Origin of the sequence: Serinibacter salmoneus (genome assembly GCF_002563925.1) — a bacterium.
Classification (GTDB): domain Bacteria; phylum Actinomycetota; class Actinomycetes; order Actinomycetales; family Beutenbergiaceae; genus Serinibacter; species Serinibacter salmoneus.
This window is the reverse complement of record NZ_PDJD01000001.1, coordinates 1,949,064-2,006,734: the sequence shown is the minus strand read 5'-3', so window position 1 is coordinate 2,006,734 and position 57,671 is coordinate 1,949,064. Positions and strand designations below refer to the sequence as shown.

Below are 57,671 nucleotides of genomic sequence, written 5' to 3'. Positions count from 1 at the left end.
GATCACCCCTCACCCCCCTGGGAGAACGATGTCCGGCACCACCAAGCCCACCGGAGGCGAACGCGCCCTGGATCTCCTCAAGCGGTTCTGGTTCCCGCTGGCGCTGGCGATCCTCGCGACGATCTTCATCGTGCAGAACACCCAGGAGATCCAGATCTTCTTCTTCGCGGGACGGTTCACGGCCCCGGCGTGGCTGGCCTACACCGCCCTGGTGCTGGTGGGTCTCGTGGTGGGCCTGTACATCGCGCGGCGCCGCGCGCGCGGCGCCGGCGTGGGGCAGGGCAAGCACCCCGGCAAGTAGCCCCGGCACGTGGCCGACCCCCCGCCGGGCGCAGCGCGAGCCGCGCCCGGAGGGCTGGACCGCCTAGAGTGGAGGCATGCCCACGTTCTCCACGCAGGAGGTCGCGCGCCTGGCCGCCCTGGCCCGCATCGACCTCACCCCAGCCGAGCTCGACCGGTTCGCCGGTGAGCTCGAGGTCATCGCCCACGCCGTCGAGAAGGTCAGCGAGGTGGCCACGGCCGACGTCCCCGCGACCTCCCACCCGATCCCGTTGGTGAACGTGTGGCGCGAGGACGTGGTCGAACCCACCCTGGACCGCGAGGAGGTGCTCGCCCAGGCGCCGGCCGCGCAGGACGGGCGCTTCGCCGTCCCGCAGATCCTCGGGGAGGAATGAGATGACCGAGCTGTTCCGCCGCACCGCGGCCGAGCTCGCCGACCTGCTGAGCGCCGGTGAGGTGAGCGCCGTAGAGGTCTCCCGGGCCCACCTGGACCGGATCGCCGCCGTCGACGGCGAGATCCACGCGTTCCTGCACACCGACGCCGAGGACACCCTCGCCCAGGCGAAGGCGGTCGACGACGCGCGCGCCGCCGGCCAGGACCTGCACCCGATGGCCGGGGTGCCGATCGCGGTCAAGGACGTGGTCGTCACCCGCGGCACCCCCACCACCGCCGGATCGCGCATCCTGGAGGGCTGGCTCCCGCCGTACGACGCCACGCTGGTCACCAAGCTGCGCGCGGCCGGGATGCCGATGCTGGGCAAGACGAACATGGACGAGTTCGCCATGGGCTCCTCCACCGAGCACTCCGGCTACGGGCCCACCCGCAACCCGTGGGACGCCGAGCGCATCCCCGGCGGCTCCGGCGGCGGCAGCGCCGCGGCGGTGGCCGCGTTCGAGGCGCCGCTGGCGATCGGCACCGACACCGGCGGCTCCATCCGCCAGCCCGCCGCCGTCACCGGCACCGTGGGCGTGAAGCCCACCTACGGCAGCGTCAGCCGCTACGGCCTCATCGCCCTGGCCTCCAGCCTGGACCAGGCCGGCCCGTGCTCGCGCACCGTGCTGGACTCCGCGCTGCTGCACGAGGTCATCGGCGGGCACGACCCGCGCGATGCCACCAGCCTCACCGACCCGGCCACCGGGTACGCCGCAGCGGCGCGCCTGGGCGCCTCCGGTGACCTGACCGGTGTGCGCGTGGGTGTGGTGAAGGAGCTCGGCGGTGAGGGGTACCAGGAGGAGGTGCGTGCCGCGTTCGCCGCGAGCGTGGCCCAGTTGCAGGCCGCGGGCGCCGAGGTCGTGGAGGTCTCCTGCCCCTCCTTCGACGCCGCTCTGGCCGCCTACTACCTCATCCTGCCCGCCGAGGCCTCCAGCAACCTCGCCAAGTTCGACGGCATGCGCTTCGGCCTGCGCGTGGAGCCGAGCGAGGGGCCGGTCACCGCCGAGCGCGTCATGGCCGCCACCCGCGGTCAGGGCTTCGGTGACGAGGTCAAGCGCCGCATCATCCTGGGCACCTACGCCCTCTCGGCCGGCTACTACGACGCCTACTACGGCAGCGCCCAGAAGGTGCGCACCCTCATCCAGCGCGACTTCGCCGCCGCGTTCGAGCAGGTGGACGTGCTCGTCTCGCCCACCGCCCCGACCACGGCGTTCAAGCTGGGGGAGAAGCTGGACGACCCGCTGGCGATGTACCTCAACGACGTCGCCACCATCCCGGCGAACCTCGCCGGGGTGCCGGGCATGTCCGTGCCCAACGGCCTGGACTCCGCCGGTCTGCCCATCGGCCTGCAGATCCTCGCCCCCGCCCGCGCCGACGCCCGCCTGTACCGGGTGGGAGCCGCGCTGGAACACGCCTACGACGCCGAACACGGCGCCCTCATCAACGCTCTCGGGGAGGTCGCGCGATGAGCACGGACCTGATGCCATTCGACGACGCCGTGGCCCGCTTCGACCCCGTGCTGGGGATCGAGGTGCACGTGGAACTCGGGACCGCGACGAAGATGTTCGACGCCGCCCCCGCCGGTTTCGGCGAGGAGCCGAACACCTCGGTCACCCCGGTCTCCCTCGGCCTGCCGGGCGCGCTGCCCAGCGTGAACCGCACCGCCGTGGAGTACGCGATCCGGATCGGGCTCGCGCTGAACTGCTCGATCGCCGAGAGCTGCCGGTTCGCGCGGAAGAACTACTTCTACCCGGACGTGCCCAAGAACTTCCAGACCTCCCAGTACGACGAGCCGATCGCCTTCGACGGGTACCTCGACGTGGAACTGGAGGACGGCGAGGTGGTGCGCGTGGAGATCGAGCGTGCCCACATGGAGGAGGACGCGGGTAAGAACACCCACGTCGGCGGGCACGACGGCCGGCTGCAGGGCGCCTCCCACTCCCTGGTGGACTACAACCGCGCCGGCATCCCGCTGGTGGAGATCGTCACCCGCCCGATCCCGAACGTGGGGGCCCGCGCACCCGAGGTCGCGGCCGCCTACGTGCGCACGCTGCGCGACATCTTCCGGGCGCTGGAGGTCTCCGAAGCCCGGATGGAGCGCGGGAACGTGCGCGCCGACGTGAACCTGTCCCTGCGCCCCTCACCCGAGGCGCCGCTGGGCACCCGCACCGAGACCAAGAACGTCAACTCCTTCCGCAGCGTGGAGCGCGCGGTGCGCTACGAGGTCTCGCGGCAGGCCGCCATCCTCGCCGCGGGCGGCTCGATCACCCAGGAGACCCGCCACTTCCACGAGTCGGACGGCAGCACCTCGCCCGGGCGCGAGAAGTCCGACGCCGAGGACTACCGCTACTTCCCCGAGCCGGACCTCGTGCCCATCGAGCCCGCCCGGGAGTGGGTGGAGGAGATCCGCGCCGCACTGCCCGAGCTCCCCGCCGCGCGCCGGCGCCGTCTGGATGCCGAGTGGGGGTTCAGCGCACCGGAGATGCGCGACGTCGTCAACGCCGGCGCCCTGGACCTCATCGAGGCGACCGTCGCGGCCGGCGCGAGCCCGGCGGCGGCCCGCAAGTGGTGGATGGGTGAGCTGGCGCGCACCGCGAACGCCTCCGACGTCGAGCTCGAGGCCCTGGCGATCACCCCCGCCCAGGTGGCGCAACTGCAGGCCCTGGTGGACTCCGGGCGGATCAACGACAAGCTCGCTCGCCAGGCACTGGAGGGCGTGCTCGCCGGGGAGGGCGACCCGGAGGCCGTGGTCACCGCCCGCGGACTCGAGGTGGTCTCCGACGACGGACCGCTGCTGGAGGTCATCGATCAGACCCTGGCCGCGCAGCCCGACATCGCCGAGAAGATCCGTAGCGGCAACCTGGGCCCGATCGGCGCGGTGATCGGGGCCGTGATGAAGGCGACCCGAGGCCAGGCCGACGCGGGGCGCGTGCGCGAGCTCGTCGTCGAGCGCGTCCAGGGCTGAGCGATGGTGGAAGACCGGCTCTCCGCCGCGGCCCAGGACTACCTCAAGGTGGTCTGGAACGCGGGGGAGTGGTCGGACCGCCCGCTCACCGTCAAGGCCCTCGCGGAGCGACTCTCGCTCACGGCCGGCACCGTCTCGGAGGGGGTGCGGCGGCTGGCGGACGCGGGACTGCTGGACCACCAGCCCTACGGGGCGATCACCCTGACGGAGGCGGGCCGCCGGGAGGCGCTCGCGGTGGTCCGGCGTCATCGCCTCGTGGAGACGCTGCTGGTGCGCACCTTCGGCTACTCCTGGGACCAGGTCCACGAGGAGGCGGAGGTGCTGGAGCACGCCATCTCCGATGAGCTGGTGCGCCGCATCGACGCGCACCTGCAGCACCCCACCCACGACCCGCACGGTGACCCGATCCCGACGGCCGACGGGGAGATCACCATCCCGCAGGCTCACCGCCTCAGCGACCTGGCGACGGGGGACTGCGGGGTGGTGACGCGGGTGTCGGACTCCGACTCCGAGCTCCTGCAGCGTCTGGAGGCGGTCGGCATGCTGCCGGGGTGTCATGTCCGCGTGACGGAGCGGGTCGACTCCAGTGAGTTGATGACGGTGACCCGGGTGGATCACGACGGCGCTGACGGCGGCGCCGCGGTTCCCTTCGGACTGGCGGCCCTGCGGGCGGTGTGGCTGGTGCCCGGCTGAGTGCCGAACCCCACAATTCCGGCGCCCACGAGGTCGATGTCTTCTCGAATGCTGGAACCGGACCCTTCGCCGTGCACGAACGAAACTCCCGTTCTATGGTGGGCGTGTTCTTTCACCCCCCGGAACAGGAGGAGCACTATGGTTCAGGTCCACTGGTTCGACAAGGTCGCGTACTACGTGCGCTACCTCGCCATTTACGTTCTTTTCATCGGCCTATTCCTGCCCGCAGGAATCGGCAAGTTGTTCGGTGGCGAGAGCGTGCCTTCGAGTCTGTTCGAGAAGAGTTGGCTCGATGGCACCGTGGTGCTCTCGACGGGTTGGACCCTGGACGGGATCGGCGAGCTGGTGGTCGCGTTGCTGATGATCGCCTCTCTCGTGACCGGCGAGTGGTTCCAGGGCCGCACCAAGCAGCTGCTGCGCATCGGCCTGGCGGTGGCCACGCTGCTGTTCGGCGTGATGTGCACGGGCATGACGATCGCGGACCAGACGGCCAGCGCCGCTTCCCTGTTCTTCTACTTCGGCGCCACCAGCGTGGTGTACCTGGTGGTGCGTCACGACGAGCGTGAGGCGGAGGGCAAGGAGGCCGCCACCGGCGTGTGATCGGACCGGCGTGTGAGCGGCGCGCGCCCTACCCTCGCGCGGCGCCCCGTCACCCCCGCGGGTGGCGGGGCGCACTCGCGTCCACCGGTGGGGGCGTCCGGGGACCCACACGCCCCGTGCGCACCGGCCGCCTCCGCGTGAACCGAGTGCTGGACACCCATGCGTGCTCCCGGGGGCGGAGTCCTAGACTCCTGCCATGACTGAAACGGGCGAAGTGGACATCAAGCCGCGCTCGCGCCAGGTCACCGACGGCATCGCAGCCACCGCCTCGCGCGGCATGCTGCGCGCGGTGGGCATGGGCGACGACGACTGGGCGAAGCCGCAGATCGGTGTGGCCAGCTCCTGGAACGAGATCACCCCGTGCAACCTCTCTCTCGATCGCCTCGCCAAGGGCGTGAAGGAGGGCGTGCACGCCGGTGGTGGATATCCCCTGGAGTTCGGCACGATCTCGGTGTCCGACGGTATCTCCATGGGGCACGAGGGCATGCACTTCTCCCTGGTCTCGCGCGACATCATCGCCGACTCCGTGGAGACCGTCATGATGGCCGAGCGCCTCGACGGTTCGGTGCTGCTCGCCGGCTGCGACAAGTCGCTGCCCGGCATGCTCATGGCCGCCGCCCGCCTGGACCTGTCCTCCGTGTTCCTCTACGCCGGTTCGATCATGCCGGGCTGGGTGAAGCTCGAGGACGGGACGGAGAAGGACGTCACGCTCATCGATGCGTTCGAGGCCGTGGGCGCCTGCCAGCGTGGACTCATGAGCAAGGGCGACCTCGATCGCATCGAGCGGGCCATCTGCCCGGGCGAGGGTGCCTGCGGTGGCATGTACACCGCCAACACCATGGCCTCGGTGGCCGAGGCCATGGGCATGTCGCTGCCGGGGAGCGCGGCGCCGCCCTCGGCCGATCGCCGCCGCGACAGCTTCGCCCACGCCTCCGGGCAGGCCGTGGTGGAGATGCTGCGTCAGGGGATCACCGCGCGCGACATCATGACGAAGGAGGCCTTCGAGAACGCCATCGCGGTGGTGATGGCGTTCGGAGGCTCCACCAACGCCGTGCTGCACCTGCTGGCGATCGCGCACGAGGCGGAGGTCGATCTGACCCTCGCAGACTTCGACCGCGTGGCCAGCCGCGTGCCGCACCTGGGGGACCTGAAGCCCTTCGGTCGCTACGTGATGAACGATGTGGACCGCATCGGCGGCGTACCGGTGATCATGAAGGCCCTGCTGGACTCGGGCCTGCTGCACGGCGATGCGCTCACCGTGACGGGCAAGACGGTGGCGGAGAACCTCGCCGACATCGAACCCCCGGACCCGGACGGGAAGATCCTGCGCGCGATGGACAACCCGATCCATGCGACCGGTGGCATCACGGTCCTGCACGGCTCGCTGGCGCCCGAGGGCGCCGTGGTGAAGTCGGCCGGATTCGACGACTCGGTCTTTGAGGGGACCGCGCGTGTGTTCGAGCGCGAGCGCGCAGCCCTGGACGCGTTGGAGGACGGCACCATCACCGACGGGGATGTGGTGGTCATCCGCTACGAGGGCCCCAAGGGCGGCCCGGGCATGCGGGAGATGCTCGCCATCACCGGCGCCATCAAGGGCGCCGGCCTCGGCAAGACCGTGCTGCTGCTGACCGACGGGCGGTTCTCCGGAGGGACGACGGGACTGTGCGTGGGCCACGTGGCCCCCGAGGCCGTGGACGGGGGGCCGATCGCGTTCGTGCGGGACGGCGACCCGATCCGGCTCGATGTCGCCAACAAGACCCTCGAGCTCCTGGTCTCGGATGACGAGCTCGAGGCGCGGCGCGCGGGATGGGAGCCGTTGGCGCCCCGCTACACCCGGGGCGTGCTGTCGAAGTACGCCAAGCTCGTGCAGTCCGCCTCGCGCGGGGCGATCCTCGAGTAGCCCTCCCGCGTCGCACCCACGAGTGGCGCGGCGATCGCGGGAGCTCGGGGGGACGCAGCACGGGATGTGAGGCAGAGCACACGACGGCCGTCCGACCCCAGGGTCGGGCGGCCGTCGCGTTCTCGAGCCGCCGACACCGCCCGGAATCGTTGCGATCTCAACGATCCCGGGCGCGGGAGCGCGCCGGCAGTGCGAGTCTCGTCCGCGGAATCACGCCGATTTGCACTGCGCGCAACCTCGGCGTAATCTTCTTGTCATCCGGTTGAGAGCAACGGACTGCGAAGCAGGCCGGTCTCACGGAGCCCAAGGCGAAGTCACTCCGCAAGGAGTGCCACTGACGCGGGTCACCCCCGAATCGAGAAGCCCGGCAGCGCGAGTTGCACGGCGGTTCACGGTGAGGTAGGGTGGAGAAGTTGCCCCGGGATCGGGTCTGCTGGCTGAGTGTTGGTGGGTTTGGTGTGTGTGGGTGTGTTGTTTGAGAACTCAACAGTGTGTTTTGTGATGTAGATGCCATGTGATGGCTGCTCATCGTGTGCCTGCTCCGTTGTGGGGTGGGTGTTGGTGGGTGGTTGTTGCTTGTTTGTTTATGTTTTGATTTGCCTGCCACTGTGGTGGTGGGTGGGTCAGGGTTTCTTTGTATGGATCTTCACTCCTTGTGGGGTGTTGGTTTTGACGGAGAGTTTGATCCTGGCTCAGGACGAACGCTGGCGGCGTGCTTTACACATGCAAGTCGAACGATGAAGGGGTGCTTGCACTCTGGATTAGTGGCGAACGGGTGAGTAACACGTGAGTAACCTGCCCCAGACTCTGGGATAACTCCGGGAAACCGGGGCTAATACTGGATATGACGCCTGCCTGCATGGGTGGGTGTGTAAAGGGTTTCTGGTTTGGGATGGGCTCGCGGCCTATCAGCTTGTTGGTGGGGTGATGGCCTACCAAGGCTTTGACGGGTAGCCGGCCTGAGAGGGTGACCGGCCACACTGGGACTGAGACACGGCCCAGACTCCTACGGGAGGCAGCAGTGGGGAATATTGCACAATGGGCGCAAGCCTGATGCAGCGACGCCGCGTGAGGGATGACGGCCTTCGGGTTGTAAACCTCTTTCAGTAGGGAAGAAGCCTTTCGGGGTGACGGTACCTGCAGAAGAAGCGCCGGCTAACTACGTGCCAGCAGCCGCGGTAATACGTAGGGCGCAAGCGTTGTCCGGAATTATTGGGCGTAAAGAGCTCGTAGGCGGCTTGTCGCGTCTGCTGTGAAATCCTCAGGCTCAACCTGGGGCGTGCAGTGGGTACGGGCAGGCTAGAGTGCGGTAGGGGAGACTGGAATTCCTGGTGTAGCGGTGGAATGCGCAGATATCAGGAGGAACACCGATGGCGAAGGCAGGTCTCTGGGCCGTTACTGACGCTGAGGAGCGAAAGCATGGGGAGCGAACAGGATTAGATACCCTGGTAGTCCATGCCGTAAACGTTGGGCACTAGGTGTGGGGTCCATTCCACGGGTTCCGCGCCGTAGCTAACGCATTAAGTGCCCCGCCTGGGGAGTACGGCCGCAAGGCTAAAACTCAAAGGAATTGACGGGGGCCCGCACAAGCGGCGGAGCATGCGGATTAATTCGATGCAACGCGAAGAACCTTACCAAGGCTTGACATACACGGGAAGCCGCCAGAGATGGTGGTCTCTTTGGACACTCGTGTACAGGTGGTGCATGGTTGTCGTCAGCTCGTGTCGTGAGATGTTGGGTTAAGTCCCGCAACGAGCGCAACCCTCGTCCTATGTTGCCAGCACGTTATGGTGGGGACTCATAGGAGACTGCCGGGGTCAACTCGGAGGAAGGTGGGGATGACGTCAAATCATCATGCCCCTTATGTCTTGGGCTTCACGCATGCTACAATGGCCGGTACAAAGGGTTGCGATACTGTGAGGTGGAGCGAATCCCAGAAAGCCGGTCTCAGTTCGGATTGGGGTCTGCAACTCGACCCCATGAAGTCGGAGTCGCTAGTAATCGCAGATCAGCAATGCTGCGGTGAATACGTTCTCGGGCCTTGTACACACCGCCCGTCAAGTCATGAAAGTCGGTAACACCCGAAGCCGGTGGCCCAACCCCTTGTGGGAGGGAGCTGTCGAAGGTGGGATCGGCGATTAGGACTAAGTCGTAACAAGGTAGCCGTACCGGAAGGTGCGGCTGGATCACCTCCTTTCTAAGGAGCACTACTGATGCTGCTGCACGCGTCGCCGGCGCGCTGACCCTGCTTGGGTTGGTGTGGTGGTGGTGGTGTGGTGGTGTGGCCGAACACTTACCAGTTTGTGGTGGGTGGGGGTGCCTGGTGTTTCGTGGGTGGAACGTCTACATCACTCCTGCTGTTGGTTGCTCGTTGTATGCGGGTGATTGGTGGTGGGGGCACACTGTTGGGTTTTGAGGCAACACGCCTCCCGCATGCTTGGTGTGTGGGTGGGGTTGTTACTTCGAAGCTGGGCCCTCACGGGTTCTCGTCTCTCTTGTTGGAGGGGTGGGGGTTTGTGTGTGGGGTTGGTTGTTTGAGAACTGCACAGTGGACGCGAGCATCTTTAGTCTTTGTGGTTGAAGTGTTTAAGAGCAGTCGGTGGATGCCTTGGCATCAGGAGCCGAAGAAGGACGTGGTAGCCTGCGATAAGCCTCGGGGAGTTGGCAAACGAGCATTGATCCGAGGGTGTCCGAATGGGGAAACCCCGCACGAGTCATGTCGTGTGACCCGCATCTGAATATATAGGGTGTGTGGAGGGAACGTCGGGAAGTGAAACATCTCAGTACCGACAGGAAGAGATATTCCGTGAGTAGTGGCGAGCGAAAGCGGATGAGGCTAAACCGTGTGCGTGTGATACCCGGCAGGGGTTGCGTATGCGGGGTTGTGGGACCTTCCTTGCCACGCTGCCGTAGTGGTGAAGGAGTGAGAAAGTCGTGTCATAGTCGAACACTCTTGAACGGGTGGGGATACAGGGTGCGACCCCCGTAGACGAAATGGCATGGCCTCCTGGAAGTGTTCCCGAGTAGCACGGGGCCCGTGAAATCCCGTGTGAATCTGGCAAGACCACTTGCTAAGCCTAAATACTACCTGATGACCGATAGCGGAACAGTACCGTGAGGGAAAGGTGAAAAGTACCCCGGGAGGGGAGTGAAATAGTACCTGAAACCGGCTGCTTACAATCCGTCGGAGCCTCCTTGGTTGGGGTGACGGCGTGCCTTTTGAAGAATGAGCCTGCGAGTTAGTGGTACGTGGCGAGGTTAACCCGTGTGGGGAAGTCGTAGCGAAAGCGAGTCTTAACCGGCGTTAGTCGCGTGCTCTAGACCCGAAGCGAAGTGATCTACCCATGGGCAGGTTGAAGCGCGGGTAAGACCGTGTGGAGGACCGAACCCACCAGGGTTGAAAACCTGGGGGATGACCTGTGGGTAGGGGTGAAAGGCCAATCAAACTTCGTGATAGCTGGTTCTCCCCGAAATGCATATAGGTGCAGCGTTACGTGTTTCTTGCCGGAGGTAGAGCTACTGGATGGCCGATGGGCCTCACCAGGTTACTGACGTCAGCCAAACTCCGAATGCCGGTAAGTGAGAGCGTAGCAGTGAGACTGTGGGGGATAAGCTTCATAGTCGAGAGGGAAACAGCCCAGACCACCAGCTAAGGCCCCTAAGCGTGTGCTAAGTGGGAAAGGATGTGGAGTTGCACAGACAACCAGGAGGTTGGCTTAGAAGCAGCCACCCTTGAAAGAGTGCGTAATAGCTCACTGGTCAAGTGATTCCGCGCCGACAATGTAGCGGGGCTCAAGCACACCGCCGAAGCTGTGGCATTCACACAATAACTAAGCCTTTGTGGTTCAGGTGTGTGGATGGGTAGGGGAGCGTCGTGTGGGCAGTGAAGCTGCGGAGTGATCCAGTGGTGGAGCCTACACGAGTGAGAATGCAGGCATGAGTAGCGAATGACGGGTGAGAAACCCGTCCGCCGAATGACCAAGGGTTCCAGGGCCAGGTTAATCCGCCCTGGGTAAGTCGGGACCTAAGGCGAGGCCGACAGGCGTAGTCGATGGACAACGGGTTGATATTCCCGTACCGGCGAAGTACCGCCCATACCGAACCTTGTGATACTAACCATCCGAACCACACCACCGGTAGCCTTCGGGCTTCCACCGGTGTGGGGAGCGTGGGACCTTAACGGGTAGTAGGTAAGCGTATTAACAGGGGTGACGCATGAAGGTAGCCAGTTGGAGCGATGGTTGTCTCCTTCCAAGGTTGTAGGACGTGTGGTAGGCAAATCCGCCACACATAGGTCTGAGAACTGATGGTGACCGCTTTAGCGGGAATATGGTGATCCTACGGTGCCTAGAAAAGCCTCGACGCGATGGTATGAGCCGCCCGTACCCCAAACCGACTCAGGTGGTCAGGTAGAGAATACTAAGGCGATCGAGAGAATCGTGGTTAAGGAACTCGGCAAAATGCCCCCGTAACTTCGGGAGAAGGGGGGCCCGGACCGTGACCCACCCATGCGGTGGTGAGCGGGTAAGGGCCGCAGAGACCAGGGAGAAGCGACTGTTTACTAAAAACACAGGTCCGTGCGAAGTCGCAAGACGATGTATACGGACTGACGCCTGCCCGGTGCTGGAAGGTTAAGAGGACGGGTTAGTCACCTAGTGGCGAAGCTCAGAATTTAAGCCCCAGTAAACGGCGGTGGTAACTATAACCATCCTAAGGTAGCGAAATTCCTTGTCGGGTAAGTTCCGACCTGCACGAATGGCGTAACGACTTCTCCGCTGTCTCAACCGCGAACTCGGCGAAATTGCATTACGAGTAAAGATGCTCGTTACGCGCAGCAGGACGGAAAGACCCCGGGACCTTTACTATAGCTTGGTATTGGTGTTCGGAGCGGCTTGTGTAGGATAGGTGGGAGACTGTGAAACATCAACGCCAGTTGGTGTGGAGTCGTCCTTGAAATACCACTCTGGTCGCTTTGGACATCTAACTTCGGTCCGTGATCCGGACCAGGGACAGTGCCTGGTGGGTAGTTTAACTGGGGCGGTTGCCTCCCAAAATGTAACGGAGGCGCCCAAAGGTTCCCTCAGCCTGGTTGGCAATCAGGTGTTGAGTGTAAGTGCACAAGGGAGCTTGACTGTGAGACCGACAGGTCGAACAGGGACGAAAGTCGGGACTAGTGATCCGGCGGTGGCTTGTGGAAGCGCCGTCGCTCATCGGATAAAAGGTACCCCGGGGATAACAGGCTGATCTTGCCCAAGAGTCCATATCGACGGCATGGTTTGGCACCTCGATGTCGGCTCGTCGCATCCTGGGGCTGGAGTCGGTCCCAAGGGTTGGGCTGTTCGCCCATTAAAGCGGCACGCGAGCTGGGTTTAGAACGTCGTGAGACAGTTCGGTCCCTATCCGCTGCGCGCGCAGGAAACTTGAGAAGGGCTGTCCTTAGTACGAGAGGACCGGGACGGACTAACCTCTGGTGTGCCAGTTGTTCCGCCAGGAGCACGGCTGGTTAGCTACGTTGGGAAGGGATAACCGCTGAAGGCATCTAAGCGGGAAGCCTGCTTCAAGATGAGGTTTCCATCACCATTTGGTGGAGAGGCTCCCAGTAGACCACTGGGTGATAGGCCGGAAGTGGAAGCAGGAACTAACGACCTGTGGAGCTGACCGGTACTAATAAGCCGATCACTTCAACACCAACACACTCACTAAAAACAATGTGCTACGCGTCCACTGTGCGGTTCCCGAACCACCACACCCACCACCCGGAGCCTCCGGGTAGGGTCTGGTACAAGTTCACACGAGTTACGGCGGCCATAGCGAGGCGGGAAACGCCCGGCATCCATTCCGAACCCGGAAGCTAAGCCCCTCAGCGCCGATGGTACTGCCCTGGAGACGGGGTGGGAGAGTAGGACACCGCCGAACACCCATTAAGCCGAGAGCCCCCAACCCACCCGGGTCTGGGGGCTCTCGCACACCCACACACACCCACGGCGAGACACCCGCCAACACCGCCGGGCTGAGCCCACCACCACGCACCGCCGAGGTGGAGCAGCGGCCGCACGTGGCGGACAGCACCCGTCGTCGGCCCACTTGTCGGGTTGTTGATCCCTCTGGCCGGCGTCACGCCCTCAGGGTGGAGTCCCCTCGTCTACGGCGTCGGCTACGCCGTACGTGAGCAGCCGCACCTGGAAGGTCTCGCGCACCTCGCCTCTGAACTCATGCACGCGGAGCTGTCCATCTGGTGCACTGTTGTACGTCGAGTCAGTAGGAGCGCCACGAGGGCCGCTCCGCGACGAAGGGACGGCACCATGCAGTACTTGTTTCTCCTGACCAATGAGCCGAGCGCGGGTCCCGCGCAGGACAGCCCGGAGTTCGCCGCCGAGATGGGCGAGTGGTTCGCGTTCGACGAGATGGTGAAGTCCGCGGGCGTCTTCGTCGCGGGGGAGGCGCTTCACCCCCAGGAGACCGCCACCACGGTGCGGGTCCGCGAGGGCAAGACGCTGACCACCGACGGCCCGTTCGCGGAGACGAAGGAACACCTCGGCGGCTTCTACGTCCTGGAGGTGGCCGACCTGGACGAGGCCATCAGCTACGCCGAGAAGATCCCGAACGTCGGGTACGGGTCGGTGGAGATCCGCCCCGTGCTCGACGTCTCGCAGATGCAGTAGATGCCGGACGTCGAGGTCGCCGAGGTATTCGGCGCGGAGTGGCCGCGGCTCGTCGCGACCCTGCGCGCTGACCTCGGCGACCTCGACCTGGCCGAGGATGCCGCCGCCCACGCCTTCGCCGTCGCCGCGGACCGTTGGGCGCGGGACGGCAATCCCGACACGCCGGGTGCCTGGCTGTTGACGGTGGCGCGACGGTGGGCGATCGACCAGGCTCGCCGACACGTGCGATTCCAGGCGCGCGAGGACACGCTGCGCCGGCAACTCCAGATGCCGCAGCGGCAGCGTGGCGCCGTGGCCGACGACCTGCTCGCCATGGTCTTCGGGTGCTGCCACCGAGCGCTGGATCCGGAGGCGCAGGTGGCGCTCACGCTGCGCTACGTCGTCGGCCTGAGCACCGCTGACATCGCGCGGAGCTTCCTCGTCTCGGAGCCGACGATGGCGAAGCGCCTCGTCCGCGCGAAGAAGAAGATCGTGGCCTCCGGCATCCCGTTCCGCTCACCCGATCCCGGCTCGGCGCGCGAGAGCCTGGATGAGGTCCTGCGCGTGGTGTACCTGATCTACACGCAGGGCCACGCCTCGCCGACTGGTGAGCTGATCCGTGGTGATCTCTGTGACGAGGCGCGCTGGTTGGCCGGCTACCTCACGACCCTCTTGCCGGGGGAACCGGAGGTCTGGGGACTTGCCGCACTGCTCGCGTTCACCGACGCGCGCCGGCCTGGCAGGCTCGATGCGCACGGAACCGTGCGCCCACTCCGGGACCAGGATCGCAGCCAGTGGAACGACGACGCCGCCCGGGAGGGCAGGCGGATGCTGGCGACGGCGTTACGAGCCCGCCGATTGGGTAGCTACCAGATCCAGGCGGCGATCTCGGCAGCACACACCACCGCCCCCACGTTCGAGCAGACCGACTGGCCGACGATCCGCCGGCTCTACGGACTGCTGGTACGACTGGAACCCACGCCGATCGTGCGACTGAACGAGGCCGTCGCCGTGGCCCAGGCGGAGGGCGCCGAGCAGGGGCTGATGCGCCTCGAGCAACTCTCCGGCGCCCTGGGGGAGTATCACTACTACCACCTCGCGCGAGCCGACATGCTGATCGACGCCGGTGAGAGGACGCTCGCCGAGGCCGCCTTCACCCGCGCGGAGGACCTGTGCCCGAGCGCCACCGAGCGGCAGGTCATCCGCCGCGTGGCCCGCCGGAGGCTAGGGGACGGGTAGCAACACCACCCGATCAGTGGTGGTCGTCACATCGTGTTGCGTCGGGGTCGGCGGGTGTTGGGTGCGGTGTCGGTGAGTGGTTGATGGTGTGTTTGTGCTGGTCAGGGGCTTGGGCGCCTGTCGTGTGGTGGGGGTGGGGGCCTCGATTTGCGTGTGGGGTGGTGTGGGGGTAAGTTCTTCTCCTGTTGCGCCGAACGGCCTGTGAGGGCTGATGGTGTGTGACGCGGGACTGGTACGGACAGCCTGTGTGGTTGGTCGGAGGTTCCTCATCCTTCCTCTTTCTGGGTCTGGATCGCGATTTGCGGTTTGGGTGTGGGGGGTGTAGGGTGGAGAAGTTGCCCCGGATCGGGTCTGCTGGCTGAGTGTTGGTGGGTTTGGTGTGTGTGGGTGTGTTGTTTGAGAACTCAACAGTGTGTTTTGTGATGTAGATGCCATGTGATGGCTGCTCATCGTGTGCCTGCTCCGTTGTGGGGTGGGTGTTGGTGGGTGGTTGTTGCTTGTTTGTTTATGTTTTGATTTGCCTGCCACTGTGGTGGTGGGTGGGTCAGGGTTTCTTTGTATGGATCTTCACTCCTTGTGGGGTGTTGGTTTTGACGGAGAGTTTGATCCTGGCTCAGGACGAACGCTGGCGGCGTGCTTTACACATGCAAGTCGAACGATGAAGGGGTGCTTGCACTCTGGATTAGTGGCGAACGGGTGAGTAACACGTGAGTAACCTGCCCCAGACTCTGGGATAACTCCGGGAAACCGGGGCTAATACTGGATATGACGCCTGCCTGCATGGGTGGGTGTGTAAAGGGTTTCTGGTTTGGGATGGGCTCGCGGCCTATCAGCTTGTTGGTGGGGTGATGGCCTACCAAGGCTTTGACGGGTAGCCGGCCTGAGAGGGTGACCGGCCACACTGGGACTGAGACACGGCCCAGACTCCTACGGGAGGCAGCAGTGGGGAATATTGCACAATGGGCGCAAGCCTGATGCAGCGACGCCGCGTGAGGGATGACGGCCTTCGGGTTGTAAACCTCTTTCAGTAGGGAAGAAGCCTTTCGGGGTGACGGTACCTGCAGAAGAAGCGCCGGCTAACTACGTGCCAGCAGCCGCGGTAATACGTAGGGCGCAAGCGTTGTCCGGAATTATTGGGCGTAAAGAGCTCGTAGGCGGCTTGTCGCGTCTGCTGTGAAATCCTCAGGCTCAACCTGGGGCGTGCAGTGGGTACGGGCAGGCTAGAGTGCGGTAGGGGAGACTGGAATTCCTGGTGTAGCGGTGGAATGCGCAGATATCAGGAGGAACACCGATGGCGAAGGCAGGTCTCTGGGCCGTTACTGACGCTGAGGAGCGAAAGCATGGGGAGCGAACAGGATTAGATACCCTGGTAGTCCATGCCGTAAACGTTGGGCACTAGGTGTGGGGTCCATTCCACGGGTTCCGCGCCGTAGCTAACGCATTAAGTGCCCCGCCTGGGGAGTACGGCCGCAAGGCTAAAACTCAAAGGAATTGACGGGGGCCCGCACAAGCGGCGGAGCATGCGGATTAATTCGATGCAACGCGAAGAACCTTACCAAGGCTTGACATACACGGGAAGCCGCCAGAGATGGTGGTCTCTTTGGACACTCGTGTACAGGTGGTGCATGGTTGTCGTCAGCTCGTGTCGTGAGATGTTGGGTTAAGTCCCGCAACGAGCGCAACCCTCGTCCTATGTTGCCAGCACGTTATGGTGGGGACTCATAGGAGACTGCCGGGGTCAACTCGGAGGAAGGTGGGGATGACGTCAAATCATCATGCCCCTTATGTCTTGGGCTTCACGCATGCTACAATGGCCGGTACAAAGGGTTGCGATACTGTGAGGTGGAGCGAATCCCAGAAAGCCGGTCTCAGTTCGGATTGGGGTCTGCAACTCGACCCCATGAAGTCGGAGTCGCTAGTAATCGCAGATCAGCAATGCTGCGGTGAATACGTTCTCGGGCCTTGTACACACCGCCCGTCAAGTCATGAAAGTCGGTAACACCCGAAGCCGGTGGCCCAACCCCTTGTGGGAGGGAGCTGTCGAAGGTGGGATCGGCGATTAGGACTAAGTCGTAACAAGGTAGCCGTACCGGAAGGTGCGGCTGGATCACCTCCTTTCTAAGGAGCACTACTGATGCTGCTGCACGCGTCGCCGGCGCGCTGACCCTGCTTGGGTTGGTGTGGTGGTGGTGGTGTGGTGGTGTGGCCGAACACTTACCAGTTTGTGGTGGGTGGGGGTGCCTGGTGTTTCGTGGGTGGAACGTCTACATCACTCCTGCTGTTGGTTGCTCGTTGTATGCGGGTGATTGGTGGTGGGGGCACACTGTTGGGTTTTGAGGCAACACGCCTCCCGCATGCTTGGTGTGTGGGTGGGGTTGTTACTTCGAAGCTGGGCCCTCACGGGTTCTCGTCTCTCTTGTTGGAGGGGTGGGGGTTTGTGTGTGGGGTTGGTTGTTTGAGAACTGCACAGTGGACGCGAGCATCTTTAGTCTTTGTGGTTGAAGTGTTTAAGAGCAGTCGGTGGATGCCTTGGCATCAGGAGCCGAAGAAGGACGTGGTAGCCTGCGATAAGCCTCGGGGAGTTGGCAAACGAGCATTGATCCGAGGGTGTCCGAATGGGGAAACCCCGCACGAGTCATGTCGTGTGACCCGCATCTGAATATATAGGGTGTGTGGAGGGAACGTCGGGAAGTGAAACATCTCAGTACCGACAGGAAGAGATATTCCGTGAGTAGTGGCGAGCGAAAGCGGATGAGGCTAAACCGTGTGCGTGTGATACCCGGCAGGGGTTGCGTATGCGGGGTTGTGGGACCTTCCTTGCCACGCTGCCGTAGTGGTGAAGGAGTGAGAAAGTCGTGTCATAGTCGAACACTCTTGAACGGGTGGGGATACAGGGTGCGACCCCCGTAGACGAAATGGCATGGCCTCCTGGAAGTGTTCCCGAGTAGCACGGGGCCCGTGAAATCCCGTGTGAATCTGGCAAGACCACTTGCTAAGCCTAAATACTACCTGATGACCGATAGCGGAACAGTACCGTGAGGGAAAGGTGAAAAGTACCCCGGGAGGGGAGTGAAATAGTACCTGAAACCGGCTGCTTACAATCCGTCGGAGCCTCCTTGGTTGGGGTGACGGCGTGCCTTTTGAAGAATGAGCCTGCGAGTTAGTGGTACGTGGCGAGGTTAACCCGTGTGGGGAAGTCGTAGCGAAAGCGAGTCTTAACCGGCGTTAGTCGCGTGCTCTAGACCCGAAGCGAAGTGATCTACCCATGGGCAGGTTGAAGCGCGGGTAAGACCGTGTGGAGGACCGAACCCACCAGGGTTGAAAACCTGGGGGATGACCTGTGGGTAGGGGTGAAAGGCCAATCAAACTTCGTGATAGCTGGTTCTCCCCGAAATGCATATAGGTGCAGCGTTACGTGTTTCTTGCCGGAGGTAGAGCTACTGGATGGCCGATGGGCCTCACCAGGTTACTGACGTCAGCCAAACTCCGAATGCCGGTAAGTGAGAGCGTAGCAGTGAGACTGTGGGGGATAAGCTTCATAGTCGAGAGGGAAACAGCCCAGACCACCAGCTAAGGCCCCTAAGCGTGTGCTAAGTGGGAAAGGATGTGGAGTTGCACAGACAACCAGGAGGTTGGCTTAGAAGCAGCCACCCTTGAAAGAGTGCGTAATAGCTCACTGGTCAAGTGATTCCGCGCCGACAATGTAGCGGGGCTCAAGCACACCGCCGAAGCTGTGGCATTCACACAATAACTAAGCCTTTGTGGTTCAGGTGTGTGGATGGGTAGGGGAGCGTCGTGTGGGCAGTGAAGCTGCGGAGTGATCCAGTGGTGGAGCCTACACGAGTGAGAATGCAGGCATGAGTAGCGAATGACGGGTGAGAAACCCGTCCGCCGAATGACCAAGGGTTCCAGGGCCAGGTTAATCCGCCCTGGGTAAGTCGGGACCTAAGGCGAGGCCGACAGGCGTAGTCGATGGACAACGGGTTGATATTCCCGTACCGGCGAAGTACCGCCCATACCGAACCTTGTGATACTAACCATCCGAACCACACCACCGGTAGCCTTCGGGCTTCCACCGGTGTGGGGAGCGTGGGACCTTAACGGGTAGTAGGTAAGCGTATTAACAGGGGTGACGCATGAAGGTAGCCAGTTGGAGCGATGGTTGTCTCCTTCCAAGGTTGTAGGACGTGTGGTAGGCAAATCCGCCACACATAGGTCTGAGAACTGATGGTGACCGCTTTAGCGGGAATATGGTGATCCTACGGTGCCTAGAAAAGCCTCGACGCGATGGTATGAGCCGCCCGTACCCCAAACCGACTCAGGTGGTCAGGTAGAGAATACTAAGGCGATCGAGAGAATCGTGGTTAAGGAACTCGGCAAAATGCCCCCGTAACTTCGGGAGAAGGGGGGCCCGGACCGTGACCCACCCATGCGGTGGTGAGCGGGTAAGGGCCGCAGAGACCAGGGAGAAGCGACTGTTTACTAAAAACACAGGTCCGTGCGAAGTCGCAAGACGATGTATACGGACTGACGCCTGCCCGGTGCTGGAAGGTTAAGAGGACGGGTTAGTCACCTAGTGGCGAAGCTCAGAATTTAAGCCCCAGTAAACGGCGGTGGTAACTATAACCATCCTAAGGTAGCGAAATTCCTTGTCGGGTAAGTTCCGACCTGCACGAATGGCGTAACGACTTCTCCGCTGTCTCAACCGCGAACTCGGCGAAATTGCATTACGAGTAAAGATGCTCGTTACGCGCAGCAGGACGGAAAGACCCCGGGACCTTTACTATAGCTTGGTATTGGTGTTCGGAGCGGCTTGTGTAGGATAGGTGGGAGACTGTGAAACATCAACGCCAGTTGGTGTGGAGTCGTCCTTGAAATACCACTCTGGTCGCTTTGGACATCTAACTTCGGTCCGTGATCCGGACCAGGGACAGTGCCTGGTGGGTAGTTTAACTGGGGCGGTTGCCTCCCAAAATGTAACGGAGGCGCCCAAAGGTTCCCTCAGCCTGGTTGGCAATCAGGTGTTGAGTGTAAGTGCACAAGGGAGCTTGACTGTGAGACCGACAGGTCGAACAGGGACGAAAGTCGGGACTAGTGATCCGGCGGTGGCTTGTGGAAGCGCCGTCGCTCATCGGATAAAAGGTACCCCGGGGATAACAGGCTGATCTTGCCCAAGAGTCCATATCGACGGCATGGTTTGGCACCTCGATGTCGGCTCGTCGCATCCTGGGGCTGGAGTCGGTCCCAAGGGTTGGGCTGTTCGCCCATTAAAGCGGCACGCGAGCTGGGTTTAGAACGTCGTGAGACAGTTCGGTCCCTATCCGCTGCGCGCGCAGGAAACTTGAGAAGGGCTGTCCTTAGTACGAGAGGACCGGGACGGACTAACCTCTGGTGTGCCAGTTGTTCCGCCAGGAGCACGGCTGGTTAGCTACGTTGGGAAGGGATAACCGCTGAAGGCATCTAAGCGGGAAGCCTGCTTCAAGATGAGGTTTCCATCACCATTTGGTGGAGAGGCTCCCAGTAGACCACTGGGTGATAGGCCGGAAGTGGAAGCAGGAACTAACGACCTGTGGAGCTGACCGGTACTAATAAGCCGATCACTTCAACACCAACACACTCACTAAAAACAATGTGCTACGCGTCCACTGTGCGGTTCCCGAACCACCACACCCACCACCCGGAGCCTCCGGGTAGGGTCTGGTACAAGTTCACACGAGTTACGGCGGCCATAGCGAGGCGGGAAACGCCCGGCATCCATTCCGAACCCGGAAGCTAAGCCCCTCAGCGCCGATGGTACTGCCCTGGAGACGGGGTGGGAGAGTAGGACACCGCCGAACACCCATTAAGCCGAGAGCCCCCAACCCACCCGGGTCTGGGGGCTCTCGCACACCCACACACGAACAAGCACTGACCCAGCTTCTCGCCACGTAAGGGAACCGCGGATGACAGCGGCACCGGGCGTGCGACTCGAGCGATGCCTGCCGCTCGAGGTCCTCAGGCCGGCCGAGCCACGTGATGGCGCCCCAGCGGCAGCACCAGCGGCGCACCCGTGGTCGGATCCGGTACCACCGCCGCCTCCATGCCGTAGACCTTCTTCACCAGCTCCGGCGTCAGCACCTCGGCGGGCGCACCCGCGGCCACCACGTCACCACCGGCCATCGCCACCAGGTGATGGGCGTAGCGCGCCGAGAGGTTCAGATCGTGCAGCACCATCACGATGGTGGTGCCCGCGTCGTGGTTGAGGTCGGTGAGGAGATCCAGCACCTCCACCTGATGGGAGATGTCCAGGAACGTCGTCGGCTCATCCAGCAACAGCAGATCGGTCTCCTGCGCCAGCGCCATCGCGATCCACACCCGCTGACGCTGCCCGCCGGAGAGCTCGTCCACGGGCCGCTCCGCGAGCTCGGTGGTGCCGGTGGCCTCGAGCGCGCGGGCGACAGCCTCGTCGTCCTGCGCCGTCCATCGGGTGAACATGCCCTGGTGCGGGTTGCGCCCTCGGCTGACCAGGTCGCTGACCGCTATCCCCTCCGGTGCCACGGGGGACTGGGGGAGGAGCCCGAGCACCCGCGCCACCTCCTTGGTGCGCATCCGGTGGATCTGTTCGCCATCCAGCAGGATCGCGCCGGCCTGGGGCTTGAGCAGGCGCGCCATGGAGCGCAGCAGCGTCGACTTCCCGCAGGCGTTGGCGCCCACGATGACGGTGATCTTCCCGGCGGGCACCGTCAGATCCAGTCCGGGCACCACGGTGCGCTCGCCGTAGCCCAGCCGCACGCCCTCGGCGCGCAGGGTGTGGGATGTGGTCACAGGGAGCCTCCGGCTCGGTTGGTTCGCGTCAGCAGGTAGAGCAGGAACGGTGCTCCGAGCGCCCCGGTGATCACGCCGACGGGCAGTCGCACGCCGAAGGCGTACTGCCCGGCGAAGTCGGCCAGCAGGACCAGGAGCGCCCCGATGAGGCCGGAGGCGAGCAACGAGCTGCCCAGGTGACCCATGATGCGCGCGGCGATCGGTCCCGACAGGAAGGCCACGAACGCGATCGGGCCGGTGGCCGCCGTCGCGAAGGCGAGCAGCCCCACCGCCGCCAGGATCAGCAGCAACCGCGTGCGCGGCACGGCCACGCCCAGCGCGGCCGCGGTGTCATCTCCCAGCCGCAGCAGATCGAGGTTCCGCGACTGCCCGAGCAGCAGCGGCGTCAGCACCACCACGGCGGCCAGCACCGGGAGCACCTGGGTCCAGCTGGCGCCGTTCAGGTTCCCGGTCAGCCACCGCATCGCCACCTGCAGGTCCCACTGCGAGGCGCGCGAGATGGCGTAGGCGATGACGCTGTCCAGGAAGGCGGCCACCCCGATCCCGATGAGGATGAAGCGGGTGTCGGCCACGCCGTCGTGATACGCCATGAGGTAGATCGCTCCGGCCGTGGCCAGGGCCGCGATCACCGCCACGATCGAGGTGGTGGTCGCGCTCAGACCCAGCAGCACCAGGCACACCACGGCCGCGGCGCTCGCGCCGGCGTTCACGCCGATCACGTCCGGGCTGGCCAGCGGGTTGCGCAGCATCGTCTGGAACGTCGCACCGCCGAGGCCGAAGCACAGGCCGGTCAGCAGCGCCAAGGAGGTTCGCGGCAGCCGCAGCGTTCCCACGGTGAAGCCGGCCCCCTGCACGTCCTGGCCGAGGATCACCTGCCAGACCTGCGCGGGGGAGTAGGCGGTCTGCCCGAGGCAGAGGGAGGCGATCACCACGCCCAGCAGGGCGACGGCGAGGCCCAGGTGGATGAGGAGGCGACGGCGCCCCCTGGCCTGGCGCAGCGCCGCCACCTGATCCGTGGTCACCGTGGGCGGTCCACCCTCGGTGAGCTGCGCCGTCGTGCCGCTCACAGGGCACGCATCCGGGTGCGGCGCACGATGGCGATGAACACGGGGGCACCGATGAAGGCGGTCACGATGCCCACCTCCAGTTCCTCGGGCCGCACCACGATCCGGCCCACGATGTCCGCCGCCGTCAGTAGGGCGGCACCGATCAGGGCGCAATAGGGGATGAGCCAGCGATGGTCCACGCCGACCACCAGGCGGCACACGTGCGGGACCACGAGGCCCACGAACCCGATCGGGCCGGCCACCGCCGTGGTGGCCCCGCACAGCACCACGGCGCCGAGCGCCGCCAGCAGGCGGCCGCGCAGCACGTGCTCGCCGAGCCCGGCCGCGAGCTCGTCGCCGAGCGCGAGGGAGTTCAGGGTGCGCGCCGAGAGGAAGCACAGGGCGATGCCGACCACCAGGAACGGCAACACCTGCGCGATGGCCGGGTAGGTCGCCCCGCCCACCCCGCCGATCTGCCAGAACCGGAACTGGGTCATCACATCCACCCGCGGCAGCAGCACGGCGCTGACGAGGGACCCGAGCGCCACCGACGTCGCCGCGCCCGCGAGGGCGAGCTTCAGGGGGGTGGCTCCGCCGCGGCCCATGGAGCCGATCAGGTAGACGAACACCGCGGCGGCGGCCGCCCCGGCCATCGCGACCCAGATGTACCCGGTCTGGGAGCCCAGGCCGAAGTAGGCGATGCCGACCACGACGGCGAGGGAGGCGCCCATGTTGACCCCGAGGATCTGGGGGTCGGCGAGCGGGTTGCGGGTGACCCCCTGCATCACGGCGCCCGCCACGCCCAGCGCGCCGCCGACGAGCAGGGCCAGGAGGGTGCGCGGGATGCGGCTGGCGACCGCGGCCTGTGACGCGGTCTCGGTGGCCCCGCCCAGGGCGGCGATGACATCACCGAGCGCCACCCCGCGCGCGCCGAAGGCGACCGAGAGCACCGCGACCACGGCCACGACCAGGGCGGCACCCGCCAGCCCGACGCCGAGCCGGCCCCGGCGCGAACGCGCGCGCGGGGCCGACTCGGTGAGGGTCAGGGTCACGGGGCAGCCTAGGCGGAGCGGGGTGACGGCTCCGGCGCCGTCAGGACGCCTGCTCCGCGGCCTCGGCGACCAGGGCGATGTAGTCGTTGCCCCAGGTGGAACCGATCGACAGCGGGCTCGGGTTCGCCGCCGCGGCGATCGGGGTGTTGTCCGTCAGGACCGCCACGGCGCCGTCGGCCACCGCCGGGATCCGGGAGATGAGGGGGTCGCCCTGCCAGGCGCCGATGGTGGTGTCGTCGCCGTAGGTGACGATGACTTGCACGTCCTCGTACTGCTCGATCTCCTCGGTGGTGTAGGCGGCCCAGAACTCGGTGCTGCCCTCCGAGGCGGTCTCCACCACGGGCGCCGGGCTCAGGCCGATCTCCGTGAGGTAGGCAGCGCGCGGGTCCAGCAGCGTGTAGAAGCCGAGCGTGGAGAGGTTGGTGGGGTCGTAGTAGGAGAAGATCGTGCGCTGCCCCGCGAGCGAGGGGTAGCCGGAGACCAGCTCGGCCTGCTCGGCCTCGAGCTGCGTCACGAGCTCCTCGGCCTCGGCCTGCAGGCCCAGCGCCGCGCCGTTGACCAGCAGGGTCTCCTGCCAGGTGGTCGCCCAGGCGGTCTCCGGGAAGGCCACGACGGGTGCGATCTGGCTGAGGGTGTCGTAGTCCTCCTGGGTCAGCCCGGAGTAGGCGGCGAGGATGAGGTCCGGATTGGTGTCGGCGACCCCCTCGAAGTCGATCCCCTCGGTCTCATCGAACAGCACCGGGGTCTCGGCGCCGAGCTCCTGGAGGGTCTCGGCGACCCACGGCAGCACGCCGTCGCCGTCGTCATCGCCCCAGGAGGCCGACGCCATGCCGACGGGCACCACGCCGAGCGCGAGGGCGGCCTCGTGGTTGCCCCACGCGACGGAGGCGACGCGCTCGGGTGCGCTCTCGATGACCGTCTCGCCGTAGGCGTGCTCGATGGTGACGGGGAAGGACCCGGAGGCGGCGCCGTCGCCCTCGAAGTCCGTGGCGGACTCCGCCCCGCCGCTCGTGGCGGCCTCGGTCTCCTCGGCCGTGTCGGTGCTGGAGGAGCAAGCGGCGAGCGCGAGCGTGGCGAACAGTGCCGTGGCTGCGGCCACGGGTCGGGACAGGGTCACAGGAACTCCCCGGGTGCTGGGCCCGCGGGCGCGGGCGGTCGACTCAACCAGGCGAGCCTAGCGCACAGTGAGGTAACCCTCACCTAACTATGACGAGCCGCACAGGGGTGGCGGGTGGCGGCGGCGCGGCGGAGGCCCCGGATGCCGGTCGCGGCGGCCGCTCGAGCGGCGCCATGTGGCACCCAATCGCGTCAGGGGGTGTGCAGAAGCGCCTTGCCACCCGTCCCGTGCTCCATCATGTGAGATGGTGATTCCGCGGGTTGGGCATTCCGCGGGCGGGGGCGTAGGGTGAGCGCATGCGCAACGGACTCCTCGTACTCGTCGTATCCCACCTGGGCGACTAGTCGACCGAGCGTTGTCTCATCGCCCCTCCGTAGCCGGCACCGGCTCGAGGGGCTTTTGTCTGTTCTGAGCGAGTGGAGGTGTGACGATGGCCAGAGCGAATGCGACGGCATCGAGCGGGCGGGCGGCGACGCCGCGCCCCACCGCAGTCCCCGGGCCGCGGCCAGGGCCGGCGAACGCCGGTCGGGCTGCCGGGAACGCGGTGTCCGAGCGTGTCACCGGGGCGGCGAGCGTGGTGCGCTCCCTCGAGTCCGTCGGCGCCGAGGTCATCTTCGGGATCCCCGGCGGGGCGATCCTGCCGACCTACGACCCGCTGCTCGACTCCACCACGGTGCGCCACATCCTCGTGCGGCACGAGCAGGGAGCCGGCCACGCCGCCGCCGGCTACGCGCACGCCACCGGGAACGTGGGCGTCTGCATCGCCACCTCCGGCCCGGGCGCCACGAACCTCGTGACGCCGCTGGCCGATGCCAACATGGACTCCATTCCCATGGTGGCCATCACCGGCCAGGTGGGCGCCTCCATGATCGGCACCGACGCCTTCCAGGAGGCGGACATCGTGGGCGCCACGATGCCCGTGACCAAGCACTCCTTCCTGGTCACCGACGCCGACGACATCCCCGCCCGCATCGCCGAGGCGTTCCACCTCGCCAAGACCGGCCGGCCGGGCCCGGTGCTGGTGGACATCGCCAAGAGCGCGCAGCAGGCGCAGACCACCTTCCGCTGGCCGGTCGAACTGGACCTGCCCGGCTACCGCCCGACGACGAAGCCGCACCTGAAGCAGGTCAAGGAGGCCGCGCGTCTGCTCGCCACGGCCAAGCGCCCCGTGCTGTACGTGGGCGGCGGCGTGGTCCGCGCCGGGGCGAGTGACGCCCTGCGCACCCTCGTGGACGCCTCCGGGGCCGCCGTCGTCACCACCCTGATGGCGCGCGGCGCGGTGCCCGACTCCCACCCGCAGAACCTCGGCATGCCCGGCATGCACGGCACCGTGCCCGCGGTGGCCGCACTGCAGCGCGCCGACCTCGTGGTGGCCCTCGGTGCCCGGTTCGACGACCGCGTGACCGGGCAGCTGTCCAGCTTCGCGCCGCTGGCGACCGTGGTGCACGCCGACATCGACCCGGCGGAGATCTCCAAGAACCGCCGCGCCGATGTTCCGATCGTGGGTGACCTGCTCGAGGTCATCGTGGAGCTGGTGGCCGAGCTCGGCGCCGAGCACGCCCAGCACGGTCAGCCGGACCTGGAGGGCTGGTGGAAGCAGCTCGACGGGCTGCGCGAGACCTACCCGCTGGGCTGGACACCCACCGACGACGGCCTGCTCGCCCCGCAGCACGTGATCTCCCAGATCGGCGAGATCACCGGCCCCGAGGGGATCTACGTGGCGGGTGTGGGGCAGCACCAGATGTGGGCCGCGCAGTTCATCAAGTACGAGCGCCCCAACGCCTGGATCAACTCCGGGGGCCTGGGCACCATGGGCTTCGCGGTGCCCGCCGCCATGGGCGCCAAGGTGGGCTCGCCCGATCGCACGGTGTGGGCGATCGACGGCGACGGCTGCTTCCAGATGACCAACCAGGAGCTCGCGACCTGCGCGATCGAGGGCATTCCGATCAAGGTCGGCATCATCAACAACTCCTCCCTCGGCATGGTGCGGCAGTGGCAGACCCTGTTCTACGAGGGCCGCTACAGCCACACCGAGCTGAACACCGGCCACGAGTCCCGGCGCATCCCCGACTTCGTGAAGATGGCCGACGCCTACGGCTGCGTGGGGCTGCGGTGCGAGAGCGAGAAGGACGTGGAGGCCACGATCAAGCGGGCGAACGAGATCAACGACGTGCCCGTCGTCGTGGACTTCACCGTCAGCAGCAACGCCATGGTGTGGCCGATGGTCGCCGCCGGCGTCAGCAACGATGCGATCCAGTACGCCCGGGGCATCACCCCGAGCTGGGACCGGGAGGACTGAGCGATGGCCATGACCCGTCACACCCTGTCGGTGCTGGTGGAGAACAAGCCGGGCGTGCTCACGCGCGTCTCGGCCCTGTTCGCCCGCCGCGCCTTCAACATCCATTCCCTGGCCGTGGGGCCGACCGAGCACCCCGAGGTCTCCCGCATCACCGTGGTGGTGGACGTGGACGACCTCCCGCTGGAGCAGGTGACCAAGCAGCTGAACAAGCTGGTCAACGTGCTGAAGATCGTGGAGCTGGAGGACCGCTCCTCCGTGCGCCGCGAACTGCTCCTGGTCAAGGTGAAGGCCGACGACGCCTCCCGCACCGCCGTGCTGCAGGTCGTGGACCTCTTCCGCGCCCACGTGGTGGACGTCTCACCCGAGGCGGTCACCATCGAGGCCACCGGCGGGGAGGAGAAACTCAACGCGCTGCTCACCTCCCTCGAACCGCACGGCATCCGCGAGATCGTGCAGTCCGGTACCGTCGCGATCGGTCGCGGCGCCCGGTCGATGACCGATCGCGCCCTGGACCGCATCGCGCGATCCGCCTGAGCCGTTCCACCCGCAACGCCCGCACCCCAGAACCACCGAATCAACCAGCAAGGAGATCACCATCGTGGCTGAGCTGTTCTACGACGACGACGCCGACCTGTCCGTCCTCGCCTCCAAGAAGGTCGCCGTCATCGGCTACGGCTCGCAGGGGCACGCCCACGCGCTGAACCTGCGGGACTCCGGCATCGAGGTCGCCATCGGCCTCAAGGACGGCTCCAAGTCGGCCGCCAAGGCCGCCGAGGAGGGCTTCCCGGTCATGTCCGTGGCCGACGCCGCCGCCTGGGCCGACCTCATCATGATCCTCGCGCCGGACCAGCACCAGCGCTCGATCTTCAACGACCACATCGCGCCGAACCTCGCGCCGGGCAAGACCCTCGCCTTCGCGCACGGCTTCAACATCCGCTTCGGCTACATCACCGCGCCCGAGGGTGTGGACGTGATCCTCGTGGCCCCGAAGGCCCCGGGCCACACCGTGCGCCGCGAGTTCGTGGACGGCCGCGGCATCCCGGACATCATCGCCGTGGAGGTCGACGCCTCCGGCACCGCATGGGACACCGCCCTGGCCTACGCCAAGGCCATCGGCGGCACCCGGGCCGGCGTCATCAAGACGACCTTCACCGAGGAGACCGAGACCGACCTGTTCGGTGAGCAGTCCGTGCTGTGCGGCGGCACCTCCCAGCTCGTGCAGTACGGCTTCGAGGTCCTCACCGAGGCCGGCTACCAGCCCGAGATCGCCTACTTCGAGGTGCTGCACGAGCTCAAGCTCATCGTGGACCTGATGTGGGAGGGCGGCATCGCCAAGCAGCGCTGGAGCATCTCCGACACCGCCGAGTTCGGCGACTACGTCTCCGGCCCCCGCGTGCTCGGCCCGCAGGTGAAGGAGAACATGAAGGCCGTGCTCGCCGACATCCAGTCCGGCGCGTTCGCCAAGCGCTTCATCGACGACCAGGACGCCGGCGCCCCGGAGTTCACCGAGCTGCGCAAGAAGGCCGAGGCGCACCCGATCGAGTCCACCGGCCGCGAGCTGCGCAAGATGTTCGCCTGGCACAAGGACCTCGACTCCGACTACGTCGAGGGCAGCGCCGCGCGCTGATCGACTTGGTCGCTCGGTAGTGCCCGACGGCGCCCGGTCACCTCAGGTGGCCGGGCGCCGTCGCGTGTTCTGGCTGAGCGGGGCGCGCCGTCGCGTGTTCTGGCTGAGCGGGGCGCGCCGTCCGCGGGTGGCGCGGGCGGCGCGTAAATGGGGGTGGGTTACGCGCGTGGGGTGGCGCGCCCGCCTGCCCCGGCGGCGGGTGGCGCGTGTGGCGCGGATGTGGGGGAGGGTTACGCGCGTGTGGTGGCACGCCCGCAGCGTCCCCGTCGCGAGGTGGTCGAAAGGATGATGCGCTCGCGCTGTCGAGCGACTCATGCTCGCCCCAGGCGCCGTGTGGCGCGGGATCGGGGTCGAGATGGTGATCGTGGCGGGCGTGCTCTCCTTCGCCTCCGCACTCGGCATGCTGGCGGGAGAACTCGTGTCGTGGCGGCGGAGTGGTTGGCGTCGCGGGGTGGCGCCCAGGCCCGCCGCCGTGTGGGTGACGGCGCTCGCCGTCTCGTTGCTCGGAGTTCTCGCCCTCCCCGGTGACCGCGAGCCGCTCCTGGTGGTGCTGCTCGGCGTCCTGATCCCCGGCGGCTTCGGCGCCGTCGTGGCGCGGTGTCGCGATTCCTTGCGCATGGCCGTCGCGTCTCGAGGCGGAACTAGTCTTTTGACTATAGGTGGTGCGATGCCAAAGTGCCTACGGTGTGTGTGGCTCACTCGGATGAGCCCTGATCAGGAGGCGACGATGTACCGAACCGACTTCACGCTTAGTGGTGCGCGAGCGCGCGTAGTCGCATTTGGAGTTGCTATGGCACTCCTTGTATCTTTTGTTGTCGCGGCGCCAGGAACTGCGGCTAGCGCTGAGTCCACGGCGACCCAGCAGCATGAAATCGTGGACGCCGAGCGCGGCGGCGTCGTTGCCCGAGAGAGCGGAGTCGACATCTACGAGATGGTCGACGAGTCGGGCGAAATCGTTGGATACGCCATTGCGGAGTCGGCGCAGGATCGGCTGCCGCTCTCCCTCGCTCAGACCCGTCTAGGTGCTGGGGGTCCCGAGCATTCCGTCTCTGCAAACTTCTGGACTTGCTCCGCAGCGATTGCTTGGTTCATTGGGCAGACAGTGTTCCCGAGCGTAAAGATCGCGCGTCTAGTGGTCCGATTGGGACAGTTCGTCAGCAAGTATGGATTCTCAAAGACAGTGAAGATCTTCACGGGTGCCTACAAGTTGAGCGGGCGGACGGCAAAAGAGGAGTTCATTGACCTCGCCAAGGCGCTCAGTGGAGTCGGTGGGCTCCAGGTCGGATGCGGATTCTAGACAGATGGAGTTGGTGGCTGGAGTCGTCGTTGCAGCATCTGGATTGATTCTGGTGGTGGGTGAGTTCGCTGCGCGCCGAAGGAGTCGATGGCGTTCGGGCTCGCTGGAGTCGAGCCCGCCGGTGGTGTGGTTGGTCGCACTCGCCGTGGCATTGATCGGGGTGCTGAGTTTTCCTGGAGAGAAGGATGGACTCCTGGTTGTCCTGCTTGCAGTTCTTGTGCCGGGTGGTTTCGGGGCAGTCATCAATCAGCGGTTCGAGTCGACATTGATCTCGGTGCTGGCAACGGTGTTGGCTTCTGCAGCAGGCCTCGTGCTCGCTTTCTCGTAGCGTGCCGGGGTGGGACGTGACGGCGCCCGGTCACCTTTGGTGGCCGGGCGCCGTCACGTTCGTGCTGCATGGGCAGGTGCTGGGTGCGTGTGTTGCGTAGCTCGTGTCCAGCGCGCGTGGGGTGGCACGCCCGCTGGGTCCGTCCGGGCGAGGCGCGCGTGGCGCGGAAGTGGGGGGTGTTACGCGCGTGGGGTGGCACGCCCGTCGCGTCGCGGGACGCTCTCGCGCGCTTCGCCTGCGAGAATGGCGCCCATGAGGATCGCCGATGATGACGCCGTCGTTCGCTACTGGGAGTCCGTTCGGGCCAAGGCCCGGATCGGGCGTGCGGCCGCCTACGTGGGGCTCGACGACATCTCGGCGGTGCCGCCGCCCGCGATCTCCTTCGGTGCCACCCCCGAGGAGGCGCAGGAGACCCTTGAGCGGGTTCTCGCCGGCACGAAGAGCGCGACCTCCACGGCCGTGGCGGAGCTCGGACCGCAGGACAATCCGCCGCGGGTGGGCGACCTGTGGATCGTGCTCGACGGCAACGAGCACCCCCGCGCCCTCATCCGCACCGCGTCGGTGCTGACCACGGCGTTCCGCGACGTCACGCCCGAGTTCGCCGCGCTCGAGGGCGAGGGCGACGGCTCGCTGGAAGCCTGGCGCGCCGCCCGGGAGGCCTACTACCGCGCGGAGTTGGGCGAGGACGGCTTCAGCGACGACATGGAGATCCTCTGCGAGACGTTCCAGGTGATCGACCCGCGCGAGCCGGAACTGCCGGCGATGTTCGAGTAGGCCCCTGCCCACCCCCGCGGAGGTGTTCGCACTATGAGACGGGCATCCCGTTAGGTGGGACGCCGCACTAGGCTGACCGGCATGACGCGCACCCTGGATCTCGCAGTTATCGCCGGTGACGGAATCGGCCCCGAGGTGGTCGCCGAGGGCCTGAAGGTGCTCGACGCCGTCCTGGCCGGGTCCGATGTGGCCGTGGCCACCACGCCCTACGAGCTCGGCGCCAAGCGCTGGCACGCCACGGGGGAGACCCTCACCGATGAGGACCTCGCCGCGATCGCCCAGCACGAGGCCATCCTGCTCGGCGCCATCGGCGACCCGGGTGTGCCCAGCGGCGTGCTGGAGCGCGGGCTGCTGCTCAAGCTCCGCTTCGCCTTCGACCACTACGTCAACCTGCGCCCCTCCGTCCTGTACCCGGGGGTGCCCACCCCGCTGGCCGATCCGGGAGAGGTGGACTTCGTCGTCGTGCGCGAGGGCACCGAGGGTCCCTACGTGGGCAACGGCGGCGCCATCCGCGTGGGCACCGCCGCCGAGGTCGCCAACGAGGTCAGCGTGAACACCGCCTTCGGCGTGGAGCGTGTGGTGCGTGACGCGTTCGCCCGCGCGCAGGCGCGTCCGCGTAAGAAGCTCACCCTGGTGCACAAGCACAACGTGCTCGTGCACGCCGGCCACCTGTGGCGCCGCACCGTGGAGGCCGTCTCGGCGGACTTCCCCGAGGTCACCGTGGACTACGCCCACGTGGACGCCGCCACCATCTACCTGGTCAACGACCCCTCGCGGTTCGACGTGATCGTCACCGACAACCTCTTCGGCGACATCCTCACCGACCTCGCCGCCGCGATCACCGGCGGCATCGGCCTGGCCGCCTCCGGGAACGTCAACCCCGACGGCGAGTTCCCCTCGATGTTCGAGCCGGTGCACGGCTCCGCTCCGGACATCGCCGGGAAGGGCATCGCCGACCCGACCGCCACCGTGCTCTCGGTCGCCCTGATGCTCGAACACCTCGGGATGACCGAGCAGGCCGCGCGCATCCAGGAGGCCGTGGCGGCGGATATCGCCGCCCGGATCGGCAACGAGACCACGCGCTCCACCACCGAGATCGGCGACGCCATCGCCGCGCGAGTAGCCGGCTGAGACGCGACGCGGGCCGCCGCACTCCATGCGGCGTTTCCGCCCGGTCGCGTCCAAGGCGTAGGTTCTACTCACCTGATCTTGGAGGCACCACCATGTCCACCCCTGCGACCGCACCGCGCACCGGCTCCGTGGAGCCCTTCGAGGTGCGACCGTCCTCGAATCCGCGCACCGTGGCGGAGCGGGAGGCGATGCTCGCCGCCCTCGGATTCGGCGTCGACTTCACCGACCACATGGCCCGCGCCACGTGGACCCCGGCCGACGGCTGGCACGAGCGTCGCGTGGAGGCCTACGCCCCGCTCCTGCTCGACCCGGCCGCCGCCGTTCTCCACTACGCCCAGGAGATCTTCGAGGGCATGAAGGCCTACGCCCACCCGGACGGGTCGGTGTGGACCTTCCGCCCGGAGGCGAACGCCGCCCGGTTCGCGCGCAGCGCGCTGCGCCTGGCCCTGCCCGTGCTGAGCCAGGAGGACTTCCTGGAGTCCATCCGCGCTCTGGTGAACGTGGACGCCGAGTGGGTGCCCACCACGCCGGGCTCCTCGCTCTACCTGCGGCCGTTCATGTTCGCCTCGGAGTCCTTCCTCGGCGTGCGGGCCGCGCAGCGCGTGGACTACCTCGTGATCGCCTCGCCTGTCGGCCCGTACTTCCCCTCCGGCATCAAGCCGGTCTCCATCTGGCTCACCCGCGACATCAAGCGCGCGGCGCCCGGGGGCACCGGGGACGCGAAGTGCGGCGGCAACTACGCCGCCTCCCTCCTGCCGCAGGCCCAGGCCTCGGAGAAGGGCTTCGACCAGATCCTGTTCACCGACTCCACCGACTCCCACCTCGAGGAGCTCGGCGGGATGAACGTGTTCGTGATCGGCAAGGACGGCACCGCCAGCACGCCGCGGCTGACCGGTTCGATCCTCGAGGGCGTCACCCGCTCCTCGATCATCACGCTGCTGTCCGAGCGCGGCTTCGACGTGCAGGAGCGCGACATCCCGGTCGAGGAACTGATCGAGGGCGTGCGCTCCGGTGAGGTGACCGAGGTGTTCGCGTGCGGCACCGCCGCCGTGGTGACCCCGATCGGGCGCCTGGCGGGGGAGGGCTTCGACCTGACAGTCGGCGAGGGCGAGGCCGGGGAGACCACGCAGTGGGTGTACCAGACCCTCACCGACATCCAGTACGGCCGGGCCGAGGACACCCACGGGTGGCTCACCCGCCTGGTCTGAGTTGTCCGGCAGTCTGCCGTGGCGGCGGTCACGGACGAATGTGACCGCCGCCACGTCGGCTGTGGCATACTGGCCGACGTGGCACACCTCGTCATCATTACCTAGCGCGTCCGGCCCCTCCCGGACGCGCTGCCTCCCGCAACCCGGGAGGCTTTTTCGTGCCCGGAGTGGGCACAGCGGACGGGACAACCACTCGATCGGGCCGACCGGCACCACCCCCGCCGGAGCGGATCGAGCACCAGCTTCACCGAAGGCAGGCACCAGATGACCACGCCCCTGGCGCTCGACGGCACCGTCGTCGAGATGTATGACACCACCCTGCGCGACGGCGCGCAGCAGGAGGGCATGAACCTCACCGTCGCCGACAAGATGGCGATCGCGCCGATGCTCGACGCGCTCGGGGTCGGGGTCATCGAGGGCGGCTGGCCCGGGGCGATCCCGAAGGACACCGAGTTCTTCCGGCTCGCCGCGAAGGAACTCGACTTCGCCTCCGCCCAGCTCGCGGCCTTCGGCTCCACCCGCAAGGCCGGCACCAGCGCCCACCAGGACACCCAGGTGCGCGCGCTGCTGGACTCCGAGGCGCCGGTCATCACCCTGGTCGCCAAGAGCGACATCCGGCACGTGGAGCGGGCCCTGCGCACCACACCGGAGGAGAACCTCGCGATGATCGCCGACTCGGTGCGCTACCTGGTCGGCGAGGGGCGCCGGGTCATCCTGGACGCCGAGCACTTCTTCGACGGCTACGTCTTCGACCCCTCCTACGCGATGCGCGCCGTCGCCACCGCCTTCGAGGCCGGCGCCAGCGACGTGGTGCTGTGCGACACCAACGGCGGCATGCTGCCGGACTGGGTGCACCGCATCGTCACCGAGGTGCGCGCCGCCACCGACGGCCGCCTCGGCATCCACGCACACAACGACTCCGGCTGCGCCGTCGCGAACTCCGTGGCCGCGGTGGCCGCCGGGGCGCGTCACGTGCAGGGCACGGTGAACGGGTACGGCGAGCGGACCGGCAACGCGGACCTGCTGGCGGTGGCCGCGAACCTCGAGCTGAAGCTCGGCGCGCGGTGCCTGCCGGAGGGCAAGCTCGCGGACGCGACGCACACCGCGCACGCCATCAGCGAGGTCACCAACATCCCGCCCTACACCCGCCAGCCGTACGTGGGTTCCAGCGCCTTCGCGCACAAGGCGGGCCTGCACGCCAGCGCCATCCGGGTGGACCCCGACCTCTACCAGCACATCGACCCGACCCTGGTCGGCAACGACATGCGGATGCTGGTCTCGGACATGGCCGGGCGCGCCTCGATCGAGCTCAAGGGCCGCGAACTCGGATTCGACCTGGCCGGCCGCCCGGAGATCCTCGGGCGCGTGGTGGACCGGGTGAAGGAGTCCGAGGCGCAGGGCTACACCTACGACGCCGCGGACGCCTCCTTCGCGCTCATGCTGCACGAGGAGGTCGGCGGCGAGCGGCCGCGGTACTTCCAGATGGAGAGCTGGCGCGCCTCGGTGCACTTCACCGAGGCGATCGGGGGCGACGGCGAATGTGAGGCGACCGTCAAGCTGCGGGCTGGCGGCTCCCGGGTCGTGCGCACCGGGGAGGGCAACGGGCCCGTCAACGCCCTGGACCACGCCCTGCGCGAGGCCCTGGTGGGCGTGTACCCGGAGATCGAGCAGTTCGAGCTCACCGACTTCCGGGTGCGACTGCTGGACACCTCCCACGGCACCGACGCCGTCACCCGTGTGCTGATCCAGACCTCCTCCGGCGCGGAGACGTGGAGCACGGTCGGGGTCGGCCCGAACATCCTCGAGGCCGCCTACGAGGCGCTCGTGGACTCCCTGGTCTACGGTCTGCTGCAGGCGGGTGTCGACCCCCGCTGAGGGCACGACGGCGCAGACCGGCGCCGTCCTGAGGCCCGCCCTGCGTATCGCGGCCGCCGCGCTGGTGTGCGGGGCGGCGGTGCTGCTGTTCGCCGTCCACGTCCGGCCGCTGGGCTACCTGCCGCTGGTGGCGGGCGTGGCACTGGGGCTGTGGGCCGACCGAGCGCTGGGCAAGGACCTGCTGCTCATCGCGATCGGGCAGGGCATCGTCTCCACGATCTCGCTGAAGGCCGACCTCTCCAACGCCGGGATGGCGCGATTCACCGTGGCCCTGGGGCTTGCGGTGCTCGTGCCATGGGCGATCTCGCGGTACCTCTACCGCGAGGACGCGGTGCGGTTCCCGATGGCCGGCGGCTGGCGGTGGCAGGGCTGGCAGTGGATCTACATCGCCGTCGTGGTGGTGGTCGGCTACCTCATCCTGCCGTTCTACTTCATCGGCTCAGGGGTGTACGCGAACTGGCCCACGTTGGAGACCGGCGGGGAGATCGTGCGGCTGTTCATCGGCGTGAACGCCGTGGGGCTGTGGGACGAGCTGTTCTTCATCGCCACCGTGTTCACCCTGCTGCAGCGGCACTTCCCGTTCTGGTTGGCGAACGTGCTCCAGGCCGCGGTGTTCGTCTCGTTCCTGTGGGAGCTCGGCTACCGCGAGTGGGGGCCGGCGCTGACCATCCCGTTCGCGCTCGTTCAGGGCTGGCTGTTCGCCCGCGTGAAGTCGCTGCCGTACGTGGTGGTGGTGCACCTGCTGTTCGACGCCGTCGTGTTCGGGGTGCTGGTGCACGCCCACCACCCGGACCTGTTCGACATCTTCCTCACTGCGCCCTGAGGGGGCGCGGGGCCGCGCCGCGGGGTCGCGGCTTCGGTGACGCCGGATGGTGTGGTGCCGCGGGTGTCGGTGGGGTGGGATCACTTCGGGGGTTGAGGTGGGTCTGTCCACAGGCCTGGTGCTGGTGGTGAGGATGTCAGTCCCCTTGGGTAGGTTTGACACATCAGTTCGAAGGTGAGCGTGATGTGAGAGGGGGTGGGTGTGGTGGTGGCGGAGTCGAGTGTTGATGGTGGGGTCGGGGTTCGCGATCGCGTGCCTGCTCCCGGTGTGCCGGTGCCTTCGACGGTGGAGGCGGATCTGGCGTTCGCGGCGCGGCGGGTGAGGGAGGCGGTTGCTGATCTGGCGGCCCGGGTTGAGGCGGTGGAACGCGGCCGTGTCGGGGTTGGTGCGGGCGGCGCGAACGGTGCGGGTGGTGTGGGTGGTGCTGTGTCGCGGGCGTTGGTGGTGGTGGATACGGCGGTGTCGGTGTTGGGGGTGCAGCGCACGCGGATGTCGCAGCTGGCTCGCCGGGAGAGTGAGTGGTGCAAGGGGAGTGCGCGGGACTTTGAGAGTTGGCGTGCGTCGTCCTCGAAGCAGGGGCTGGGGGTGGCAAAGGCGGAGGCTGCTGCTGGTCAGGCGCTGGAGTTGCTGCCGCAGGTGCGGGAGGCGTCGTCGGCGGGTGAGGTGAGCGAGGGTCATCTGCGGGTGATCGCGGGGGTGTTGGAGCGGTCCTCGCAGGGAACGCGGGAGCGGTTGGCGGCGCGTGAGGGGGAGTGGGTGCAGCGCGCCAGGTCGGTGCCGGTGCCCACGTTCCGTAAGGAGCTCGCGGCGCAGGCGGCGGCGTGGGAGGCGGATGCGGCTGATCGGTCCTTTGAGGGGGCGCGGGCGCGGCGGGGGCTGCGGTTGATGTCGCGCAGCGGTGGGGTGCAGGTGGAGGGGTTCTTGGATCCGGTGGCGGGCGCGACGGTGCGCACGGCGTTGGAGTCGTTGACCGATGCGCCCGCGGTGGGTGATGAGCGTTCTGCGGATGCGCGTCGGGCTGATGCGTTGGTGGATCTGGCGGAGCGGACGTTGGGGTTGGGGGATCGCCGCTCGGGTGCGCAGATCCGTCCGCATCTGTCGGTTCTGGTGCGTGAGGACACGTGGTTGTTGTTGATGCACCGCCGGCGGCGCTCCTGCGGGCGGCCCGGCTCGGTGGGTGCATCGGGTCCCCCGGGCGCGTCGGGTGCCGCGGACCCGTCTGCGGCGGGCGCGTCGGGTTCCGCTCCCGCCGCGGGGTCTGCGGGGTTGGCGGGCGATGGTGCTGGGCGGGGTGGGTTGGGTTGCCGTTCGAGTGAGGCGTTTGGTGTGTCGGGGTTGGTGGCGGAGCCGCCGTTGGCGCAGTTGCAGGATGGGACGTTGGTTCCGTTCGCGGCGCTGGAGGTGTTGGCGTGTGACGCGTTGGTGCAGCGGGTGGTGCTGGATGCGGCGGGTGTGCCGTTGGATGTGGGTCGTTCGGAGCGGACGTATGAGGGGGATCTGCGTCGGGCGATCTTGACGCGGGATCGGCATTGCCAGTTCCCGGGGTGTGGGATGCGGGCGACGTGGTGCCAGGTGCATCACATCTGGGAGTGGTCCAGGAAGGGTGAGACGACGCTGGAGAACGGGATCACCCTGTGCTCGCGTCACCACCATGACGTGCACGCGTTGGGGATCGGTATCACCCGGGTGCGTGGTGGGTTCCGCTTCACTCGCAGTAACGGTGAGGTGATCGGGCAGACCACCCGTCTCGCGGATGAGCTTCTTGTCCCGCGACGACGACCACCAGGCCAGGCCACCCGAAGCGGGGCAGACGGGCCAGATCGACCGGACGGGTCGGCTGGGCCCGGCGAGTGTCCGCCGAGACCGGACGGATCAGGTGGGCCCGGCGAGAGTCGGCCCGGACCGGACGGATCAGGTGGGCCGGGCGAGAGTCGGCCCAGATCGGACGGATCAGGTGGGTCAGGCGAGTGTCCGCCGAGATCGGACGGATCAGGTGGGCCGGGCGAGTGTCCACCGAGATCGGACGGATCAGGTGGGCCGGGCGAGAGTCCGCCCAGACCGGACTCGGTGGCTCCGGGGCGGGGGAGTCCGCCCGGGCCGTCGGGGCAGGACGCCGTGGCCGTTACTTCTGCCGGTGCCGGTGCCACTCCGGCACAGCCGAGCCTCCTCGACATCTGAGGAACCCTGTCGGTTGACGAATCCCGTCGATGCGCGCCGGGAAGGCTCCTGTCCGGGCGCGTCGTCGTGTGGGTCAGCGCGACCGGTCGCGCAGCCGGGTCGCGGGACGGCCAGCCTGGGCTAGGCGTCCAGCTCCGCCAGGGGGACCTGCTCCACCACCAGGCGCACGCGCGGTGCCTTGCGCGCGAGCTGCTTGCGGTAGGCCGCCAGGGTTCCGGTGACCTCCTCGTCCACGAGTTCCTCCGCGACCTGCACGTTCAGCACGATCGGGTAGTCCTCGGGGGCGTCCGTCGGGGCGGGGGAGTCCTCGCCGACCGCCATCGCCAAGCCACGCTCCATGGCCGCGCCCAGATCGGCGGCGCTGCCCGCCGCGGAGGTGTGGGCGTGCACGATGCCCACGACCACGCCGCCCAGCCCCGCGCGCCAGGCCACGGTGGGCAGGGAGGAGTCGACGTCGTACGCGGCGTGCTCGCTCGGCGGTGCCGGCGCCGGGGCGGGCGCGCGCTCAGGTGCTGGTGCGGGCGCGGGTGCTGGTGCGGGCGCGGGGGTGGGCGCCGGTGCCGGAGTGGGCTCGGGCTCGGCCGTGGGCTCGGGCTCCGACGTCGACTCCGGGGAGGGAACCCTCGGCGGCTCCTCGGGTTCTTCCTCCAACGAGGAGCGTTCGTCCGGGTCCACGGGCGCCGGGGCGGGTTCGCCGGGTTCGGGGATCGTCCCCGGGTCGTCCAGCGGGCTGTGCTCCAGGCTGGAGAGGGCGTCGCCGGATTCCCCGGCGACATCGTCCTCAGGCGAAGTCTCGGGAGCCGAGGGCTCGGCAGGTGGTGCCGGAGTCTCCTCGGGGGCCTCCTGCTGGGCCTGCTCGTTCTTCTTCTTCCGCCACGGGAACCACGCCATGGCCTCAGCCTCACGCAGGCGGGGCAATGGTGCAAGGTGCCCGGCGCCGTCGGACATCGCTGTGCGGCCGTCACTGGGTGGAAGATGGGGGCATGCACGGTGAGTACAAGGTTCCCGGTGGCAAACTCGTCATCGCCGACGTCGAGACCTCCCAGGAGGCGCAGGGCACGCCCGGATCGCTCGCGCAGGTGCGGATCTCCGGGGACTTCTTCCTCGAACCCGACGACGCGCTGGAGACCATCAACGGCGCCCTGCAGGGTCTGCCCGCCACCTCCAGCGTCGAGACGATGGCGGGTGTCCTGGCCCGGGCGCTCGGCGAGGACGTGGTGATGGGCGGATTCAGCCCCGAGGCCGTGGCGATCGCGGTGCGCCGCGCGCTCGGGCACGCCACCGGCTGGGCCGATCACACCTTCGAGGTGATCCGCGGCGAGGCCGAGCTGCCGTTCATGCAGATGGCGCTGGACGAGGTGCTCGCGCAGGAGGTCGGTGCCGGCACCCGCCCGCCCACCCTGCGGTTCTGGGAGTGGGAGCGCAACGTGGTGGTGATCGGCTCCTTCCAGTCGATGCGCAACGAGGTCGACCCCGACGGCGTGGCGCGCCACGACATCACCGTCACCCGCCGCGTCTCCGGCGGTGGGGCGATGTTCATCCAGCCCGGCAACACCATCACGTACTCGCTGTACGTGCCCGCCTCCCTGGTGGAGGGCCTGAGCTTCGAGCAGAGCTACGCGTTCCTGGACGACTGGGTGCTCGGCGCGCTGAAGGAGCTCGGCATCCAGGCGCGGTACGTGCCGCTGAACGACATCACCTCGCCCAGCGGCAAGATCGCCGGCGCGGCGCAGAAGCGGTACGCGACCGGCGCGGTGCTGCACCACGTGACGATGTCCTACGACATCGACGCCGACGCCATGCTGGACGTGCTGCGCATCGGCCGGGAGAAGCTCTCCGACAAGGGCACCCGCAGCGCCAACAAGCGCGTGGACCCGCTGCGCAGCCAGACCGGGATGAGCCGCGAGGCGATCATCGACTCCTTCGCGGCGCACTTCGCCTCGCGTTACGACACGGTGCCCGGGGAGATCCGTCCCGCGGAGCGGCGACGCGCGGAGGAGCTCGTGGAGTCCAAGTTCGCCACGCCCGCGTGGCTGACGCGCGTGCCCTGAGGGCCGCGGGAGCGCTTGGCGGCGAGCGCGACCTCGCTGCGGACGGAGAATCCGTGCGGCGACTCCGGCCGCGGAAGCGTCGTGGCAGGTCAGGGACGTGCGCGGGTGCGGCCGTGCCGCGGTACCCGCAGATTCTCCGTCCTGAGCGAGGCGAAGGTCCGTCCGACGGGCGCGGCGGTGGTTGAATCGAGGTCATGAGCCTGTGGATGACCGGTGACGCCGACGCCGATGCCCTGCTGGAGCGCGACCCCTTCGCCCTGCTGATCGGGATGTTGTTGGACCAGCAGGTCGCCATGGAGACCGCCTTCGCCGGCCCCGCCAAGATCGCCGAGCGACTCGGCAGCATCGACCCGCGCGCCGTGGCGCAGGCCGACCCCGAGGCGTTCGTCGAGTTGTGCCGCACCCCGCCCGCCGTGCACCGCTACCCCGGCTCCATGGCGGGGCGCATCCAGAAGGTGGCCTCGGCCGTCGTCGAGGACTATGACGGCGACGTCACGCGCCTGTGGAGCGACGGGGAGCCCGACGGCGCCACCGTCCTCAAGCGACTGAAGGCGCTGCCCGGCTTCGGGGACCAGAAGGCCAGGATCTTCCTGGCGCTGCTCGGCAAGCAGTTCGCGATCCAGCCCGCGGGGTGGCGCGAGGTGGCCGGCGCCTACGGCGAGGAGGGATCGCGGCGATCCATCGCGGACGTGGTCGATGAGGCCAGCCTGCATGAGGTGCGCGAGACCAAGCGCGCCGCGAAGGCGGCCGCCAAGAACGGGTGAGTCCGGCGAATCTGGCGTCGGTCCGGGCGCCGGCCCCGGTGCCGGGAGTAGCGTGAAGAGACGTTGCCCCCGCAACGACCCCGCCGCCGACAGGAAGGCTCACCGTGACCACCATCGCTGAGACCATCGTCCGCACGCTCGAGGCGAGCGGGGTGAGCCGGATGTACGGGATCCCCGGTGATTCCCTCAACGGGCTCACGGATGCGCTGCGCTCAAGCGACATCGCGTGGATCCCGGTGCGGCACGAGGAGACGGCGGGATTCGCCGCCTCCGCGGAGGCCCAGCTCACCGACGAGCTGGCGGTCGCGGTCGGCAGTTGCGGCCCCGGGAACCTTCACCTCATCAACGGACTCTACGACGCCAACCGCTCCCGGGTGCCGGTCCTGGCGATCGCGGCGCACATCCCCAGCGAGGAGATCGGCTCCGGCTACTTCCAGGAGACCCACCCCACGGATCTGTTCCGGGAGTGCAGCGTGTACGTGGAGCAGGTCTCCAACGCCAAGCAGATGCCGCGCATGCTGCGCACCGCGATGCAGGCGGCCCTCAGCAAGCGCGGGGTAGCCGTGCTGGTCATCCCGGGCGACGTCGCGATGCTGACCGCGCAGGACGAGACCGCCACCAACGTGCGCGCCCCGCGCTCCCAGACCGTGCCCGTGGAGGAGGACCTGGTCGCCCTGGCCGAGCAACTCACTGGCAAGGTCACGATCCTCGCGGGCGCCGGGTGTGCCGGCGCGCACGACGAGGTGGTGGCGCTCGCCGATGCCCTGGCCGCCCCCATCGTCCACACGCTGCGCAGCAAGGACATCCTGGAATGGGACAACCCGTTCGACGTCGGGATGACCGGGCTCCTCGGATTCGAGTCCGGGTACCGGGCGATGGAGTCCTGCGACACCCTGCTCATGCTCGGCACCGACTTCCCCTATCGCCCGTTCCTGCCCGAGGACGCCCACGTGATCCAGGTGGACATCCGCGGGGAGAACATCGGGCGCCGCATCCCGGTGGACCTGCCCGTGGTGGGCGGGGTGAAGGAGACCGTCACCGCGCTGTTGCCGCGCCTGACGCCGGTCAGCGACCGCGGTCACCTGGAGCGCAGCCTCAAGCACTACCGCAAGACCCGCGAGAGCCTGGACGACCTGGCCACCCCGCGGCGCGGGGACGCCGCCCTGCACCCGCAGTACGTGGCGCGCATGATCGACGAGGTCGCGGCCGATGACGCGGTGTTCATCCCGGACGTCGGCTCGCCGGTGGTGTGGGCCGCACGGTACCTGACGATGAACTCCCGCCGCCGCCTGATCGGCTCCTTCATCCACGGGTCGATGGCGAACGCGATCACCCAGTCCGTGGGCGCGCAGTCCAGCCAACACGGCCGCCAGATCGTGGCGCTCGCGGGCGACGGCGGCCTGACGATGATGATGGGGGAGTTGCTGACCCTCGCCGAGCTCGGACTGCCGGTGAAGCTCGTGGTGTTCAACAACTCCTCCTACAACTTCGTGGAACTGGAGATGAAGGCGGCCGGGTTCGTGCCGACCGCCACGGGACTGGAGTCGGCGAACCTCGCCGGCATCGCCTCGGCGTCGGGGCTGTACGCGCAGCGGGTGGCGAAGTCCAAGGACCTGCCCAAGGCGCTCAAGGCCGCGTTCGCGCACGACGGCCCCGCGCTGGTGGACGTGGTCACCGAGCGCCAGGAGCTCGTGCTGCCGCCCTCGATCACGTTCGAGCAGACCAAGGGGTTCGGCCTGTACGCGCTGCGCACGCTGCTCTCCGGCCGCGGCGACGAGATCGTGGAACTCGCCCGCGCGAACGCGCGCCAGCTGCTGTAGCAGCGCCGGCTGCGGGTCACGCCTCCCGTGGTCGGGGCGGAGTTCCGAGGAACTCGTGCGACAGTGGTGGGGTCCATGACCCCTCGGGAGAGAATCGCTATGCCCAGCACGTCGTCCAGCACCTCCTCGCGCGCACTGACGCTCTGGCTGCCGATCGCCGGAATCGCGATCGTCGTGGTCGTGGTCGTCGCCCTGCTGCTCTCGCGGCCCGACGACGGCGCGGCCGAGGCGGGCGACGGCGCGACGGGCACTGAGGAGACGGCGGGCGAGGCGGACGGAGCCGCGGGCGACGGCGGCGAGAACGGCACTGACGGCACTGCGGCCACCGGCGACCCGGCACAGGACATCGCGGATGACCTCGAGCCGGTGCAGCCCGATCTGTCCGCCCAGGCCGTGCAGCGCGACCCCGAGGAGATCCAGGCCTACGGCCCCGTGGACGCACCCGCGGTGCTCGTAGTGTTCTCGGACTACCAGTGCACGTACTGCGCGAAGTGGACCGCGGAGACCCTGCCGCGGATGCGGGAACTGGCCGACGCCGGCGACCTGCGCATCGAGTGGCACGACGTGAACTTCTACGGGGAACTCTCCGAGCGGGCCGCGCGCGCCGCGTACGCGGCGGGGCTGCAGGGCGCGTTCTGGGAGTTCCACGACGCGTTGTACGAGGGCGGCACGCCGCGCTCCGCGTCGGCGCTGAGCGAGGACGCGCTCGTCCAGCTCGCCGGTGACCTCGGGCTGGACACCGAGACCTTCACCACGGACATGGCCGCCGAGGAGACCGCGCAGATCGTGTCCGACCACGCCGAACTGGGTCTCGGCCTCGGGGTCTACTCCACGCCGTCGTTCGTGATCGGGAACTCCACCCTGGTCGGCGCCCAGCCGGTCGAGGTGTTCGAGGACGCCGTGGCCGCTGAGGTGGCGCGGGTGACGGGCTGAGGGCGCGCGGTGGAGATCGGACTGCTCGCCGCCCTGCTCGGCGGTGCCCTGGCGCTGCTGAGCCCCTGCGGTGCGCTACTGCTGCCGGCCTTCTTCGCGGCGACGGTCGGCTCCCGCGGCACCCTGCTCGCGCACGCCGCCGTCTTCTACCTCGGCATGGCGCTGCTGTTGGTTCCCCTCGGCCTGGGCGCCGCGACCCTCGGCACGTTCCTGGCGACCTACCGCAGCGAGGTGATCGCCGCCGCGAGCGTGCTGATGATCGTCTTCGGGTTGGCGCAGATGCTCGGGTTCGGATTCGACGTCGGGCGTGCGATGCCGGGCGTGCGGCAGTTGGAGTCGCGCGCCGCGCGCTCAGCGGGCTACGCCAAGTCCTTCCTGCTCGGCATCGTCAGCGCCGTCGCCGGCTTCTGCGCCGGACCGATCCTCGGGGCCGTCCTGACCATCGCTGCGGCCCAGGGCGACCAGGGGTACGGCGCCGCGCTCATGGCGGTGTACGCCCTGGGGATGGTGCTGCCGCTGTTCGGTCTCGCGCTGGTGTGGCAGCGGCTCACCCCGGATGCCCGGCGGCGGATGCGGGGGCGCACCATCACGGTGTTCGGACGCGAGCTGCACACGATCTCCCTGGTCACCGGGGTGATCTTCGTCGTCGTGGGCGTGCTGTTCTGGACGACGAATGGCTTCCTCACCCTGCCGTCGCTCGTGCCCGCGTCCTGGCAGGACGCCCTGACCTCGGGTGCCGCGTCCCTCACGGGCCGGCAGTGGGACGTGATCGCCGTCCTCGCCCTCGGCGCGGTGGCGATCGGGGGATGGGTGCTGTGGTGGCGCCGCCATCAGCGGGCCCAGGAGCAGACCGAGACCCCGAGCGAGGAGAACCGATGAGGATCCGAACCCTGGCGCCCACACTGGCGCTGCTGGTGGCGCTCGCGGGCTGCACCGCCGAGGTCGACACCGACCAGGATGTGACGGCGACGCAGGAGGGCGGGCAGGCGGACTCGGGGGAGGCGCCCGCGGCGCCGGGCGGTGACCCCGTGCCCGCCACCGGGTCCCCGGCGCCGGCCGAGGTGACGGCCCTGCTGCCGTTCCAGTTCGAGGGTGCCACGCTGCTGCCGACCGGCTGGACCCTGCCGGCGCGCCAGGCGGGCGCCGTGCTGCTGTCCGGGGCGCAGTCCGAGGACGCGGTGACCTACTCCGCACTGGGCACGGACGGCACGGCGCTGTGGTCGGTGGGACGCCCGGCGTGGAGCGACCAGTTCGCCCTGATCGGCCTGGGTACGGACGCGGTCGCGGTGCTCCTGGACGGTGCCTCCAGCGCCGAGGCGACGGCGTCCGGTTTCGACGCCGTCACCGGTGAACCCCTCTGGGGGCCGGTGGAGGTCCCCGGACCCTTCGCGGGGGAGGGCCTGGTGTTCGGGGAGGACGACGGCGCCGCCTCCCTGGCGCTGCACCCCGCCACCGGAGAGGCGTGGGACCTGGGCGAGGGCGAGACCCCGCTGGCCACCTCCGGTACCTCCCTGATCACGCTGGACGGCGACGCGGTGGTGGCGCGCACCCCGGACGGCGAGGCATGGCGCCTGCCGCTGGCGGAGGCGGGCCTGAGCGGCGAGGTGACCGCCCGGCGTGATCTGCCAGGACTCGAGGGGCATGTGGTGCTGACGAGCCCGGACCAGGTCGGGGCGCTGATCGACGTGGCGAGCGGCGCCGTCGTGGCCCAGCAGGTCTCGGGCGCTGTGACGGACGGCGTCAGCGGTGCGACCGTGTACCTCGTTCCCGGTGAACTGCGCGGCGCCATGCCCGGCGGCGAGGAGTGGACGGCCTACGTGGGCGCGGAGAGTGTGTTGGTCAGCGCGGGGGGCGTGCTCGCCTACGTGGTGGACGGTACCGCGCTCAGCGTGCGCAACGCCGTGACGGGCGCACCCGCGTCCGGATACCCCGAGGACGGCGAGGGCGATGCGGCGCTGCCGCTGCTGTTCACACCCGCGGGCGCCGCGGTGGTGCGCATCGACGGCGAGCGCTACCTCGCCCTCCCACCCGGCTCCTGACCCGAGGTGGTTCTGCACCCACCGCGAGGTGGTTCTGCACCCACCGCGAGGTGGTTCTGCAGCCACCCCGAGGTGGTTCTGCAGCCACCGCGAGAGGACGTGGCGTGATTACGGCTCGCGGACCAGAGGGGCGTAGGCCGCGCCGGTGACCCGCAGCAGGTCGGCGGGCGCCAGCCCGATGTCGAACCCGCGCCGTCCGCCGGAGACGTAGATCCGGGGGAGCGCCTCGGCGCTGGCATCCACGACGGTGCGCATCCGGGTGCGCTGCCCCAGCGGCGAGATCCCGCCGCGCACGTAACCGGTGGCGCGCTCGGCGTCCGGGACCGCGGCCATCTCGGCGCCCTTGGCGCCCACGGCCCGGGCCAGGGCCTTGAGGTCGAGCTTGTGGTCCGAGGGCAGCACCGCCACCACGAGGTCCCCGGCGGTGGTGCGCGCCACGAGGGTCTTGAAGACCTCCGCGGCCTGAAGGCCGAGCTCGCGCACCGCCTCGGCCGCGAAGTCCCGGTCCTCACCCTCGTGGGTGTAGCGCGCCTCCACGTAGGTCACCCCGGCGGCATCCAGCGCGCGGGTGGCCGGCGTCGCGGAGCCACCCGACCCGCCCGTGCCCCTCTTCGCCTTCTTGCTCACCAGGCAGTCCCGTTCACCGCTCGGCCTCCCACGCCGTCACGGCCTCCAGCACCTCGGAGGCCGGACCGAGGGCGATCGGCCGCACCACCAACTCTCCCGCCTCGTCGCTGGCATCCAGATCGACCTCCAGCACCAGGCGCCAGTCCCGATCGCCCTCGGGATCGTCCAGGATCTGGGTGACCCGCCAGGAACGGCCGTGCACCACCGTCTCCAGGAGCGCGGGGGAGCGGGCCGGACCGGCCGTCCCCACGTCGTCGTACTCCTCGAAGTAGGGCGCGAACGCGCCGTGCCAGCGCGGCGGATCCCACCCGGCCTCGGCGTCCAACCGGCCCAGGGCCTGGTAGTCGCGACGGGCCAGCAGCTCCACCCGGCCGAAGGCCGCGGTGCGCGCCGCCAGCCGCACCGCGCGCACGTTCGCCGAGAACGGCGCGGCCCGCTCGGAGTCCCCGAACCGGCGCTCGGCCTCCTCCAACTCCTCGTCGGTGAAGCCGTCGGCGGCGTCCGACTGGGCCCCGGTGAGCGACTCCCACTCCGAGAGCAGCGAGGAGTCCACCTGCCGGATCACCTCCCCGAGCCAGGCGACCATGTCCTCCATCTCCTCGGTGCGCAGGTGCTCCGGGAGGATCTGGCGCAGGGTGCGGTACACCTCCGTGAGGTAGCGCAGCACCACCCCCTCGCTGCGCATCGCCTGATACCGGGAGACCAACTCCGAGAACGTGGCACCGGTCTCGATCATCTCCCGCACGATCGACTTGGGCTGCAGCTCGCTGCCGTACACCCACGGGTTCGCCCGCGCGTAGGTGTACATCGCGGCCGAGAGCAGCTCCTCCAGCGGCTTGGGGTAGGAGATCTCCTCCAGGGCCTCCATCCGCTCCTCGTACTCCATGCCCTCGGCCTTCATCGCGCCGATCGCATCGCCGCGCGCCTCCCGCTCCTGCCCCATGAGGATCGGGCGCGGGCCGGGCGTGATCGCCTCGACCACGCTGATGACGTCCAGGGCCAGGGCGAACGGTTCGGCCTCGACGTCCAGGAGCTCCAGGGCCGCCAGCGCGAACGGGGACAGCGGCGCGTTCAGCGCGAAGTCGTCCGGCACGTCCGCGAGCAGCTCCACGGTGGGGTGGCCCTCGAGGGCGTACTGCCGCGGGGTGTGCTCCACGATGTCGGCGGCGCGCAGGGAGCGGTAGATCCCGACGGCGCGGCGCACGTGGGGATTGGCGGGCCGGGGTGGCTCGTGGTTGTCGGTGAGCAGCCGGTACCCCCGTTCGACGGGGTCCCCGGGGCGGGCGAGCAGCCCGAGGATCATCTGGTGGCTCACCTCGAACTGCGAGGTCAGCGGCTCCGGATCGGCGTCCCGCAGCCGCTCGAAGGTCTTGTCGGTCCAGTTCACCTGCCCCTCGGGGGCCTTCTTGCGCACGATCTTCTTGCGCTTGCGTTCATCGTCCCCGGCCTTGGCCAGCGCCTTGGCGTTCTCGATCACGTGCTCGGGGGCCTGCACCAGCACGTCCCCGACCGTGTCGAACCCCGCCCGCCCGGCGCGCCCGGCGATCTGGTGGAACTCCCGGGCGCTGAGGTGGCGCTGCCGCACGCCGTCGAACTTCGTCAGAGCGGTGAACACCACGGTGCGGATCGGCATGTTCACCCCGACCCCGAGGGTGTCCGTACCGCACACCACCTTCAGCAGCCCCGCCTGCACCAGGCGCTCCACCAGGCGGCGGTAGCGCGGCAGCATCCCGGCGTGGTGCACACCGATCCCCAGCCGCAGCAGCCGGGAGAGGGTCACCCCGAACCCCTTCCCGAACCGCTCACCCTTCAGGGCCTCGGCGATCGCCGCGCGCTCCGGTTTGGAGGTGACCTGCACCGAGGTGAGGGACTGCGCCCGTTCCATCGCCGCAGCCTGGGTGAAGTGCACGAGGTAGGCGGGGGTGCGCCCGGAGTGCAGGAGCTGTTCGATGATCTCCGTCATCGGCTCCAGGGAGTACTCGAACACCAGCGGCACGGGCCGCTCCGTGTGCGTGACCGTGGAGGTGGCGCGGCCGGTGCGCCGCTCCAGGTCCTCGATGATCCCGGACATGTCACCCAGGGTCGCGGACATCAGCAGGAACTGGGCGCCGGGCAGGTCCAGCAGGGGGATCTGCCAGGAGACCCCGCGCTGCGGATCGGCGTAGAAGTGGAACTCGTCCGCGACCACCACGAGGTCGGCGTCGTTCTCCGTGCTGGCCTCGGAGGCCCCGAGCTGCCCCCGCAGCACCTGGGCGGCGAGGATCTCCGCGGTGCAGCAGATGATCGGCGCATCGCCGTTGATCGCGACGTCCCCGGTCACCATGCCCACGTTCGCGGCGCCGAACACCGCGGCGAGGTCGAAGAACTTCTCGCTGACCAGGGCCTTCACGGGCGCGGTGTAGTAGGTGCGGGCGCCGCGCGCCAGGGCCACGGCGTGCGCGGCGATCGCCACCATCGACTTGCCGGAGCCGGTCGGCGTGGCCAGGACCACGTGGTCGCCACCCGCCAGGGCCAGGGCGGCCTCCTCCTGGTGGGGGTAGAGATCCAGACCCCGCCCGACGGCGTAGGCCTCGAAAGCCTCGTAGGCCTCCTCCGGTGCGGTGCCGGCGGGCAACGCGAGCGGGTGCGCGTCGCTGACCGTGGCGGTGCGGGGCGCGCGGCGAGCGGCTGCGTGGTGGCGGGCGGAGTGGTGGTGGGCGCTCGTCGGGGCAGTCACACCCCGACGCTACCGCCCACCACCGACGCCGCCCGCCGCCCGGTGTCGGCGCCGGGCTCAGCCCTGCGGGGCGTCCCCACCGATGTTGACCTGCCAGAACGTGCCGAACTTGTCCACGACCGCACCGAAGGTGTCCCCCCACGGGGCGGGCTCGAGAGGCATGACGACCGTGCCGCCGTCGATCAGCTTCTGCCACTGGGCTGTGAGGGTCTCGGCGTCCTCGACCCCGCCGAACAGGGAGATGTTCGCGGCCTGCGGCTCCGGCATGTCCATGCCGTCCACCCAGTCCGAGGCCATCAGCCAGGCGCGACCGTCGATCACGAGCTGGCTGTGCATCACGAGTTCGGCCTGCTCCGGCCCGCCCATGCCGAACTCCCCGAAGGTGCTGAAGCCGACCTCGCCGCCGAGCAGGTCGTGGTAGAACTCCATGGCCTCGCGGGTCTTGCCCTTGAACTGCAGGTACGGGTTCACGTTGATGGTCATGCTCACTCCTCGTCTCGCTGTGCGCCGGTTGGCGTTGTCGGGAGGGTAGACCCGGCCACCGACACGAACTCATCGGTCGGCGCTCATGCGCGTTCGCCGAGCGGGTTGTTGCGCCGGGCTGCGCGCGCTGAACCCTGCGCAGGGGCACGCTCGGCGGCGAGGCGGACGAGCGCAAGAACTTCCGGGAAAGTTCACCCGTTGAGCAATCCGCGGCAAAGTCACTGCGATTCGTCCGGCGGTAGCCCCGGGTGCGCTGCCAAGATGTCCCCATCCCGACGGCAAGGAGGCCTCAATGAGCGGGATCGACTACCCCTCAGTCCAGCAGTCCCCACCCTTCACCGAACTGCGCAGCAAGCTCCGGCGGTTCGTCTTCCCCATGACGGCGTTCGCGTTCGGCTGGTTCCTTCTCTACGTGCTCCTGGCGTCCTACGCCCCCGGCTTCATGGCACAACCGTTGGTCGGCAACGTCAATGTCGGCATCGTGTTCGGCCTGTCCCAGTTCGTCACGACGTTCGGCATCACCGCCCTGTACGTCGTGTACGCCAACCGCGAGCTCGACCCGCGGGCATCGGCGCTCCGGGAGGAACTCGCCGAGATGGACGGCGCGGCGCACGAGGGTGCCGCAGACGCCCCGAACCCGGCGGAGGACGCGCGATGAACAACGACCTCGTCGAGGCCAACAACCCGGTGCTGAACATCATCATCTTCGTGCTGTTCGTGGGCGTGACCCTGGTGATCGTGCTGCGCGCCAGCCGCACCAACAAGTCCGCCGCGGACTACTACGCCGGCGGTCGTTCGTTCTCGGGCACCCAGAACGGCACCGCGATCGCCGGGGACTACCTCTCCGCCGCGAGCTTCCTCGGCATCGTGGGAGCGATCGCCGTCAACGGCTACGACGGTTTCCTCTACAGCATCGGGTTCCTGGTCGCCTGGATCGTGGCGCTCCTGCTGGTGGCCGAGCTCATGCGCAACACCGCCAAGTTCACCATGGCCGATGTGCTCTCCTTCCGGTTGCGGCAGCGCCCGGTCCGGATGGCGGCCGCCTTGTCCACCCTGGCGGTCTCGTTCTTCTACCTGCTCGCACAGATGGCCGGGGCAGGCGGGCTGGTCTCGCTGCTCCTGGGCGTCGACGCCGCGCTCGGGCAGTCGATCGTCATCGTGGTGGTGGGCGCGCTGATGATCGTCTACGTGTTGATCGGCGGCATGAAGGGCACCACCTGGGTGCAGATCATCAAGGCGTTCCTGCTGATCCTCGGCGCCTTCGTCATGACGGTCTGGGTCGGCGCGCGGTTCGGGTTCGACTTCTCCGCGCTCTTGGGCGGCGCCGTCGAGACCGCGCAGGCGGCGGGCATCGAGGGCGACGTGCTCGCGCCGGGCCTGAAGTACGGCGGCAACCCCCTGGACTTCATCTCCCTCGGCCTCGCGCTCGTGCTCGGCACGGCCGGGCTGCCCCACGTGCTGATGCGCTTCTACACCGTGCCGACGGCGAAGGAGGCCCGCCGCAGCGTGGTGTGGGCCATCGTGCTCATCGGGGTGTTCTACCTGTTCACCCTCGTGCTCGGGTACGGCGCGCTCGCGCTGGTGGGGCCGGAGACAGTGCTCGCCTCACCCGGTGGGGTGAACTCCGCCGCGCCGCTGCTCGCGCTGGAACTCGGTGGATCGGTGCTGCTGGGGCTCGTCTCGGCGGTCGCGTTCGCCACGATCCTGGCGGTGGTGGCCGGGTTGACCATCACCGCCTCGGCCTCGTTCGCGCACGACATCTACGCCTCGGTCATCAAGAAGGGCAAGGCCGACCCGGCGATGGAGGTGAAGGTCGGGCGCTGGACGGTGATCGGCATCGGTGCGGTGGCGATCCTCGGTGGGATCGGTGCCCAGGGTCAGAACGTGGCCTTCCTGGTGGCCCTCGCCTTCGCCGTCGCGGCCTCGGCGAACCTGCCGACCATCCTGTACTCCCTGTTCTGGAAGCGGTTCACCACCCGGGGCGCGGTCGGCAGCATGTACACCGGTCTGATCAGTGCGCTGGTGCTGATCTTCTTCTCCCCGGTCTTCTCCGGTACGCCCACGGCGGTGTTCGGGGAGGGGGTCGACTTCGCGTGGTTCCCGCTCACCAACCCCGGACTCGTCTCCATCCCGCTCGGGTTCCTGGCCGGGTGGTTCTTCTCCGTCACGGACAAGACCGTCGAGTCCCCCGTGCTCGCCGCGGAGATGGAGGTGCGTTCCCTGACGGGATACGGCGCAGAGAAGGCCGTGGAGCACTAGGAGCCACCCGCACCGAGCGTGCTCCTCCGCAGCATCTCGCGCACGGCGCGCTGCGCAGGGGCACGCTCGGCGGGTGGTTGTGCAGAGCGGGTGGCTGCGTAGGGGAAGCGCTCAGTCGAAGAAGTCCTCGAGGATCTCGCCGAGCACCATGCCGCCGAGGATCCCGCCGGCCATCCCGCCGAATCCGCCACGCCGCGGCGGTCCCCCGAAACCGACCGGCGGGCCGGGGCGCCGTCCGTATCCGGGCGCGCCCCAGGAGTCCTCACCGTAACCGGAGCGCTCGGAGTCGATGTCGCGCTGCGCGAGTTGCAACGCCTGACTGGCCAGGTCCGCCGCGCGGCGCGCGAGACTCATCGCCCGCTCCCGGTCGTCCGGGCCCGACCCGAGCCGGTAGACGTCGGTGAGCAGGTTCTCCGCCTCGGCGAGCCGGGTGCGGGCATCGGCGCCCACGTAGCCCCGGTGCCCCGCGATCACGTCGCGCGCCACCGCGAGCTGCCGCTTGGCGTCGTCCACCGCGTGCGTCAGGTGTTCCGCGCTCGGGGCGGGGCGCGCGGCCCGCTCCCGGGCCTTGTCCACGGCCGCGTCCAGCGCGGTGTTGGCGCTGCGCACCCGGGTGAGGAGCGCGAACGGGTCGGTCAGGGCACCGGGTGCGGGCAGCGAGGCGAGCGCCTGCTGCAGATCCGTCATCGCGGCCGCCACCTCGGGCGTGGGCGGGGCCTCCCGCGCGGCCACGAGGTCGCTGCGGGAGTCGGCGACCACGGCCGAGAGGGTGGACTCCGCCCGCAGCGCCTCGATCTCGTAGTGCTCCACCGCCTCGATCAGGGTGGTGGCGCGGCGCACGCTCTCGGTGGCGGCCTCCAGCGCCATCGTGGCCTGCTGGCTCTGCCCGGCCTCGCGGCGACGGGCGGCCACCTGCAGGCTGTGGTCGGCGAAGCCCAGGAGCTGCTCGGCCTCGGTGCCGTTGGCGTCCACCTGGTGCAGCGCCTCGGGGGAGTAACGCTGCGCGAGCCGCGCGAGCGCCTGCTGGGTCTCCTCCAGGCGGGCGCGCACCACGCGGGACTGCTCCTGCACGCTCTCCACCACCGCGGGCGCCTCCCGGACCTTCGCGACGGCGACCTCCAGTTCCCCGGTCTTGGTCTCCAGCAGGTCCTCGGCCCACTCGGTGAGCTGCACGATCCGCGCGTTGCGCTCCCGCAGTTCCTGCGGGGTGTCGGGGATGTCGTCCACGTTGAGCTGGTGCAGCTTGAACGCCTCGCTCATCGCCGTGCGCACGCCCTCGATCGCGGCACGCAGGTCGGCGGTCGCGGCCTCGCCGAGCTCCGCCGTCGCGAACGCCACCTCGTCCTGGGTCAGCCGCAGCTTCTCGTCGGCCGCGACCAGGGACTTCGCGGCGCGGGCGGCCAGCACCTCGTCCTGCTCGGTGATCTCATCGGCGTTGCGCTTGCGACGTCCCCAGAATCCAGCCATGCCCGGAGTCTATGCGCCGCGGGTGGACGTTCCCTGAGAGTCTCCTGGATGCCGCCGCAGTTCCACCAGCACCTCGCCGTGATCGGTGTGCGGGAACATGTCGAACAGGCGGGCGCGCGTCACCCGTAGCGACGGCATGGCCGCGAGGTCCCGCGCCAGCGAGGCGGCGTTGCAGGAGGAGTACAGCACGGTGTCCACGCCGGAGCGCTCCAGGGTGGCGGCGAGATCCGCGCCCAGGCCGCGCCGCGGCGGGTTGACCACGACGGCGTCGGGTACCTGCTCGCCCGGCCCGGCCCCGAGCGCCGTCGCGTCCCCCACCTCGAACCGGGCGCCGGTCAGCCCCATCTCCGCGGCGGTGCGCCGGGCGCTCGCGATCGCCTCCGCGGAGACCTCCACACCCCGCACCGCCAGCCCCGGCAGGGCGCGGGCCGCGTGCAGGGCGAAACCGCCGACCCCGCAGTACAGGTCCCACAGCGAGCGCGGCGCGGACTCGACCAGCCAGGCGGTCGCCTCCCGGTACAGGGCCTCGGCCACCGGCGTGTTCGTCTGGAAGAACGACTGCGGCCGCAGGTGCAGCGGGAGGCCGTTCAGCGGCATGGTCAGGGTCTCGCCGTGCAGCACGATCTCGCGCTCACCCTCCAGCACCGCCTTGTGCTCCGGCAGGATGTTCAGGCTCACCAGCGCCAGGCCCGGCACCTGGTCCAGCAGCCACGGCAGGTGCTTGCGGATCCGCGCCTGCGCCTCGGTGGAGCGCAACACGAACCGCACCATGAGCTGCCCACCCGGGGCGGCGGTGACCAGGGCGAACTTGAGCTCGCCCGCCCGCGCGGCGACGTCGTAGGGCGCCAACGAGGCCCGCGTGATGAAGGTGCGCAGCGCCGGGAGGGCCGCCTCGATCGCCTCGGTGTGCAGCGGGCAGCGGGTGAGGTCCTGCACGCCGCCGGGCTGCTGGATGCCCAGCAGAGGATCGGCGAGGGTACCGCCGACGGCGAGTTTCGCCTTGTTGCGGAAACGCGCCTGGGGGCTGCGGACGGTGGGAAACCAGGCCGCGGGGGCGACGCCGTCGAGCACCTCGCGTACAGCGGTCTCCTTGCGGGCGATCTCCGCGTCGTAGCCCAGGGGCAGCAGGGCGCACGAGCGGCACTGCGCCCGCTCGTAGTAGTCGCAGCGCAGTGCGGTGAGCCCCGGCGAAACCTCCACCCGGCGATCCTAGGCGCCGCGCGTCAGCGCTTCCCAAGCACGAGGCGCACCCTCACATCCCGGCGATCCACATCGCCTGGTAGGGCGCGAGCCAGATCATCCCGTCGCCCTCCACGTGCACCTTCTCCCCGGAGATCCGGTCCACGCCGCCGTAGATGCCCTCGGCCGCGAGCTCCCCGGCCGGGTAGGGCCGGAAGTCGTCGGTCACGTTGTACAGCCCCACCATGGCGCCCACGGGGTGGCGATGCACCACCGGCAGCACGCCGGGGTCCACCACCTCCCCGATCGCGGCGGGGCAGGAGGCGTGCAGCTGCGGCAGGTGCTTGCGGGTGCGCACCAGGTGCAGCACATTGCGGTAGGCGCGCCCGGACGGGGTCTCCACGTCGTGCCGCTCCTGCGCGAGGTCCCAGTCCATCACCGGCCGATGGATCCACCGGGTGTCCTCGGGGTGCTCCAGCAGCGCATCGGGGTCGTTGGTCATCGCGAGCTCGTCGCCCTGCCAGATCACCGGGATGCCGCCCCAGCCCAGGATGAGGGCGTGGGCCAGGAAGATCCGGCCCTCCACGTCGTCCACCGCGCTCGGTTCGTCCTCGCCCCGGGGGTGTGCGGCGTCCTCCTCCTGCGCCGCCTCCAGGCCCAGCAGGCTCGCGGCCATCCCGCAGGTGCGGGCCTCACCGGTGGCCTCGTCGCGCTGGAAGTCCACGCCGCGTGCCTGGGAGCCGTGGAACCGGCCCGCGTAGTAGTCGGCGAGGAAGACCCGGTGGGCGTGGGCGTCGATGCCCACCTCGGCGGCCACCTCGTCGTCGATCGCCCACCCGATGTCGTCGTGGCAGCGCAGGTAGGTGACCCACGCCGTCGTGCTCGGGGTGGCGGGCAGCGACTCCAGCGCGTGCGCGGCCAGCCGCACATCACGCGAGGCCAGCATCGACCACGTGTGCACCATGAGGGCGTTGTGGTAGGCGATGTCGGAGACCTTCCCCCACCGCTCACCGCGGCCGAGGTAGGCGGGCAGATCGTGCGGGCCCACGATCGCCTCGGCCTTGAACGCCAGGGCGGGCGCCGCGATCCGGGCCAGCGCCCGCAGCGCCTGGGTGAGCGCGTGCACCTGCGGCAGGTTCTGGCAGGTGGTGCCCAGGCGCTTCCAGGTGAACGCGATCGCGTCCAGCCGCAGCACCTCCACGCCCTGGTTGGCCAGGTACAGCACGAGGTCGGCGAACTCCGTGAACACCTCGGGGTTCGACCAGTTCAGGTCCCACTGGTAGGTGTTGAAGGTGGTCCACACCCATCCGGTGCCCTCCACCCAGGTGAAGCTCCCGGGCGCGGTGTCGGGGAAGACGTCCGTCAGGGTCTCTTCGAAGGCGTCCGGCTGCGTGCGGTCGGGGTAGATGTAGAAGTAGTCGCGGTACTTCTCCTCCCCGGCGCGGGCCCGCCGCGCCCACTCGTGCTCGGCCGCCACGTGGTTGAGCACGAGGTCCAGCACCAGGGAGATCCCGGCGCTGCGCAGGTCGGTGGCGAGCTCGGCGAGGTCGGCCATGTCGCCCAGGTCGGGGCGCACCTGCCGGTAGTCGGCCACCGCGTAGCCGCCGTCGTCCTGCCCCGGTCGCGGCTGAAGCAGCGGCATGAGGTGCAGGTAGGTGACCCCGAGTTCGCTGAGGTAGTCGATCCGCTCCGCCACGCCGTCCAGGTCGCCGGCGAACCGGTCGGCGTAGGCGGCGTAGCCGAGCATCGTCTCGGACTGGAACCAGTCCGGGCGCAGTTCGCGTTCGCGATCCAACCGCCGCAGCGGCGCGCGACGGCGCAGGTTGGCCTCGAGGGCGATCTCCAGCAGGCGGGGCTCGAGCAGGGCGACCTGCTCGGGGGAGTAGAGCGCGGTGAGCGCGTCATGCACATCCGGCCACCAGCGCTCGATCCGCACCAGTAACTCCGTGCGCCGCTCCTCGCTCTCGTGCGCCAGCCGCTGTGCGGCTCCCGCGTGCAGCGCCTTCAGGTCCTCCCGGATGTGGGTCATCGTCGACACCGTCCCTTCTGCCCCCATCGTGTCACTGCCAGCGGTGTGGGGCGAGGCTGCAAGGTCCTGGCGGGTCGAGACATGGAGGTGGTAACGAGCCCGCGACCGTGGGCGCTTGGACGGGGAGGACGTCATGGACGCAGGCGAGGGAACACCTGGTGCACGCGGCTGGGTCCACTGGCGTCGACTCGAACGCAGGGTGCCGGCGTGGATCGCGCTGCTCGCGCTGCCGCTGGCCCTGGTGTTGCTGCTCGCGGGGTGCAGCGTGTCGGCTGGTGATGCCTCGAGTGACACCGACGGCGCGTGGTCGGAGGGCAGCGAGATGTCCGGCGGTGAGGCGTACGCCGGTGACGAGGCCGCCGAGGAGGCCCGGCTCATGGAGGAGTCCGCGATGGACGCCGCTGGCGGAGGCGATGCTGCTGCGTCAGGGGTGGCTGCGGACTCGATGCCGATGCTGCCCGGCGGGTCGCCCGCGGGGGAGGACCGGGAGGTGGTCGTCACCGGATGGCTGACCCTCGCCGTCGACGATCCCGCTGCGGCCGCCGAGCAGGTGCCCGCGATCGTTGCGGCGGCGGGCGGCTGGGTGGAGAACCGCTGGCTCGGCACCACCTACGAGGGCGGCGGCGGACCGGCGGCGAGCGTGACGGCGCGGGTGCCGAGCGCCGACCTGGAGGACTTCCTCGCCTCGCTCGGCGACCTCGGGGAGATCACCGCGCAGGAGGTCACCAGTGAGGACGTCACCGGCCAGGTGCAGGACCTGCAGGCGCGCATCACGGCGACCGAGGCCTCGATCGAGCGGCTCCTGGAGCTCATCGTGGAGGCGGAGGACACCGAGGCGCTCATCTACGCCGAGGAGGTGCTGACCTCGCGGCAGGCGGAACTGGAGTACCTGCGGGCCTCCGCCGAGCGGCTCGGCGGGCAGATCGACTACGCCACCGTCACCGTGCAGATCGAGACCTCCGAGGCCGTCGCCGCCGGCGAGACCCCGGGGTTCG

At 68.4% G+C, this 57,671-nt stretch carries 40 protein-coding genes and 6 rRNA genes (1 of these 46 only partly in view); 35 read left to right on the top strand and 11 right to left on the bottom strand.

Annotated elements, in window-relative coordinates:
* Window positions 1-28 precede the first annotated feature (28 nt).
* The 15 genes from ATL40_RS09000 to rrf (ATL40_RS08930) all read left to right on the top strand — a co-directional run bounded on the left by ATL40_RS09000 (window position 29) and on the right by rrf (ATL40_RS08930) (window position 20,587).
* On the top strand, window positions 29-301 hold the full coding sequence (locus ATL40_RS09000) for a LapA family protein (RefSeq protein WP_211283094.1): 273 nt from the start codon (window positions 29-31) through the stop codon (window positions 299-301).
* 76 nt (window positions 302-377) lie between these two features.
* Complete coding sequence (gene gatC, locus ATL40_RS08995) at window positions 378-674, top strand: Asp-tRNA(Asn)/Glu-tRNA(Gln) amidotransferase subunit GatC (protein ID WP_098469246.1); 297 nt, start codon at window positions 378-380, stop codon at window positions 672-674.
* Window position 675: 1 nt separating this feature from the next.
* Complete coding sequence (gene gatA, locus ATL40_RS08990) at window positions 676-2,181, top strand: Asp-tRNA(Asn)/Glu-tRNA(Gln) amidotransferase subunit GatA (RefSeq protein WP_098469245.1); 1,506 nt, start codon at window positions 676-678, stop codon at window positions 2,179-2,181.
* A complete protein-coding gene (gene gatB / locus ATL40_RS08985; RefSeq protein ID WP_098469244.1) occupies window positions 2,178-3,677 on the top strand; it encodes an Asp-tRNA(Asn)/Glu-tRNA(Gln) amidotransferase subunit GatB in 1,500 nt (499 codons plus the stop codon). Before gatA ends, gatB begins: the two co-directional genes overlap by 4 nt.
* A 3-nt stretch (window positions 3,678-3,680) precedes the next feature.
* A complete protein-coding gene (locus ATL40_RS08980) occupies window positions 3,681-4,370 on the top strand; it encodes a metal-dependent transcriptional regulator (protein WP_098469243.1) in 690 nt (229 codons plus the stop codon).
* 138 nt (window positions 4,371-4,508) lie between these two features.
* On the top strand, window positions 4,509-4,970 hold the full coding sequence (locus tag ATL40_RS08975) for a hypothetical protein (protein WP_098469242.1): 462 nt from the start codon (window positions 4,509-4,511) through the stop codon (window positions 4,968-4,970).
* A 196-nt stretch (window positions 4,971-5,166) separates the two neighbouring features.
* A complete protein-coding gene (gene ilvD, locus ATL40_RS08970) occupies window positions 5,167-6,870 on the top strand; it encodes a dihydroxy-acid dehydratase (RefSeq protein WP_098469241.1) in 1,704 nt (567 codons plus the stop codon).
* A 669-nt stretch (window positions 6,871-7,539) separates the two neighbouring features.
* Window positions 7,540-9,067 (top strand): 16S ribosomal RNA (locus ATL40_RS08965).
* 379 nt (window positions 9,068-9,446) lie between these two features.
* A 23S ribosomal RNA gene (locus tag ATL40_RS08960) occupies window positions 9,447-12,558 on the top strand.
* A gap of 109 nt (window positions 12,559-12,667) precedes the next feature.
* Window positions 12,668-12,786, top strand: a 5S ribosomal RNA gene (gene rrf / locus ATL40_RS08955).
* The 16S, 23S and 5S rRNA genes sit together here, the layout of an rRNA operon.
* Before the next feature lie 386 nt (window positions 12,787-13,172).
* Complete coding sequence (locus ATL40_RS08950; RefSeq protein WP_098469240.1) at window positions 13,173-13,532, top strand: YciI family protein; 360 nt, start codon at window positions 13,173-13,175, stop codon at window positions 13,530-13,532.
* Window positions 13,533-14,750 carry an RNA polymerase sigma factor gene (locus ATL40_RS08945; protein WP_098469239.1) on the top strand — a complete coding sequence of 406 codons (1,218 nt, stop codon included), beginning with the start codon at window positions 13,533-13,535 and terminating at the stop codon, window positions 14,748-14,750.
* Between the two features lie 590 nt (window positions 14,751-15,340).
* Window positions 15,341-16,868 (top strand): 16S ribosomal RNA (locus ATL40_RS08940).
* 379 nt (window positions 16,869-17,247) lie between these two features.
* A 23S ribosomal RNA gene (locus tag ATL40_RS08935) occupies window positions 17,248-20,359 on the top strand.
* Window positions 20,360-20,468: 109 nt separating this feature from the next.
* Window positions 20,469-20,587: ribosomal RNA gene (gene rrf, locus ATL40_RS08930) — 5S ribosomal RNA — on the top strand.
* 157 nt (window positions 20,588-20,744) lie between these two features.
* On the opposite strand, the gene ATL40_RS08925 is transcribed toward rrf (ATL40_RS08930), so the two are convergent.
* The 4 genes from ATL40_RS08925 to ATL40_RS08910 are packed head-to-tail and all read right to left on the bottom strand — an operon-like array spanning window position 20,745 to window position 24,769.
* Window positions 20,745-21,554, bottom strand: coding sequence for an ABC transporter ATP-binding protein (locus ATL40_RS08925; RefSeq protein WP_098469238.1), 810 nt, complete (start codon window positions 21,552-21,554; stop codon window positions 20,745-20,747).
* A complete protein-coding gene (locus ATL40_RS08920) occupies window positions 21,551-22,621 on the bottom strand; it encodes a FecCD family ABC transporter permease (protein WP_211283093.1) in 1,071 nt (356 codons plus the stop codon). The genes ATL40_RS08925 and ATL40_RS08920 overlap by 4 nt, the downstream gene beginning before the upstream one ends.
* On the bottom strand, window positions 22,618-23,652 hold the full coding sequence (locus ATL40_RS08915; protein ID WP_098469237.1) for a FecCD family ABC transporter permease: 1,035 nt from the start codon (window positions 23,650-23,652) through the stop codon (window positions 22,618-22,620). The genes ATL40_RS08920 and ATL40_RS08915 overlap by 4 nt, the downstream gene beginning before the upstream one ends.
* A gap of 40 nt (window positions 23,653-23,692) precedes the next feature.
* Window positions 23,693-24,769 (bottom strand): iron-siderophore ABC transporter substrate-binding protein, encoded by a 1,077-nt coding sequence (locus ATL40_RS08910; RefSeq protein WP_211283092.1) that lies wholly within the window; start codon window positions 24,767-24,769, stop codon window positions 23,693-23,695.
* 430 nt (window positions 24,770-25,199) lie between these two features.
* Between ATL40_RS08910 and ATL40_RS08905 the strand changes: the two genes are divergently transcribed.
* The 11 genes from ATL40_RS08905 (at window position 25,200) to ATL40_RS15690 (ending at window position 38,309) form a co-directional block, all read left to right on the top strand.
* Window positions 25,200-27,068, top strand: a complete 1,869-nt coding sequence (locus tag ATL40_RS08905) for an acetolactate synthase large subunit (RefSeq protein WP_098469236.1) — start codon at window positions 25,200-25,202, stop codon at window positions 27,066-27,068.
* Window positions 27,069-27,077: 9 nt separating this feature from the next.
* Entirely contained in the window at window positions 27,078-27,602 is a 525-nt protein-coding gene (gene ilvN, locus ATL40_RS08900; protein ID WP_098470388.1) for an acetolactate synthase small subunit, read from the top strand.
* A gap of 64 nt (window positions 27,603-27,666) precedes the next feature.
* Window positions 27,667-28,695: a ketol-acid reductoisomerase gene (gene ilvC / locus ATL40_RS08895; protein WP_098469235.1), complete on the top strand. Its 1,029-nt coding sequence runs from the start codon at window positions 27,667-27,669 to the stop codon at window positions 28,693-28,695.
* Between the two features lie 355 nt (window positions 28,696-29,050).
* Entirely contained in the window at window positions 29,051-29,992 is a 942-nt protein-coding gene (locus ATL40_RS08890; RefSeq protein WP_143556918.1) for a hypothetical protein, read from the top strand.
* A 4-nt stretch (window positions 29,993-29,996) separates the two neighbouring features.
* Entirely contained in the window at window positions 29,997-30,320 is a 324-nt protein-coding gene (locus tag ATL40_RS14725; protein WP_143556917.1) for a hypothetical protein, read from the top strand.
* A 252-nt stretch (window positions 30,321-30,572) separates the two neighbouring features.
* Entirely contained in the window at window positions 30,573-31,094 is a 522-nt protein-coding gene (locus ATL40_RS08885) for an ASCH domain-containing protein (protein WP_169925921.1), read from the top strand.
* A gap of 81 nt (window positions 31,095-31,175) precedes the next feature.
* On the top strand, window positions 31,176-32,225 hold the full coding sequence (locus ATL40_RS08880) for a 3-isopropylmalate dehydrogenase (RefSeq protein WP_098469232.1): 1,050 nt from the start codon (window positions 31,176-31,178) through the stop codon (window positions 32,223-32,225).
* 92 nt (window positions 32,226-32,317) lie between these two features.
* A complete protein-coding gene (locus ATL40_RS08875; protein ID WP_098469231.1) occupies window positions 32,318-33,433 on the top strand; it encodes a branched-chain amino acid aminotransferase in 1,116 nt (371 codons plus the stop codon).
* A gap of 264 nt (window positions 33,434-33,697) precedes the next feature.
* Complete coding sequence (gene cimA, locus ATL40_RS08870; RefSeq protein ID WP_098469230.1) at window positions 33,698-35,308, top strand: citramalate synthase; 1,611 nt, start codon at window positions 33,698-33,700, stop codon at window positions 35,306-35,308.
* Window positions 35,292-36,131: a CPBP family intramembrane glutamic endopeptidase gene (locus ATL40_RS08865; RefSeq protein WP_211283091.1), complete on the top strand. Its 840-nt coding sequence runs from the start codon at window positions 35,292-35,294 to the stop codon at window positions 36,129-36,131. The genes cimA and ATL40_RS08865 overlap by 17 nt, the downstream gene beginning before the upstream one ends.
* A gap of 489 nt (window positions 36,132-36,620) precedes the next feature.
* Complete coding sequence (locus ATL40_RS15690; protein ID WP_143556916.1) at window positions 36,621-38,309, top strand: HNH endonuclease signature motif containing protein; 1,689 nt, start codon at window positions 36,621-36,623, stop codon at window positions 38,307-38,309.
* Window positions 38,310-38,429: 120 nt separating this feature from the next.
* Here ATL40_RS15690 and ATL40_RS15585 read toward each other — a convergent pair whose 3' ends face one another.
* The gene (locus ATL40_RS15585; protein ID WP_098469228.1) at window positions 38,430-39,200 is read right to left on the bottom strand and encodes a hypothetical protein; all 771 of its coding nucleotides are present in this window, start codon (window positions 39,198-39,200) and stop codon (window positions 38,430-38,432) included.
* Window positions 39,201-39,292: 92 nt separating this feature from the next.
* On the opposite strand from ATL40_RS15585, the gene lplAB reads away from it, so the two are divergent.
* The 6 genes from lplAB (at window position 39,293) to ATL40_RS08825 (ending at window position 45,916) form a co-directional block, all read left to right on the top strand.
* On the top strand, window positions 39,293-40,360 hold the full coding sequence (gene lplAB, locus ATL40_RS08850; RefSeq protein WP_098469227.1) for a lipoate-protein ligase LplAB: 1,068 nt from the start codon (window positions 39,293-39,295) through the stop codon (window positions 40,358-40,360).
* Between the two features lie 194 nt (window positions 40,361-40,554).
* Window positions 40,555-41,124: an HhH-GPD-type base excision DNA repair protein gene (locus ATL40_RS08845; protein ID WP_098469226.1), complete on the top strand. Its 570-nt coding sequence runs from the start codon at window positions 40,555-40,557 to the stop codon at window positions 41,122-41,124.
* A gap of 104 nt (window positions 41,125-41,228) precedes the next feature.
* Window positions 41,229-42,944 (top strand): ubiquinone-dependent pyruvate dehydrogenase, encoded by a 1,716-nt coding sequence (poxB, locus tag ATL40_RS08840; protein ID WP_098469225.1) that lies wholly within the window; start codon window positions 41,229-41,231, stop codon window positions 42,942-42,944.
* A gap of 99 nt (window positions 42,945-43,043) precedes the next feature.
* The gene (locus tag ATL40_RS08835; RefSeq protein ID WP_098469224.1) at window positions 43,044-43,877 is read left to right on the top strand and encodes a DsbA family protein; all 834 of its coding nucleotides are present in this window, start codon (window positions 43,044-43,046) and stop codon (window positions 43,875-43,877) included.
* A gap of 9 nt (window positions 43,878-43,886) precedes the next feature.
* Window positions 43,887-44,756: a cytochrome c biogenesis CcdA family protein gene (locus tag ATL40_RS08830; RefSeq protein ID WP_098469223.1), complete on the top strand. Its 870-nt coding sequence runs from the start codon at window positions 43,887-43,889 to the stop codon at window positions 44,754-44,756.
* Window positions 44,753-45,916 carry a PQQ-binding-like beta-propeller repeat protein gene (locus ATL40_RS08825; protein WP_098469222.1) on the top strand — a complete coding sequence of 388 codons (1,164 nt, stop codon included), beginning with the start codon at window positions 44,753-44,755 and terminating at the stop codon, window positions 45,914-45,916. The genes ATL40_RS08830 and ATL40_RS08825 overlap by 4 nt, the downstream gene beginning before the upstream one ends.
* Window positions 45,917-46,024: 108 nt before the next feature.
* Here ATL40_RS08825 and ybaK read toward each other — a convergent pair whose 3' ends face one another.
* From ybaK to ATL40_RS08810, 3 genes are read right to left on the bottom strand one after another with little or no spacing between them, the layout of a single operon-like run.
* Window positions 46,025-46,543: a Cys-tRNA(Pro) deacylase gene (ybaK, locus tag ATL40_RS08820; protein WP_098469221.1), complete on the bottom strand. Its 519-nt coding sequence runs from the start codon at window positions 46,541-46,543 to the stop codon at window positions 46,025-46,027.
* 13 nt (window positions 46,544-46,556) lie between these two features.
* The gene (locus ATL40_RS08815; RefSeq protein WP_245866912.1) at window positions 46,557-49,259 is read right to left on the bottom strand and encodes a DEAD/DEAH box helicase; all 2,703 of its coding nucleotides are present in this window, start codon (window positions 49,257-49,259) and stop codon (window positions 46,557-46,559) included.
* Between the two features lie 57 nt (window positions 49,260-49,316).
* Window positions 49,317-49,742 (bottom strand): VOC family protein, encoded by a 426-nt coding sequence (locus ATL40_RS08810; protein ID WP_098469220.1) that lies wholly within the window; start codon window positions 49,740-49,742, stop codon window positions 49,317-49,319.
* A gap of 292 nt (window positions 49,743-50,034) precedes the next feature.
* On the opposite strand from ATL40_RS08810, the gene ATL40_RS08805 reads away from it, so the two are divergent.
* Together ATL40_RS08805 and ATL40_RS08800 are read left to right on the top strand one after the other, a co-directional pair.
* Window positions 50,035-50,400, top strand: a complete 366-nt coding sequence (locus tag ATL40_RS08805) for a DUF485 domain-containing protein (RefSeq protein WP_098469219.1) — start codon at window positions 50,035-50,037, stop codon at window positions 50,398-50,400.
* Window positions 50,397-52,001: a solute symporter family protein gene (locus ATL40_RS08800; protein WP_098469218.1), complete on the top strand. Its 1,605-nt coding sequence runs from the start codon at window positions 50,397-50,399 to the stop codon at window positions 51,999-52,001. Before ATL40_RS08805 ends, ATL40_RS08800 begins: the two co-directional genes overlap by 4 nt.
* Window positions 52,002-52,112: 111 nt before the next feature.
* Here ATL40_RS08800 and ATL40_RS08795 read toward each other — a convergent pair whose 3' ends face one another.
* The 3 genes from ATL40_RS08795 to ATL40_RS08785 form a co-directional block, all read right to left on the bottom strand.
* Window positions 52,113-53,468 (bottom strand): coiled-coil domain-containing protein, encoded by a 1,356-nt coding sequence (locus ATL40_RS08795; RefSeq protein ID WP_098469217.1) that lies wholly within the window; start codon window positions 53,466-53,468, stop codon window positions 52,113-52,115.
* A gap of 9 nt (window positions 53,469-53,477) precedes the next feature.
* Window positions 53,478-54,641 carry a methyltransferase domain-containing protein gene (locus ATL40_RS08790; protein WP_098470385.1) on the bottom strand — a complete coding sequence of 388 codons (1,164 nt, stop codon included), beginning with the start codon at window positions 54,639-54,641 and terminating at the stop codon, window positions 53,478-53,480.
* A gap of 79 nt (window positions 54,642-54,720) precedes the next feature.
* Window positions 54,721-56,676, bottom strand: coding sequence for an alpha-amylase family protein (locus tag ATL40_RS08785; RefSeq protein WP_098469216.1), 1,956 nt, complete (start codon window positions 56,674-56,676; stop codon window positions 54,721-54,723).
* A gap of 133 nt (window positions 56,677-56,809) precedes the next feature.
* Here ATL40_RS08785 and ATL40_RS08780 point away from each other — a divergent pair, with 133 nt between their 5' ends.
* Window positions 56,810-57,671, top strand: the 5' portion of a protein-coding gene (locus tag ATL40_RS08780; RefSeq protein WP_143556915.1) for a DUF4349 domain-containing protein. The gene runs 191 nt beyond the window's last position; 862 of the gene's 1,053 nt are visible here — the first part of the coding sequence; its start codon is at window positions 56,810-56,812; its stop codon lies beyond the right edge, outside the window.

Excerpts from the sequence above, each read along its gene's own strand:
- ATL40_RS09000 (WP_211283094.1), top strand. The coding sequence starts at position 29 with ATGTCCGGCACCACCAAGCCCACCGGAGGCGAACGCGCCCTGGATCTC.
- gatC (WP_098469246.1), top strand. The coding sequence starts at position 378 with ATGCCCACGTTCTCCACGCAGGAGGTCGCGCGCCTGGCCGCCCTGGCC.
- gatA (WP_098469245.1), top strand. The coding sequence starts at position 676 with ATGACCGAGCTGTTCCGCCGCACCGCGGCCGAGCTCGCCGACCTGCTG.
- gatB (WP_098469244.1), top strand. The coding sequence starts at position 2,178 with ATGAGCACGGACCTGATGCCATTCGACGACGCCGTGGCCCGCTTCGAC.
- ATL40_RS08980 (WP_098469243.1), top strand. The coding sequence starts at position 3,681 with ATGGTGGAAGACCGGCTCTCCGCCGCGGCCCAGGACTACCTCAAGGTG.
- ATL40_RS08975 (WP_098469242.1), top strand. The coding sequence starts at position 4,509 with ATGGTTCAGGTCCACTGGTTCGACAAGGTCGCGTACTACGTGCGCTAC.
- ilvD (WP_098469241.1), top strand. The coding sequence starts at position 5,167 with ATGACTGAAACGGGCGAAGTGGACATCAAGCCGCGCTCGCGCCAGGTC.
- ATL40_RS08950 (WP_098469240.1), top strand. The coding sequence starts at position 13,173 with ATGCAGTACTTGTTTCTCCTGACCAATGAGCCGAGCGCGGGTCCCGCG.
- ATL40_RS08945 (WP_098469239.1), top strand. The coding sequence starts at position 13,533 with ATGCCGGACGTCGAGGTCGCCGAGGTATTCGGCGCGGAGTGGCCGCGG.
- ATL40_RS08905 (WP_098469236.1), top strand. The coding sequence starts at position 25,200 with ATGGCCAGAGCGAATGCGACGGCATCGAGCGGGCGGGCGGCGACGCCG.
- ilvN (WP_098470388.1), top strand. The coding sequence starts at position 27,078 with ATGACCCGTCACACCCTGTCGGTGCTGGTGGAGAACAAGCCGGGCGTG.
- ATL40_RS08890 (WP_143556918.1), top strand. The coding sequence starts at position 29,051 with ATGGTGATCGTGGCGGGCGTGCTCTCCTTCGCCTCCGCACTCGGCATG.
- ATL40_RS14725 (WP_143556917.1), top strand. The coding sequence starts at position 29,997 with ATGGAGTTGGTGGCTGGAGTCGTCGTTGCAGCATCTGGATTGATTCTG.
- ATL40_RS08885 (WP_169925921.1), top strand. The coding sequence starts at position 30,573 with ATGAGGATCGCCGATGATGACGCCGTCGTTCGCTACTGGGAGTCCGTT.
- ATL40_RS08880 (WP_098469232.1), top strand. The coding sequence starts at position 31,176 with ATGACGCGCACCCTGGATCTCGCAGTTATCGCCGGTGACGGAATCGGC.
- ATL40_RS08875 (WP_098469231.1), top strand. The coding sequence starts at position 32,318 with ATGTCCACCCCTGCGACCGCACCGCGCACCGGCTCCGTGGAGCCCTTC.
- cimA (WP_098469230.1), top strand. The coding sequence starts at position 33,698 with ATGACCACGCCCCTGGCGCTCGACGGCACCGTCGTCGAGATGTATGAC.
- ATL40_RS15690 (WP_143556916.1), top strand. The coding sequence starts at position 36,621 with ATGTCGCAGCTGGCTCGCCGGGAGAGTGAGTGGTGCAAGGGGAGTGCG.
- ATL40_RS15585 (WP_098469228.1), bottom strand. The coding sequence starts at position 39,200 with ATGGCGTGGTTCCCGTGGCGGAAGAAGAAGAACGAGCAGGCCCAGCAG.
- lplAB (WP_098469227.1), top strand. The coding sequence starts at position 39,293 with ATGCACGGTGAGTACAAGGTTCCCGGTGGCAAACTCGTCATCGCCGAC.
- ATL40_RS08845 (WP_098469226.1), top strand. The coding sequence starts at position 40,555 with ATGAGCCTGTGGATGACCGGTGACGCCGACGCCGATGCCCTGCTGGAG.
- ATL40_RS08835 (WP_098469224.1), top strand. The coding sequence starts at position 43,044 with ATGCCCAGCACGTCGTCCAGCACCTCCTCGCGCGCACTGACGCTCTGG.
- ATL40_RS08825 (WP_098469222.1), top strand. The coding sequence starts at position 44,753 with ATGAGGATCCGAACCCTGGCGCCCACACTGGCGCTGCTGGTGGCGCTC.
- ATL40_RS08810 (WP_098469220.1), bottom strand. The coding sequence starts at position 49,742 with ATGACCATCAACGTGAACCCGTACCTGCAGTTCAAGGGCAAGACCCGC.
- ATL40_RS08805 (WP_098469219.1), top strand. The coding sequence starts at position 50,035 with ATGAGCGGGATCGACTACCCCTCAGTCCAGCAGTCCCCACCCTTCACC.
- ATL40_RS08800 (WP_098469218.1), top strand. The coding sequence starts at position 50,397 with ATGAACAACGACCTCGTCGAGGCCAACAACCCGGTGCTGAACATCATC.
- ATL40_RS08795 (WP_098469217.1), bottom strand. The coding sequence starts at position 53,468 with ATGGCTGGATTCTGGGGACGTCGCAAGCGCAACGCCGATGAGATCACC.
- ATL40_RS08785 (WP_098469216.1), bottom strand. The coding sequence starts at position 56,676 with ATGACCCACATCCGGGAGGACCTGAAGGCGCTGCACGCGGGAGCCGCA.